Genomic DNA, 55,806 nt, shown 5'->3' with positions numbered 1-55,806 from the left:
CTCGGGGCGGGCGGGGCGAGCACCAGGCCCGCGGCGGCGCCGAGGGTGGTGAGGGCGCCGCGGCGTGTGAGGGGCGACATGGTCGGCCTCCCTGGGGGCGGGGACGGGACAGAGCCACCGGGAGTATGGGCCCTGGCGGGCCCGAAAGGCCCCGTACGTGCCGGGAGTTGGCCGGAGTGCCGCTGCCTGTTCACTCCGTTCGCCGAGCGGCACGGAGAAGCCCGCCCGGCGTCGGGCGGGCTTCACCACGGGCGGCTCGGCTCAGGGGGCCTGGAGGTCGACCAGTGCGGCCAGTTCGGCGCGGTGGGCGCCCGCCGTGCCGTAGGCGAGCGAGTCGGCCTTGGCCCGCTTGAGGAAGAGGTGGGCCGGGTGCTCCCACGTCATGCCGATACCGGCGTGCAGCTGGAGCGCCTCCTCGGCGGCGTGCACGGCGACCGGCGCCGCGTAGGCCTGCGCGACCGTGACGGCCAGGTCGGCCTCCGCGTCACCGGCCAGCGCGTCGGCGGCGGCGCGGGCGGCGGCGCGGAGGTTGACGACCTCCAGCCACAGCTGGGCGAGCCGGTGCTTGAGCGCCTGGAACCCGCCGACCGGCCGGTTGAACTGCTTGCGCTCCTTCAGGTACCGCACGGTCTCGGTCAACGACCGGTCGGCGAGCCCGAGTTGCTCGGAGGCGAGCAGCCCGGCCCCGGCCCGCAGCGCCCGGCGCACGGCGGGTCCCGCGTCGCCCACCCGGCGTCCGGCGGCCCCGTCTAGGGTGACGGTGGCGAGGGGGCGGGTGAGGTCCAGGGAGACCTGCGGGGCGACGGTGACGTCGGTGGCGTCGACCGCGTACAGGCCACCGTCGTCGGCGGGCACCAGCAGCAGATCGGCGACGGCCGCGTCCGCGATGCCGGTCAACTCGCCGTGCAGGACGCCGCCTTCGAGCCGCGCGGTGCGGAAGGGGGCGCCCGGCGCGAGGTGCAGGCCGACGGCCAGGGCGGCGATGGTGGGGGTGGACGCCAGCCGGGTGAGCAGGTCGTCGGCGCCGCACGCGAGGAGCGCCTCGGTGGCGACGACGGCGCTGGTCAGATACGGCACCGGCGCGACGGCCCGGCCCAACTCCTCCAGGACGACGGCGACTTCACGGTGGGAGGCGCCCTGCCCCGACAGCGACTCGGGGATCAGCAGGCCGGCCAGGCCCATGCCGTCGGCGAGGGACTTCCACAGCGGGAGGTCGTGCGGGGCGTCCGACTCGGACCGGGTGATCACGTCGGCCGCGTCGCAGTGGTCCGTGAGCAGGTCACGGACGGCCGCGCGCAGCGCCTCTTCCTCCTCGGAGTAGAGCAGGTCGGGCTGTGTGCTCATCGGGCCAGGTCCTTCCAGGCGACGTCCTTGTCGGTGCGCGGCTCGGCCGGCAGGCCCAGGACGCGTTCGGCGACGATGTTGAGCAGGATCTCGCTGGTCCCGCCCTCGATGCTGTTGCCCTTGGCGCGCAGATAGCGGTACCCGGCGCCCCGGCCGGTGAAGTCGACCAGTTCGGGGCGGCGCAGGGTCCAGTCGTCGTACAACAGCCCTTCCTCGCCGAGGAGTTCGATCTCCAGGCCGCTGATCTCCTGGTTGAGGCGGGCGAAGGCGAGCTTCATCCCGGCGCCCTCGGGTCCCGGCTGGCCGACGGTGAGTTGCTGGCGCAGGCGTTCGGCGGTGAGGCGGGCGACCTCGGCCTCGACCCAGAGCTTCAGGAGCCGCTGGTGCAGGTCGTGGGTGCGCAGGTCGGGGCGGGCGCGCCAGGTCTCGACGACCGGGCCGATCATGCCGCCCTCGCGGGGCAGCCGCATGCCGCCGATGGCGACGCGTTCGTTGTTGAGGGTGGTCTGCGCGACCCGCCAGCCGTCGCCGACCGCGCCGAGGCGGTGGGCGTCGGGGATGCGGACGTCGGTGAGGAAGACCTCGTTGAACTCGGCCTCGCCGGTGATCTGGCGCAGCGGCCGCACCTCGACGCCCGGGTCGGTCATGTCGCACAGGAAGTAGGTGATGCCCGCGTGTTTGGGCACGTCCGGGTCGGTGCGGGCGATGAGGATCGCCCACCGGGCCACATGGGCGCTGGACGTCCACACCTTCTGCCCGTTGACGACCCAGTCGCCGCCGCTCTCCTGGACGGCCCGGGTGCCGAGCGCGGCGAGGTCGGACCCGGCGCCCGGCTCGCTGAACAGCTGGCACCAGACCTCCGCGCCGATCCACAGCGGCCGCAGGAACCGCTGCTTCTGCTCCTCGGTGCCGTACTTGAGGATGGTCGGGGCGGCCATGCCGAGGCCGATACCGATGCGGCGCGGGTCGTTGTCGGGGGCGTTCGCGGCGGCCAACTCGGCGTCCACGACGGCTTGCAGGGCGCGCGGGGCGTCGAGTCCGCCGAGGCCGGCCGGGTAGTGCACCCAGGCGAGCCCGGCGTCGAAGCGGGCCGTGAGGAAGTCGGCGGCGCCGGTGCTCTCCGGCGGGTGGGCGGCCAGCAACTCCCTGGTGCGGCGCGTCAGTTCAGCGGCGTCGATGGTCATGCGGCGGCTCCGTCCGGCAGGCCCGGCAGGGCCGGCAAGCCTGGCAAGCCCGGCAAGACACTGACCCGGCCGGTGGTGACACCGTCGCCGACGCGCTGTACGGCGTCGGCGGCGCCGGTGAGCGGGACGCGCGCGCTGACCAGGGGCCGGATGGCGCCCTCGGCGGCGAGTTCGGTGAGCCGCTCGTGGCAGTGCTGGATCAGCTTCGGGTTCTTGGTGCCGTACAGGCCCCAGTGCAGGCCGAGGATCGAGTAGTTCTTCACCAGCGCGTGGTTGAGCCCCGGGCTCGGGATGGTGCCGCCGGCGAAGCCGACGACCACGATCCGGCCCTCGAAGGCGACGACCTTGGTGGACTGGGTGTAGGCGTCGCCGCCGACGGGATCGTAGATCACGTCGGCGCCCCGGCCGCCGGTGGCCTCCTTGACCGCCCCGACCACGTCCTGGGCACGCCGGTCGATGACGATGTCGCAGCCCAACTCCCGTGCCACGGCGGCCTTTTCGGCGCCGCCGACGACCCCGATGACGGTCGCTCCCGCCGCCTTGCCGAGCTGGACGGCGGCGCTGCCGACGCCCCCGGCGGCGGCGTGCACGAGCAGGGTCTCGCCGGCCTCCAGACGGGCCCGGCGGTGCAGGCCGAACCAGCCGGTCTGGTAGCCGATGTGCAGCGCGGCGGCCTCGGCGTCGTCCAGTGTGTCCGGCGCGGGCAGCAGGGCGGCGGCGTCCGCGACGGCGTACTCGGCGAGGCCGCCGTGGGGCAGCGAGGGGGTGGCGAGGACGCGGCGGCCGTCCTCGGTCTCGCCGCAGATCTCCACGCCCGGGGTGAACGGCAGCGGCGGGCGCACCTGGTACTGGCCCCGGCACATCAGGACGTCCGGGAAGTTGATGGTGGCGGCCCGTACCTTCAGCAGGACCTGGCCGGCGGCGGGCGTGGGCGTCGCCACGTCCGCGAGCCGCATCACCTCGCTCGGCTCGCCGATCTCGTGCACTTGCCATGCCTGCATGCGGTGCCTCCACGGGACTGCGTCGTCTGACCGGGGTCCACCGCATACTAAGCGGTCGCTTGTCGGCGGGGAACCGTCAGGTGCGTCACGTCCGGCGCGGCCGTGCCCGCACATGCATCCGCTCGCCCTGCGGCCCGAACAGGCTCAGGAACTCCACCGGGCCCTGGCCCGTCGACCCGAACCAGTGCGGCACCCGGGTGTCGAACTCGGCGGCCTCCCCCGCGCCGAGCACCATGTCGTGCTCGCCCAGCATCAGCCGCAGCCGCCCGGCCAGCACGTACACCCACTCGTAGCCCTCGTGGGTGCGCAGGTCGGGTTCGATCGTCCGCTGCGGTTCGAGCACCTTGAAGGCCTGGAGGCCGCCGGGCTGGCGGGTGAGCGGCCAGTGGGTCCTGCCGTCCCGCACGATCGGCTCGGCCCGCACCCGGGGGTCCCCGACCGGCGGCGCGCCCACCAGTTCGTCCAACGGCACCTGGTGGGCCCGCGCGATCGGCAGCAGCAGCTCCAGGCTGGGCCTGCGCAGCCCGGACTCCAGGCGCGAGAGGGTGCTCACCGAGATGCCGGTCACCTCGGACAGACCGGCCAGGGTGGCCCCGCGTTCCTTCCTGAGCCGCCGCAGCCGGGGCCCGACCTCCGCGAGCACCGCGTCGGTCCCGGTGCCCGTGTCCTGCGTGTCGTCGCTCATCGCACCATTGCAGTTTCGGCAAACGGGTGTGTCAATCCGGTACCGGCTCCCAGGGCCGTCCGGGTGTGGAGCCGCCCGCTTCGTAGCACGATGGCGGCATGCTGCTGACCCGGCTGGCCGAGGTGTCCCGGGAGGTCGCCGACGCGTCCGCCCGGTCCCGCAAGATCGAGCTGCTCGCCGAGCTGTTCCGGGACGCCGACGCCGAGGACGTGCCGATCGTCATCCCCTATCTCGCGGGACGGCTGCCGCAGGGCCGCCTCGGCATCGGCTGGAAGGTGCTGGGCCGGGCCGTGCAGCCCGCCGCCGAGCCCACCCTCACCGTGCGCGGCACCGACGCCCGCCTGACCGCGCTCGGCACCGTCACAGGCACCGGTTCGCAGGCCGAACGGGCCCGTCTGGTGGGCGAGTTGATGAGCGCGGCGACGGCTGGGGAGCAGCGGTTCCTGCGCGGGCTGCTCACCGGCGAGGTCCGCCAGGGCGCCCTGGACGCGATCGCCGTGGAGGGCCTGGCGCGGGCCACCGGAGCGCCCCCGGCAGAGGTGCGGCGGGCGGTGATGCTGGCCGGGTCGCTGGGGGCGGTGGCGCGGGCGCTGCTCGCGGACGGGCCGCCCGCGCTTGAGCGGTTCCGGCTCACCGTCGGGCGGCCGGTGCAGCCGATGCTCGCGCACAGCGCCTCCTCGGTCGCCGAGGCGGTCGGCAGGCTCGGGGCGTGCGCGGTGGAGGAGAAACTCGACGGCATCCGCGTCCAGGTCCACCGGGACGGCGACACCGTCCGCGTCCACACCCGCACCCTCGACGACATCACCGACCGGCTGCCCGAAGTCACGGAGGCGGCACGGGAGTTGGCGGGCGAGCGGTTCATCCTGGACGGCGAGGTCATCTCGTTCGACGCGGCGGGGCGGCCGCGTTCCTTCCAGGAGACGGCCGGGCGGGTCGGCTCGCGCGTCGACGTGGCGACGGCCGCCGGTGCCGTCCCGGTGACGCCGGTCTTCTTCGACGCCCTCGCGGTCGACGGGCGCGACCTGCTGGACCTCCCCTTCACCGAGCGGCACGCCGAGCTGGCCCGGCTGGTGCCCGAGCCGCTGCGGGTGCGGCGGCTGCTGGTCGCCGGGCCCGAGGAGGTACCGGCCGCCGAACGGTTCCTCGCCGAGGCGCTGGAGCGCGGGCACGAGGGCGTCGTCGTGAAGGGGCTCGACGCGCCGTACAGCGCGGGCCGCCGGGGCGCGTCCTGGCTGAAGGTCAAGCCCGTGCACACCCTCGACCTGGTCGTCCTCGCCGTCGAACGGGGCCACGGGCGCCGCACCGGCACGCTCTCCAACCTCCACCTCGGCGCCCGCGCCGCCGACGGCTCCTGGGCGATGCTCGGCAAGACGTTCAAGGGCATGACGGACGCGATGCTCGCCTGGCAGACCGAGCGCCTGGGGTCCCTCGCCGTCGCCGACGACGGTCATGTCGTCACCGTCCGCCCCGAACTCGTCGTCGAGATCGCCTACGACGGCCTCCAGCGCTCCACCCGCTACCCGGCCGGCGTCACCCTGCGCTTCGCCCGTGTGGTCCGCTACCGCGAGGACAAGCGCCCCGAGGACGCCGACACCGTGGAGCGGCTGCTCGCCGCCCACCCCGAGGTGCGGCCGTGACGGCGCGGTACAGCGCCGGTCTGCTGCTGTTCCGCCGCACCGGGCCCGGCCTCGACGTGCTGCTCGGGCACATGGGCGGGCCGTTCTTCGCGCGCCGGGACGCGGGGGCGTGGACCGTGCCCAAGGGCGAGTACGGGCCCGCCGAGGAGACCGCCTGGGACGCGGCCCGCCGGGAGTTCCGGGAGGAGTTGGGGCTCGCGCCGCCCGACGGCACGGCGCTGGAGCTGGGCGAGGTCCGGCAGGCGGGCGGCAAGACCGTCACGGCCTGGGCGATCGAGGCCGACCTCGACCCGGCGACGGTGGTGCCGGGCACGTTCCGCATGGAGTGGCCGCCGAGGTCGGGGCGGCTGCGGGACTTTCCCGAGCTGGACCGGGTGGCGTGGTTCGCGCCGGAGCGGGCCCGCGAGGTGATCGTCGCCGCGCAGGCCACGTTCCTTGACCGGCTGGCGCGGCTCGCGCCCTGAGCGGACGCACACGCGTTGCGGCCCCCCGCACCGCGCGGGAGGGTCGGGAGGAACAGCCCCGCTCCTGGAGGACGGCCATGCCCATCGCGACGGTGAACCCGGCGACCGGCGAGACGCTGCTGACGTTCGAGGCGCTCGACGACGACGAGCTGGAACGGCGGCTCCAGCTCGCGGAGGCCACCTTCCGCACCTACCGCACCACGACGTTCTCCCACCGCGCCCGCCTGATGAACCGGGCCGCCGACCTCCTCGACCAGGAGGCGGACGCCGTCGCCCAGTTGATGACCACCGAGATGGGCAAACCGCTCACGCAGGCCCGCGCGGAGGCCCTCAAGTGTGCCAGGGCCATGCGCTGGTACGCCGAGCGCGCCCCCGGGCTGCTGGCCGACGAGGAGCCCGCCGCGGCCGACGTGCGCGACTCCGGCGGCGCGCGGGCCCTGGTCCGCTACCGGCCGCTCGGCCCGGTGCTCGCGGTGATGCCGTGGAACTTCCCGCTCTGGCAGGTGATCAGGTTCGCGGCGCCCGCGCTGCTGGCGGGCAACGTGGGCCTGCTCAAACACGCCTCGAACGTCCCGCAGACCGCGCTGTGGCTGGAGGACCTCTTCCGCCGCGCGGGCTTCGACGACGGCTGCTTCCAGACCCTGCTGGTCGGCTCGGAGGCCGTCGACGAGATCCTGCGCGACGACCGCGTCAAGGCGGCCACCCTCACCGGGAGCGAGCCCGCCGGACGGGCCGTCGCCGCCACCGCCGGGGAGATGATCAAGAAGACGGTGCTTGAGCTGGGCGGCAGCGACCCGTACATCGTGATGCCCTCCGCCGATCTCGGCCGGGCAGCCGAACTCGCCGTCACCGCCCGGGTGCAGAACAACGGCCAGTCGTGCATCGCCGCCAAGCGGTTCATCGTGCACCGGGACGTCTACGACGCGTTCGCCGAGCGGTTCGTCGCGGGGATGGCGGCCCTCACGGTCGGCGATCCGCTGGACCCGGCCACCGATGTCGGACCGCTGGCGAGCGAGCGGGGCCGGGCCGATCTGGAGGAGCTGGTCGGCGACGCCAGGCGCGGCGGCGCCGACGTGCTGTGCGGCGGTGAGCGGCCCGAGCGGGACGGCTGGTGGTACCCGCCGACCGTGCTGGCCGGCATCAGCCGTGCGATGCGCATCCACCGCGAGGAGGCCTTCGGGCCGGTCGCCACCCTGTACCGGGCCGGCGACCTGGACGAGGCCGTCCTGATCGCCAACGACACCCCGTTCGGCCTGAGTTCGAACGTCTGGACCCGCGAGGCGGCCGAAGTCGACCGGTTCGTAAGGGACCTGGAGGCGGGCGCGGTGTACGTCAACGGCATGACCGCATCCCATCCGGCGTTCCCGTTCGGCGGGGTGAAACGGTCCGGGTACGGACGTGAGCTGTCCGGGCACGGAATCCGCGAGTTCTGCAACATCACCACCGTTTGGCACGGTGCGTGAGCGCGGCGCGACTACCATCCCGTCTGTGAACCGCGAAGTGACTCTCCCCCTGATCGTCGACGACCGCGGGACCTTGCAGGTGACGGCCGCCGACGTGAGCAAGCTGCTACGGACGGTGGGTGCCCGGTGGCTGCATCTGGTGGAGGCCGGTCAGGAGGGGCTCGACGAGGACACGGTGGCCGCCCTGACCATCGAACTCGCCAAGCTCGCCGACCGGATCGACGTCGCGTGCATCGCCCACAGCAGCGGCGGCACGGCCTAGACCAGGGCCGCACGGAGGCTGGGCAAGGCCAGGGCGGGGCCCGGGAAACGGGCTCGCCGACCGGTTCCGGCGCCCGCCGACCGCACGTCTCCCCGCCGGCGCCTTCCCGCTCACGCCGAGCGCAGCAGGGTGTCCCAGAACAGCGCCTCGTAGCTCTGCAACAGCCTGCCGTAGGTGTGCGCCCGGTGCGGATCGAGGCGGCCGCTCTCCAGGCCCGCCGCCACCGCCGCCGTCGCCGCCCGCTCCAGCGCGGGGGCCGGTCCGGCGAAGAAGGTGAAGAAGGCGCAGGCCTCGGCGTCGAACCCGTAGTGGCCGCGCAGGGCCTCGGCGATGGTGGCGCAATAGCCGCCCCACGCCGAGAAGTTGGCGGTGATGGCCAGCACCGCGTCGGCCGGGGAGGCGTTCAGGGCCAGCCAGGCGAGGTACCCGGGGTAGGACTGCGCGCCGGGGTCGGGCTCGTAGGCGCGGGAGCGGTCCTCGTCCACCCCGCAGGCCCGGGCGAACGCCGCCAGGTGGCCCGCCGCGAGGCTCTCGCCCTCGGCCAGCGACGTGAAATAGGCGGCCGCGGGATCGCCCTCGGCGCGCTGGGCCAGATGGAGGAACGCGCGCCGGTCCGCCGGGATCACCCACTGTTGTTCCAGGGCCAACGCCTGCAACGCGACCGGGCTCGCCTCGCCCCGGGCGATCAGCGGGACCAGCCGGTTCGCCCGTGGGTCGGGGGCCAGTGCGGCGATGGTCGTGTCCAGCAGTTCCGTGGCCGTGCGGGTCATCGCGTCCTCCGTCGCTCCGGATACCGGCTGCCCCCTTCCGACCATGGCACGGGGTCCCCGAGACGGAGTAGTCCGGCGCGAGATCGTCGCCCCGCAGGGTGAAGGTGGGGTGACCACCTTCTGAGGTGAGCCACCTTCTGACCGGCGGACGCAGGTCTGCCGGAAGGCGAAAGCAGGCACGGTTCATGGCGACTTTGTGCAGACCCTCGGTGTCCGTACCGGAGCACGTGATCACGATGGAACAGACGCTGGAGCTGGCACGCTCCCGTCACGCCGACCATCCGCAACTGCCGCTGGCCCTCCGCCTGATCGAGAACACCGGAGTACGCACGCGGCACATCGTGCAGCCGATCGAGGACACCCTCAGACACCCGGGCTTCGAGGACCGCAACAAGCTCTACCAGGCAGAGGCGAAGGCCCGGGTGCCGGCCGTCATCCAGCGGGCGCTGGACGACGCGGAACTGCTGACCAGCGACATCGACCTGATCATCTACGTCTCGTGCACGGGCTTCATGATGCCCTCGCTCACCGCGTGGCTGATCAACGAGATGGACTTCTGTAGCACCACCCGGCAGCTGCCCATCGCCCAGCTGGGCTGCGCGGCCGGCGGCGCCGCCATCAACCGGGCGCACGACTTCTGCGCCGCCTACCCGGACGCGAACGCGCTCATCGTGGCCTGCGAGTTCTGCTCGCTGTGCTACCAGCCCACCGACCTCAACATCGGCTCGCTGCTCTCCAACGGCCTCTTCGGCGACGGCGTCGCGGCGGCCGTGGTGCGCGGGCGCGGCGGCGAGGGCATCTCGCTGGAGCGCAACGGCTCCTACCTGATCCCCAAGACCGAGGAGTGGATCGCCTACGACGTGCGGGCCACCGGGTTCCACTTCCTGCTGGACAAGCGGGTGCCCGCCACCATGGAGCCGCTCGCACCGGCGCTCCAGGACCTCGCGAAACTGCACGGCTGGGACGCCGCCGACCTGGACTTCTACATAGTCCACGCGGGCGGGCCCCGCATCCTCGACGACCTCAGCAAGTTCCTCCAGGTCGACCCGCACGCCTTCCGGTTCAGCCGGGCCACGCTCACCGAGTACGGCAACATCGCCAGCGCGGTGGTGCTTGACGCGCTGCGGCGGCTGTTCGACGAGGGCAGCGCCCAGCACCGGGCGCGCGGGCTGCTCGCCGGGTTCGGACCCGGGATCACCGCCGAGATGTCTCTCGGCCGCTGGCGCAAGGACGACGGAACGACGTGAGCATGAGCGAAGAGACCATCACCGACACGACCCTGCCCCCGGTCCGGCCCTGGCCGGCCCACGATCTGACCGGCGTGGACTTCGACCCGGTCCTGACCGAGCTGATGCGCGAGGGCCCCGTCACCCGGGTCCAGCTGCCCAACGGCGAGGGCTGGGCCTGGCTGGTCACCCGGTACGACGACGTCCGCATGGTGACCAACGACCCGCGTTTCAGCCGCGCGGCCGTCATGGACCAGCCCGTCACCCGGCTCGCCCCGCACTTCATCCCGCAGCGCGGCGCCGTCGGGTTCCTCGACCCGCCCGACCACACCCGGCTGCGCCGCACGGTCGCCGCCGCGTTCACGGCGCGGGGTGTGGAGCGGGTCCGGGAGAGATCCCGCACGCTCCTGGACGAGCTGGTCGACGAGCTGCTCCAGGACGGCCCGCCCGCCGACCTGACGGCGAGCGTCCTCAGCCCGTTCCCCATCGCGGTGATCTGCGAGCTGATGGGCGTCCCGGCCGCCGACCGGCACTCCATGCATGTGTGGACCCAGCTGATCCTGTCCTCCTCGCACGGCGCCGACATCAGCGAGAAGGCCAAGGGCGAAATGGGCGCCTACTTCGCCGAGCTGATCGGGCAGCGGGAGGGCGCCACCGAGCAGGACGCGGCCTCGCTGCTCGGCGCGGCCGTCGGGCGCGAGGAGATCACCCTGGAGGAGGCGGTGGGCCTCGCGGTGCTGCTCCAGATCGGCGGCGAGGCGGTCACCAACAACAGCGGCCAGCTGTTCTACCTGCTGCTCACCCGCCCCGATCTGCTCGAACGGCTGCGCGCCGAACCGGAGATCAGACCGCGGGCCATCGATGAGCTGCTGCGTTTCATCCCGCACCGCAACGCGGTCGGGCTCTCCCGCATCGCCCTGGAGGACGTCGACATCCGGGGCGTGACGATCCGCGAGGGCGACCCGATCTATGTGTCCTACCTGGCGGCCAACCGCGACCCGGACGTCTTCCCCGATCCGGAGACGGTCGACCTCGACCGCAGCCCCAACCCGCATGTGTCGTTCGGGTTCGGCCCGCACTTCTGTCCGGGCAACATGCTGGCCCGGCTGGAGTCGCAGCTCCTGGTCGACGCCCTCCTCGACCGGGTTCCGGGCCTGCGGCTGGCCGTCCCGTCGGCCGACGTGCCGTTCCGCAAGGGCGCGCTGATCCGGGGGCCCGAGGCCCTGCCGGTGACGTGGTGAGCGAGGCGCCGCCGACGGCGGCCGAAGGGCTGCTGGTGCCGCCGGGCCACGGCAGGATCGTCGAGACCCCGGCGCAGCGGGTGACGTTCAAGGTGACCGGCGCGGACTCGCGGATGGCCTCCACCTTCGAGGTGGAGGTCCCGCCGGGCTTCGACGTCGGCGCCCATGTGCACACCCGCAGCGAGGAGTTGTTCTACGTCCTCGAAGGCGAACTGGACGTCCTCGCCTTCGAGCCGCGGGTGCGGACGCCGGACAACTGGCAGCGCTGGCAGTCGAGTTCGGGCACCCGGGTGGTGCGCGCGACGCCCGGTACGGTCGTCGTCGTCCCCCCGGGCTGCCCGCACGCCTTCGCCAACCCGACGGACGCCCCGGCGAAGATGTTCTTCCAGTCCTCGCCCCCGCCGGACCACGAACGCTACTTCGAGGAACTCCTCGACCTGCTGCGGGACGGAGGCCCCCCGGACCACAAGGCGATCGAGGCCCTGCGCACCACGTACGACATCGAGCAGCTGACCCCGTTGAAACACCGGTGAGGCGACCACCGGGGCGCTAGCGGATGGTCATCCCGGACAGGGTGCGGGCGATCACGAGGCGCTGGATCTCGCTGGTGCCCTCGAAGATCGTGTAGATCGCCGCGTCCCGGTGCATCCGCTCCACCGGGTACTCCCGGGTGTAGCCGTTGCCGCCGAGGATCTGGATCGCCTGCCCGGTCACCTTCTTCGCCGTCTCGCTGGCGAAGAGCTTCGACATCGACCCCTCCGCCGCGGTGAACGGCCGCCCGTTGACGGCCATCCAGGACGCCCGCCACACCAGCAGCCGCGCCGCGTCGATCGACGTGCGCATGTCCGCGAGCTGGAAGGCGACGCCCTGGTTGTCGATGATCGGCCGCCCGAACTGCTCACGCGTCTTCGCGTAGTCGAGGGCCACCTCGTAGGCGGCGCGCGCGGTGCCCACCGCCATCGCGCCGACGGCCGGACGGGACGCCTCGAACGTCGCCATCGCCGCGTTCTTCACCCGCTCGCCGCCGGTCCTGGCCCGCTCCCGGGCGCGGGCGAGGCGCTCGTCCAGCTTGTCCTTGCCACCGAGCAGGCAGGAGCCGGGTATCCGCACGTCTTCGAGGACGACCTCGGCGGTGTGCGAGGCGCGGATGCCGTGCTTCTTGAACTTCTGCCCCTGGGAGAGACCGGGCGTGCCCGCGGGGACGATGAAGGAGGCGTGGCCCTTGGAGCCGAGGTCCGGGTCGACGACGGCGACCACGACATGGACGTTGGCGATGCCGCCGTTGGTCGCCCAGGTCTTGGTGCCGTTGAGGACCCACTCGTCCTTGGCCTGGTCGTACACGGCCCGGGTGCGCATGGAGGCGACGTCGGAACCGGCGTCCGGCTCGGAGGAGCAGAACGCGGCGACCTTGACGTCGGCGGCGTCGCCGTACATCTGCGGTATCCAGGTGCCGATCTGCTCCTCCGTGCCGTTGGCGAGGACGCCGACGGCGGCGAGGCCGGTGCCGACGATCGACAGGGCGATGCCGGCGTCGCCCCAGAAGAGTTCCTCCATGGCCATCGGGATGCCGAGGCCGGTGGGGTCGAAGTACTGCTGGGCGTAGAAGTCGAGGGAGTAGATGCCGACCTTGGCGGCCTCCTGGATCACCGGCCAGGGGGTCTCCTCACGCTCGTCCCATTCGGCTGCCGCGGGACGGATGACGTCGGCGGCGAAGCCGTGCAGCCAGTCCCGGACCTCCTTCTGTTCGTCGTTGAGCTCCATGGTGAACTCGGCCATGACCCCTCCAGCGGTGACACACGTACCTGTTACTAGCGGTAACCCCAGTCTGTTACCCGTGGGTAGGCGAAGTCAACTCATGATGACAGCTCGGCAGCCCGTTCGATGGGGGCAGGGCGTTGAGTGTTACTTTGCGCAGGCGTCACCGAATAAGCAGGGGTGGGGAGAGACCATGGACACCACACAGCGGACCGAGCAGCAGAGGTCCGCCGACCGCCGCCGGCGTGAGTTGCTGGAGGCCGCCGACAGAGTGGTGCTCCGGGACGGACCGCAGGCCTCGATGAACGCCATCGCGGCGGAGGCCGGCATCACCAAGCCGATCCTGTACCGCCACTTCGGCGACAAGAGCGGACTCTACGCGGCGCTCGCCAAGCGGCACACCGACGCCCTCCTCAACACGTTGCGGGCGGCGCTGGACGCGCCGGCCGACCGGCGGGAGCGCGTCGAGGCGACCCTCGACACCTACCTCGCGGCCATCGAGGCCCGGCCGCAGGTCTACCGGTTCCTGATGCATCCGTCCGAGGGCACGCAGACGTCCGACCAGGGGTTCGACGTCGGCAAGCACAGCGTGCCGTTGCTTCGCCGGATGGGCGAGGAGTTGGCTCAGGTCATCGAGGAGCGGCTCGATCTCGGGCCGGAGAGTCAGCGGGTGGCGCGGGTGTGGGGGCACGGCATCGTCGGCATGATGCATGCGGCGGGTGACTGGTGGTTGGGCGAACGCCCGTGCTCGCGCGGCGAGTTGGTACGCAACCTCGCCGATCTCCTCTGGGGCCGCCTGGCCGCCGCCGGCAACAAGGCAGGAGGCCCAGGCTTCTGAAGCCCGCCCTCCGGCTGCGGGTCCACTGTGGCCGGTCGCGCAGTTCCCCGCGCCCCTTTGGGGCGCGGCTGAACCCGGCGTCGAAACGTTCCCGAGGCATCTGACGCCGGTGGCCGCACACCCCCTAGGGGCGCGGGGAACTGCGCGACAAGCCACGACGCACCCGCAGTCGACGACGGGTCCGGGCCACCCCTAGGGGCGCGGGGAACTGCGCGACCAGCCACGGCGGGCCCGCAGTCGACGACGGGTCAGGGGGTCCAGGGGGCTCGGGAGATTTGGTGGAGGTGGCGGCGTTTGCGCCAGCCTTTCAGGTGGTCGGCGTAGGTGTGGCCGGCCAGGTGGTCGTGCTCGTGCTGGAGGCAGCGGGCGAAGAACCCCGTGCCGTGGACGGTGACCGGATCGCCCGCAGCATTGAACCCCTCGACCACCGCGTGGTCGTAGCGCTCGACGCCCGCCTCAAGCCCCGGCAGGGACAGGCAGCCTTCGGGCCCCCGCACCACCACCCCGTCCGCCGCGACGAGCCGCGGGTTCACCACATGCCCGAGATGACGGACGTCCTCGTCGTCGGGACAGTCGTAGACGAACACCCGCACCCCCTCACCGACCTGGTTCGCGGCGAGCCCCACCCCCTCGGCCGCGTACATCGTGGCGAACAAGTCCTCCACGAGCGCGGAGAGTTCCGGGCCGAAGTCGGTGACGTCCGCGCAGGGCCCGTGCAGGACGGGGTCACCGAGCAGCGTGAGGGGCCGGACGCGCCCGTGGGTGCCCGGGATGGAACCGTGTCGCATGCCGGCAAGGGTACGGTCCTCTCGACCCACACCGGCCGCGCAGCCGGGGCCGGGATTCTGGAGTGCGAACAGATCTCGATAGGCTGATGTCCACACCACGTTGCCGTCAGGCAGATGCGCGGCGCGTACGCAAGGAGGATCGAGGACTGATGTCAGGCAACTCGGACCCGCTCACGCCGCGGGCCAAGCTGGCCGTGACCGCGGGCAAGGCAGTCGCGGCGGCGTCGCGCGCCGCGGGGCGCGGCAGCGGTTCGGTGATCGGCGGCAAGGTGGCCCTCCGGCTCGACCCCGACCTCCTGGCACGGCTCGCGCAGAGCCTGGACGTCGTGCTCGTCTCGGCGACCAACGGCAAGACCACCACCACCCGCCTGATCGCCGAGGCCCTCGGCGCGGCAGGCCCGGTCGTGTCGAACGCGCTCGGCGCGAACATGCCGGCCGGCATCACCTCGGCCCTGGCCGGCAACTCGGACGCCCGGTACGGCGTGATCGAGGTCGACGAGAAGTACCTCGCCGGCGTCGCCCGGGACACCGACCCCAAGTGCATCGCGCTGCTCAACCTCTCCCGCGACCAGCTGGACCGCGCCGCCGAGACCCGCATGCTCGCGGAGAACTGGCGTGAGGGCCTGGCCGGTTCCAAGGCCGTCGTCGTGGCCAACGCGGACGACCCGCTGGTGGTGTGGGCGGCGTCCTCCTCCCCCAACGTGATCTGGGTCGCCGCCGGTCAGATGTGGAAGGACGACGCCTGGTCCTGCCCGTCCTGCGGCGGCGTGATGCAGCGCCCCGGTGACGACTGGTTCTGCGGCGAGTGCGGCTTCCGGCGGCCGACGCCGAGCTGGGCGCTGACCGGCGACCACGTCCTGGACCCGCACGGTTCGGCCTGGCCGATCCACCTCCAGCTGCCCGGCCGCGCCAACAAGGCGAACGCCGCGTCCTCGGCCGCCGTCGCCGCCGTGTTCGGGGTGCCGCCGCAGGTCGCCCTGGAGCGGATGTACCAGGTCCAGGCGGTCGCGGGACGGTACGACGTCGTGCAGTTCCAGCAGCGTGATCTGCGGCTGCTGCTCGCGAAGAACCCGGCCGGCTGGCTGGAGACGTTCAGCCTGATCGACCCGCCGCCCACCCCGGTGATCCTCTCGGTGAACGCGCGGGGCGCCGACGGCACCGACACCTCCTGGCTCTGGGACGTCGACTACACGCGGCTGACCGGGCACCCGATCTGTGTGGTCGGCGACCGCAAGCTGGACCTCGCGGTCCGCCTCGAAGTGGCCAACCAGCACTTCCAGGTCTGCGACGACGTCGACCAGGCGGTCCAGCTGTGCCCGCCGGGCCGGATCGAGGTCATCGCCAACTACACCGCGTTCCAGGACCTGCGCCGCCGCGTCGGCAACTGACGGACCCAGAAGGACAGTGACTCCATGAGCGACAACCAACTGCGGATCGTCTGGATCTACCCGGACCTGCTCTCCACCTACGGCGACCAGGGCAACGTGCTCGTCGTGGAGCGCCGGGCCCGGCAGCGCGGTCTCGACGTGGCCCGCCTCGACGTCCGCAGCGACCAGCCGATCCCGACCTCCGGCGACATCTACCTGATCGGCGGCGGTGAGGACCGTCCGCAGCGGCTGGCGGCGGAGCGGCTGCGCCGGGACGGCGGTCTGCACCGGGCGGTGGGCAACGGCGCGATCGTCTTCTCGGTCTGCGCCGGCTACCAGATCCTCGGCCACGAGTTCATCAACGACCTCGGCCAGCGCGAGCCCGGCCTCGGCCTGCTCGACGTGGTCTCGGTGCGCGGCGAGGGTGCCCGGTGCGTCGGTGACGTCCTCGGCGACATCGACCCGCGCCTCGGGCTGCCCCCGCTGACCGGCTTCGAGAACCACCAGGGCGTCACCCACCTCGGCCCCACCGCCCGCCCGCTCGCCCAGGTCCGCCTGGGCAACGGCAACGGCACCGGGGACGGCACCGAGGGCGCCTACAACGACACCGTCTTCGGCACGTACATGCACGGCCCGGTGCTGGCCCGCAACCCGCTCATCGCGGACCTGCTGCTCAAGCTGGCGCTCGACGTCAACGCGCTGCCGCCGACCGACGACCGCTGGTACGAGGCACTGCGCAACGAACGCATCGCCTCGGCGCAGCAGCCCGCGTAGCCGCTGCGCCGCCGGGGGCCCGCCTGACGGCCCGCCCGCTCACATGGGCGGGCTCGTCCAGCAGGCGGACGCCCGGTGCGGCGGGGCACCGTCCCGCCGATAGGGTGGCCGCGATCCAGCCGGGCACACCGTCCGGCGCCGGTCCCACGACGAGAAGGTTTCGGGCACATGCGCATTGGGGTCCTCACGTCCGGCGGCGACTGCCCCGGCCTGAACGCCGTCATCCGGTCCGTCGTGCACCGAGCCGTCGTCGACCACGGTGACGAGGTCATCGGGTTCCGGGACGGCTGGCGGGGCCTGTTGGAGGGTGACTACCTCAAGCTCGACCTCGACGCCGTGGCCGGCATCCTCGCCCGCGGCGGCACCATCCTCGGCTCCTCCCGCGTCCAGCCCTCGCAGCTGCGCGGCGGCGTGGAACTGGCCCGGGGTCATGTCGCCGAGCTGGGTCTCGACGCGATCATCCCGATCGGCGGCGAGGGCACCCTCAAGGCGGCGCGGCTGATGTCCGACGCCGGGCTGCCGATCGTGGGCGTGCCGAAGACCATCGACAACGACATCGCCGTCACCGATGTGACGTTCGGCTTCGACACCGCCGTCGGGGTCGCGACCGAGGCGCTCGACCGGCTCAAGACCACCGCCGAGTCCCACCAACGGGTCCTCGTCGTCGAGGTCATGGGGCGGCACACCGGCTGGATAGCGCTGCACTCCGGCATGGCGGCCGGCGCGCACGCCATCGTCGTTCCCGAGCGGCCCTTCGACATCGAGGAGCTGGCGCGGAGGGTCGGCGAGCGGTTCGAGGCGGGGAAGCGGTTCGCGATCGTCGTCGCGGCGGAGGGGGCGAAGCCGCGGAGCGGGACGATGGAGTTCGACGAGGGGGCGACCGACGTGTACGGGCATGAGCGGTTCGCCGGGATCGCCCGGCAGCTGTCGTTGGAGCTGGAGGACCGGCTCGGCAAGGAGGCTCGGCCGGTGATTCTCGGGCATGTGCAGCGGGGTGGGACGCCCACGGCGTATGACCGGGTGCTCGCCACCCGGTTCGGGTGGCATGCGGTGGAGGCGGTTCACCGGGGGGAGTTCGGGAAGATGACCGCTCTGCGGGGGACGGACATTGTGATGACGTCTCTGGCCGAGGCCGTCGAGACGCTGAAGACTGTTCCGGCGCAGCGGTACGAGGAAGCGGAGTGCGTGCTTTAGCCGGTTCGGCACCGGGGGGTGCGGCCTGGTGATGCGTTGCCGGGTGCGGGTGCGTCGTGGCTGGTCGCGCCCGCGCGGCGGAGCCGCATACCCCGGTCGCTGGTGTGGGTGGGGGGCGCCATACCCTGGGGTGGACGGAAGTTCAAGGGTCTGGGTACAGGAGCCGGTGGATGGATCACAGCGGGCACGGCATGATGGTGGAGCTGCCGCCGTTCACGCTGGGGCGGGGGTTGGTGTGGTCCGCGGACCCGTTCTTCCTCGTCGCCTGCCTGCTGGGGCTCGGCCTGTACGGGTGGGGGGTCGTGCGGCTGCGGCGGCGCGGAGACGCGTGGTCGCTCGGGCGGACCGTGTCCTACGTCATCGGCGTGCTGACCGTGATGCTGATGATGTGCACCAGGCTGAACGACTACGGCATGGTCATGTTCAGCGTGCACATGGTGCAGCACATGGTGATCAGCATGTTGTCGCCGATCCTCATTCTGCTGGGCGCTCCGGCGACCCTGGCGCTGCGGGCGCTGCCCACGGCGGGGCGGGGCCGCAAGGGGCCGCGTGAGCTGCTGCTGATGCTGCTGCACAGCCGGTACATGCGGATCATCACGCATCCGGCGTTCACGATCCCGCTGTTCATCGCGAGCCTCTACGGGCTGTACTTCACGCCGGTCTTCGACTTCCTGATGGGGTCGAAGACCGGGCACGTCGTGATGATGACGCACTTCCTCGCGGTCGGCGTGGTGTTCTTCTGGCCGATCATCGGCGTGGACCCGGGGCCGAACCGGCCGGGGTATCTGATGCGGATGCTGGAGCTGTTCGCGGGGATGCCGTTCCACGCGTTCTTCGGGATCGCGCTGATGATGGCGTCGCAGCCGATGGTCACGACGTTCCTGCATCCGCCCGCGTCGCTCGGCATCGACGCGCTGTCGGACCAGACGGCGGCCGGTGGCATCGCGTGGGCGTTCAGTGAGATCCCGTCCGTGCTGGTGCTGATCGCCCTGGTGTTCCAGTGGTACGGCTCCGAGCAGCGGCAGGCCCGCCGCACGGACCGGGCCGCCGACCGGGACGGCGATCAGGAGCTGCACGCCTACAACGCGTATCTGGCCTCATTGAACGCTCGCGGGCGCTGAGCCGGGCGGATCGGGGCACCATGGAGTCACGGACTCTGAGGAGGGTGTCGCGATGCCCGGTTCCACGGAAAGTTCCACGAAGACGATGGGGATACTCACCGTCGGCGGTCTGGTCGCGGTGACGGCGTACACGGTGGCGCTCGGCAGCAACGGCTGGCTGTGGTTCGGCTGGGTCGTGCTGGGGCTGATCACCCTCGGCATGGTCGCCCTGCGCGGCAACTGATCCTCACTCCCTGCTCACCCGTCCGGCCGTGTGGACCCCCGGCTGGTACTTGGGCAGCCGGGCGGTGATCTTCATGCCGGCTCCGACGGCGGTCTCTATGACGAGCCCGTAGTCGTCGCCGTAGACCTGGCGGAGCCGGTCGTCGACGTTGGAGAGGCCGATGCCGCCGGAGGGGCTGATCTCCCCGGCGAGGATGCGGCGCAGCAGGGCGGGGTCCATGCCGACGCCGTCGTCCTCGATGACGACCAGGGCCTCGGCGCCCGCGTCCTGCGCGGTGATGCTGATGCGGCTGTGGCCCGTGGCGGACGCGCCCTTGCCCTCCAGGCCGTGTTTGACGGCGTTCTCCACGAGCGGCTGGAGGCACAGGAACGGCAGGGCGACCGGGAGCACCTCGGGGGCGATCTGGAGGGTGACGGAGAGCCGGTCGCCGAAGCGGGCCCGCACCAGCGCCAAGTAGTGGTCGATGGCGTGGAGTTCGTCGGCGAGGGTGGTGAAGTCGCCGTGTCTGCGGAACGAGTAGCGGGTGAAGTCGGCGAATTCCAGGAGGAGTTCGCGGGCCCGCTCGGGGTCGGTGCGGACGAACGAGGCGATCACCGCGAGCGAGTTGAAGATGAAGTGCGGGGAGATCTGGGCCCGCAGCGCCTTGATCTCGGCCTCGATGAGGCGGGTGCGGGACTGGTCGAGGTCGGCGAGTTCGAGCTGTACGGAGACCCAGCGGGCGACCTCGCCGGCCGCGCGGACCAGGACCGCGGACTCGCGCGGGGCGCAGGCGACGAGGGTGCCGTGGACGCGGTCGTCGACGGTCAGCGGGGCCAGCACCGCCCAGCGGGTGGGGCAGTCGGGGGCGTCGCAGGCCAGCGGGAAGGCGTCGCCGCGGCCGGTCTCCAGGACGCCGGTGAGGCGGTCGAGGATCTCGGCGCGGTGATGGGCGCCGGCACCGTCCCAGGCCAGCAGCCGGGTGCGGTCGGTGAGGCAGAGGGCGTCGGTGCCCAGGAGGGAGCGCAGGCGCCGGGCGGAGCGGCTCGCGGTCTCCTCGGTGAGGCCTTCGCGCAGCGGGGGCGCGGCCAGGGACGCGGTGTGCAGGGTCTGGAAGGTGGCGTGCTCGACGGGGGTACCGAGGTCGCCGAGGCTCTGCGGCCGGGCGGTGCGCCGCCCGAGCCAGAACCCGGCGGCGAGCAGCGGCAGCACGGCGACACAGAGCCCGGCGAGGAATCCGCTCATGGCGCCGCCTGTGTCTGTGCCGGGTGGCCGTTCGTGTCCCGGCCCGGGTTCCTGGCGTGATCCCGGCCGGTCGGTCGCGGTTGCCGTCGGCTTCGCCCCGACCGGGTGTCCGGCCCGGTCGCCGCCCCCGGGCCTGCCGGGTGGCCGCTCATGTTCCGGCCTCCGTGCGGAGTTCCTCCGGGAGGTGGAAGCGGGCCAGGACGGCCGCGGTGCCCGGGGGGACGCGGCTCGGGGTGGCCAGGGAGACCAGGGCCATGGTGAGGAAGCCGAGCGGTATCGACCAGAGGGCGGGCCAGGCGAGCAGCGTGTGCAGGGGGCCCTGTCCCGGCAGGCCCGCGATGGTCGCGGACACCGCGAGGAACGCGCTGCCGCCGCCGACCAGCATCCCGGCCGCCGCGCCGGGCGGGGTCAGCCCGCGCCACCAGATGCCGAGCACCAGCAGCGGGCAGAACGACGACGCGGAGACGGCGAACGCGAGGCCGACCGCGTCCGCCACCGACAGGCCGCCCACCAGCGCGCTCGCCGCCAGCGGCACGGCCATGGCGAGGACGGTGCCGAGCCGGAAGTGCCGCACCCCGCGCGCGGGCAGCACGTCCTGGGTGAGGACGCCGGCGACGGCCATGGTGAGCCCGGACGCCGTCGACAGGAACGCGGCGAACGCGCCGCCCGCCACCAGCGCCCCGAGCAGATCGCCGCCGAGGCCACCGATCATGCGGTCCGGCAGCAGCAGGACGGCGGCGTCGGCGTCGCCGGTGACGGCCAGTTCGGGGGTGTAGAGGCGGCCGAGGGCGCCGTAGAGGGGCGGCAGCAGGTAGAAGGCGCCGATCAGGGCGAGGACGGTGACGGTGGCGCGGCGGGCGGCGCCCCCGTGCGGGCTGGTGTAGTAGCGGACCACGACGTGCGGCAGGCCCATGGTGCCGAGGAACGTGGCGAGGATCAGCCCGTAGGTGGCGTACAGCGGCCGTTCCTGACGGCTGGTGGTGAGCGACGTCGTCAGGTCGCCGTTGCTCGCCCGGTCGGCCTCCGGGACGGGGCTGCCCGCAGCGAACGTCAGCCGGGTGCCCGCGCCGATGTGGTGGGTGCCGGACGGGAGGTGGACGTCGTCGCCCCGGTGGCGGTGGCCGTCGACGGTGCCGGTGACGGTGACCGTGAGGGGGGTGTCGATGCGCAGGGCGAGGGCGCTGTCGACGGTGATCGCGCGCTGGTCGCGGAAGGTCGCCGGCTCGGTGAAGACCTGGCGGGGGGCGCCGTCGCTCTGCCAGGCGAGGACCAGGAAGAGCGCGGGGACCAGCAGGGCGGTGAGTTTCAGCCAATACTGGAAGGCCTGCACGAAGGTGATGCTGCGCATGCCGCCGGCGGCCACGATGGCCACCACGACGACCGCGACGATCACCCCGCCGAGCCAGTCGGGCGCCCGCGTGAGCACCGTCAACGTCAGCCCGGCGCCCCGGAGTTGGGGCCACAGGTAGAGCCAGCCGACGCCCACCACGAAGGTGCCGGCCAGACGGCGCACGCCCGGTGAGGCGAGCCGTGCCTCGGCGAAGTCGGGGAGCGTGTAGGCGCCGGAGCGGCGCAGCGGGGCGGCGACGAACAGCAGCAGGACGAGATACCCGGCGGTGTAGCCGACGGGGTACCAGAGCATGTCCGGGCCCTGCACGAGGACGAGTCCCGCGATGCCGAGGAAGGACGCGGCGGAGAGGTACTCCCCGCTGATCGCGGCGGCGTTGAGGCGGGGGCCCACCGTGCGGGAGGCGACGTAGAAGTCGGAGGTGGTGCGGGAGACGCGCAGCCCGAACGCGCCGACCAGGACGGTGGCGACGACGACCAGGGCGACGGCCGGGACGGCGAAGCCGGAGTTCATCGGTCCTCGACGAGGCGCACGAAGTCCCGTTCGTTGCGTTCGGCGCGCCGCACGTACCACAGGGCGAGCAGGACCAGCGGGGCGTAGAGGCAGAACCCGAGGACCACCCAGGTGAGGCGGCGGGCGTCGGGCAGCGCGGCGAACAGCAGCGGCAGCGGGCCGACCAGCAGCACGAGCACGGCGAACACCGCGAGGGCGGCGCGGAGTTGGGTGCGCATGAGGGAGCGGACGTAGGTGTGGCCCAGGGCGGTCTGTTCGTCGATCTCGGTGCGGGGGCGGTCGTGGGCGGCGGTTCGGCGGGTCTGGCGGGGCGGGCCTGTGACGACGACGCGGGGTGCGGGGTCCTGGGGCACGGTCAGGCTCTCCTCATCAGGAGGTCCCTCAGTTCGCGGGTGTGGCGGCGGCTGACCTGGAGTTCCTCGCCGCCGACCAGGACGCTCACGGTGCCCGCGTCCAGGCGGAGTTCGCCGATGTGGCGCAGGGCGACCAGGTGGCGGCGGTGGATGCGGACGAAGCCCCGGGAGCGCCAGCGTTCCTCCAGGGTGGAGAGCGGGATGCGCACGAGGTGGCTGCCCTTGTCGGTGTGCAGCCGGGCGTAGTCGCCGCGCGCCTCGACGTGGGTGATGTCGTCGACGGCCACGAACCGTGTGACGCCGCCGAGTTCGACCGGGAGGTGGTCGGGGTCGGGTTCGTGGACGGGGATGCGCGGGGCGGCGCAGGCGAGTTCGTCGGCGCGCCGGATCGCCTCCGCGAGCCGTTCCTTGCGGACGGGTTTGAGGACGTAGTCGACGGCCTTGAGGTCGAAGGCCTGGACGGCGAAGTCCTCGTGGGCGGTGACGAACACGACGAGCGGCGGCGTCGCGAACCCGGTCAGCAGGCGGGCCAGGTCGAGGCCGTCGAGGCCGGGCAGCTGGATGTCGAGGAAGACGACGTCGATGGCCTCCGCGCCGCCGGGCCCCGACTCCAGCGCGCGGTTGATGCGGCGCAGCGCCTCGGTGGCATCGCCCGCGCCCTCCGCGCTGCCGACGCGCGGATCGGCGTTCAGCAGATACAACAGCTCCTCCAGGGAGGGGCGTTCGTCGTCGACGGCGAGGGCGCGCAGCATGAGACCGGAGTCTAGGACCTGCCCGGCCGATCCAGCCGCAGACGCGGGGCGGGGCACGCACATCTGCGCTGAAGAACCACCGTCGGTCTCCTGCGACTTGACCAGCCGGACAGGCCCTGGTGGACATCGGACGGCGGGACATGTGCTCGGCGCAGCGGCCCTCGGGAGGGGAGGGGCGCGCATACAGTGCCCCCATGAACAGCAGGCCCGTGGCTTTCGACGACCTCGACCGGAAGATCGTCACCGCGCTGATGGCGAACGCGCGGACCAGTTTCGCCGAGATCGGCTCCGCGGTCGGGCTGTCGGCGACGGCGGTGAAGCGGCGGGTGGACCGGCTGCGGGAGACCGGCGTGATCACGGGGTTCACGGCCACGGTGAAGCCGTCGGCGCTCGGCTGGCTGACGGAGGCGTACGTCGAGGTGTACTGCGAGGGCGCGGCCCCGCCCCGGCGCCTCGCGGAGGTGGCGCGCAACCATCCGGAGATCATCGCGGCGATGACGGTGACCGGCGGCGCGGACGCGTTGCTGCATGTGCGGGCGCGGGACGTGGACCACTTCGAGGAGGTCCTGGAGCGCATCAGGACGGAGCCGTTCATCCGCAAGACGATCAGTGTGATGGTGCTGTCGCATCTGCTGCCGGACAGCCCGGAGGCGGGAACCAGCCAGCCCGCACCGGATGTGCGTTGAGCGGCCTGAAAACGCAGCGATCATGCGTGGACACGCAGCTTTTTGTTCTTGTCGCTCGTCGGGGTCGGTTCTTACCGTGGTGTCAACCCCACGTCGACACCTTGGCAGGAAGACGGAGGAACCCCTCTGTGTCCGACACCCGTGTGCCGCGCCGGCGGCGATTTCTCGTCTGCGAACCCAGACACTTCGCCGTGCAGTACGCGATCAACCCCTGGATGCGTCCCGACACCCCCGTCGACGTCGATCTCGCGCAGGATCAGTGGCAGGCCCTGATCAGCGCGTACCGCACCCACGGCCACACCGTGGACACCCTGGAGCCGGCCCCCGGTCTGCCGGACATGGTGTTCGCGGCGAACTCGGCGGTCGTCGTCGACGGCCGTGTCTTCGGCTCCCTCTTCCACGCGCCCGAGCGGCGCCCGGAGTCCTCCCACTACGACACCTGGTTCACGACGGCGGGCTTCGACGTCCACCGCCCCGAGTACGTGTGCGAGGGCGAGGGCGACCTCGTGTGGACGGGCCGGTACGTGCTGGCCGGCACCGGTTTCCGCACCACCCGCGAGGCGCACCGGGAGGTGCAGGAGTTCTTCGGTCACCCGGTGATCAGCCTGACGTTGGTGGACCCGCACTTCTACCACCTGGACACGGCACTGTTCGTGCTGGACGACGACAATATTGCGTACTTCCCGGAGGCCTTCTCGGCGGGCAGTCGCGCGGTGCTGGCGCGGCTGTACCCGGACGCGGTGCTCGCCACCCGTGAGGACGCGGCGGCGTTCGGTCTGAACTCCGTCTCCGACGGCCGCAACGTCTTCATCGCGCCGCAGGCCGAGGCGCTCGCCGCGTCGCTGACCGAGCGCGGCTATGTCCCCGTCCCCGTCGACCTGTCGGAGTTCCGCAAGGCCGGCGGGGGCATCAAGTGCTGCACCCAGGAGATCCGTTCATGACAGCTGCCGTCCGTACGCGTTCGTCCGCCGAGCTGATCAGCGCCGAGAAGCCGGTGCTCGCGCACAACTACCACCCGCTGCCCGTCGTGGTCGCCCGGGCCGAGGGCGCCTTCGTCGAGGACGTCGAGGGCCGCCGTTACCTCGACATGCTGGCGGGCTACTCGGCGCTGAACTTCGGCCACCGCCACCCGGCGCTGATCGCGGCCGCCCACCAGCAGCTGGAGCGGCTCACCCTCACCTCCCGGGCCTTCCACAACGACCGGCTCGCCGGGTTCGCGGAGCGGCTCGCGGGGCTGACGGGCCTGGACATGGTGCTGCCGATGAACACCGGCGCGGAGGCCGTGGAGAGCGGCATCAAGGTGGCCCGCAAGTGGGCCTACGACGTGAAGGGCGTCCCTGCCGACCAGGCGACGATCGTGGTCGCGGCGGGCAACTTCCACGGCCGGACCACGACGATCGTGAGCTTCTCGACGGACGAGGAGGCGCGGGCGGGCTTCGGGCCGTTCACGCCGGGGTTCCGGATCGTGCCGTACAACGACCTCGCGGCCCTGGAGGCGGCCGTCGACGAGACGACGGCGGCGGTGCTGATCGAGCCGATCCAGGGCGAGGCCGGTGTGATCATCCCCGACGACGGCTATCTCGTCGGGGTGCGGGAGCTGACCCGGCGCGCGAACTGCCTGTTCATCGCGGACGAGATCCAGTCGGGGCTTGGCCGCACCGGGCACACCCTCGCCGTCGAGCACGAGATGGTGGTGCCGGACGTGGTGCTGCTCGGCAAGGCGCTGGGCGGCGGGATCGTGCCGGTGTCGGCGGTGCTGGCCAACCGGGATGTGCTCGGGGTGCTGCACCCGGGCGAGCACGGGTCGACGTTCGGCGGGAATCCGCTGGCGGCGGCGGTCGGCACGGCGGTGGTGGAGCTGCTGGAGACGGGTGAGTTCCAGCGCCGGGCGACCGAGCTGGGGGCGGTGCTGCGGGACGGTCTGGCGGGGCTCGTCGGCCACGGGGTGGTCGGCTTCCGTGCCCGGGGGCTGTGGGCCGGCGTCGACGTGGACCCGGCGCTGGGTACTGGGCGGGAGGTCAGCGCGCGGCTGATGCGCGAGGGCATCCTCGTCAAGGACACCCACGGCTCGACGATCCGGCTGGCCCCGCCGCTGACGATCACCGAGGAGGAGCTGGTGGCGGCCCTGGGCTCGCTGGAGAAGGTGCTCGGGAGCGGCGCCTGACGCGCCCGGCGGGCGGGCCGGCACCCCGGGTCCCTCCTCGGGTGCCGGCCCGCCGCCACTCCCCTGGCCCCGGCCTCGCGCACACCTGAGCAGTGCGGGTGAAGATGGGGCAAAAGGGGGTAGACCACTCTCAGCGACAGAGAGGTCGGCCGTGGGTGCTCAGGAGGAGCGGAACGGGGCGAGGCGGCGCTTCGACGTGGCCGATGCCGCGCCGCTGCTGCTGGACGCGCACGGCACGGTCACCAGCTGGACCCGGGGCGCCGAACGGCTGCTGGCGTACGCCGCCTCCGATGTGGTCGGCACCGATGTCGCCGGTCTCCTCACCGCCGACGACGCGGCCCGGGTCCCGGAGCTGGCCGACCGGCTGCGCGCCGACGGCGGCTGGGCGGGGCTGCTGACCGCGCGCCGCCGGGACGGGCGCCCGGTGCCGGTGATGGTGCGGGTCACCCCGGCCGAGGACCCGGGCGGCGCCGCGCACTGGCTGGTGATGCTCTCCGACCTGAACGGCGGACCCGGCTGGGACATGAGCCGTACGGTCCTGGAGCAGATGGTCACCGGCTCCCCCGTCGGCCTCGCGATCGTCGACACCCGGCTGCGGTTCGTGTGGTCGAACGCCGCCCTGGAGCAGTTCGGCGGCGGCCCCGCAGGACAGCGTCTGGGCCGTCGGCTCGGGGAGATCCAGCCGGGTCTTGACGTCGAGGACATCGAGGCGCGGATGCGGGAGGTGCTGGCGACCGGTGAGCCGCTGGTCGGCTACGAGCACATCGGGCGGCTGCGGTCGGCGCCGCACCGGGAGACGGCGCACATGCTGTCGTTCACCCGCCTGGAGGACGAGCGCGGTCATCCGATGGGCGTCTACTACACGGTCGTCGACATCACCGAGCGGCACCGGGCCCGGCAGCGCCTCGCCCTGCTCGACCGGGCCGGGCAGCGCATCGGGCGGACCCTGGACATCGTGCGGACCACGCAGGAACTGGCCGACGTGGCCGTCCCTGACTTCGCCGACCTGGTCACCGTCGATCTGCTGGAGTGGGTGCTGCGCGGGGGCGAGCCGGGGGCGCCGGGCGGTTCCGCGCGGCTGCGGCGGGCCGGGCACCGGTCCCGGGTGCCGGGCACGGCGGAGGCGTTCGTCGAGGTCGGGTCCGAGGCCGCCTATGCCGAGGGGTCGCCGCCGCCCCGCACGCTGGTCTCGGGCCGGTCCTGGCGGGCGGAACGGCTTGACGCCGCCGAAGTGGAGTGGGCGAGCCGGGAACCCGGCGGCGTCGAGGTGACGTTCGGCTCGCTCGGGCTGCACAGCGCGATGGTCGTGCCGGTCCGGGCGCGGGGCGTGACGCTGGGGGTGACGACGTTCTTCCGGCGTGGCCGGCAGGACCCGTTCGACGCGGACGATCTGAGTCTCGCCGAGGACCTGGTGTCGCGGGCCGCCGTCTGTGTGGACAACGCCCGGCGCTACACCCGCGAGCGGGACGCGGCCCTGGTGCTCCAGCGCAGTCTGCTGCCGCGCAGGCTGCCCGCGCAGGACGCGGTGGAGGTGACCGCCTGCTACCGCCCGGCCGACGAGCTGACCGGCCTCGGCGGTGACTGGTACGACCTGATCCCGCTGTCCGGGGCGCGGGTCGCGCTGGTGGTCGGCGAGGTGCCGGGGCACGGCATCGACGCGTCCGCCGCGATGGGCCGGCTGCGCACCGCCGTGCGCACGCTCGCCGCCCTCGATCTGCCGCCGGACGAGGTGCTGGCCCACCTCGACGACCTGGTGGCGCGGACCGCCGAGGAGGAGGGGCTGCGGCCGAGCCCGGTGGCGGACTCGGCCGGGGACAGCATGCGGGCGGTCGGCTCGGGGTGCGTGTATGTCGTCTACGACCCCGTCGAGGGCCGGTGTTCGATGGCCGCCGCCCGGCATCCGGCGCCGGCCGTGGTGCGGCCCGACGGCACGGTGGGCTTCGTCGAACTGCCCCAGGGCCCGGCGCTGGGGGCGGGCGGCCCGCCGTTCGAGTCGGTCGAGCTGTCGCTCGCCACCGGCAGCACGCTGGTGCTGTACACGGACGGCCTGCTGGCCGACGGGGACGGCAACGACGGCGCCGCCGATCGGGAGCGGCTGCGGCGGGCGTTGGAGCGCACCACGGCCTCGCTGGACGTGCGGTGCCGTGCGGTCGTCGACGCGCTGGTCCCGGACCGCCCGCACGACGATGTCGCCCTGCTGCTGGCCCGCACCCGGCGGCTCGGCGCCGACCAGGTGGCCGACTGGGAGTTGCCGGCCGATCCCGCGGTGGTCGCCGACGCCCGCAAGGCGGCCACCCGGCAGCTCACCGAATGGGGCCTTCAGGAGCTGACGTTCACCACCGAACTGGTGGTCAGCGAGCTGGTCACCAACGCCATCCGGCACGCGGGCGACCCGATCCGGCTGCGGCTGATCCGGGACCGGACGCTGATCTGCGAGGTCACCGACGGCGGCGCCACCGTGCCCCATCTGCGCCATCCCCGCACCACCGACGAGGGCGGGCGCGGGCTGCTGCTGGTCTCCCAGGTCACCCAGCGCTGGGGGACGCGGGTCGCGCCGGAGGGGAAGGTCATCTGGGCGGAGCAGTCCCTCACGGATCTGCCGTGACCCCGGCCCCGGGCGCCGTCGGCCGGGACAACTGCCGTGTTCCGGCCAGGTGTCGCTGCACCTACACTGACAACCCCCACGCCACGCCGGTGACCTGCTCGAACGGCTGCGGCCCGCCGTTCAACCGGATTGAGGAGAGCCTCCCTTGTTCTACTACGTCCTCAAGCATGTGCTGCTGGGGCCCCTGTTGAGGGTGGTGTTCCGGCCAACGATCGAGGGTCTGGACCATGTGCCGGCGCACGGCGCGGCGATCGTCGCGGGCAACCATCTCTCCTTCGCGGACCACTTCCTGATGCCGGCGATCCTCAAGCGCCGTATCACCTTCCTCGCGAAGAAGGAGTACTTCACCGGGCCGGGGCTCAAGGGCCGCCTCACCGCCGCGTTCTTCCGCAGCGCGGGGCAGATCCCGGTGGACCGCACCGGCAAGGAGGCCGGCCAGGCGGCGATCCGCGAGGGCCTCGGGGTGCTGGCCAAGGACGAGTTGCTCGGCATCTACCCGGAGGGCACCCGCTCGCACGACGGGCGGCTCTACAAGGGCAAGGTGGGGGTCGCGGTGATGGCGCTGAAGTCGGGTGTCCCGGTGATCCCGTGCGCGATGATCGGCACCTTCGAGGCGCAGCCGCCCGGGAAGATCGTCCCGAACGTCCATCCCGTGACGATCCGCTTCGGCACGCCCCTCGAATTCTCCCGCTACGAGGGCCTGGAGGACGAGAAGGCGATCCTGCGCGCGGTCACCGACGAGATCATGTACGCGATCCTGTCGCTGTCCGAGCAGGAGTACGTCGACGAGTACGCGGGCGTGGCGAAGGCGCGGCAGATCGCCGAGGCGAAGGCCAAGGCCGAGAAGGAGCGCAGGTTCCCGCGGCTGCCGTCGCGCTGATCCGTGAACGACCAAGGGGGCGGCCGGAGTTCCGGCCGCCCCCTTCGTGCGGGTCGCGTTGCCGGGTTACGGCGTGGGCGTGGCGTGCGGGCCGCAGGTGACGTCGGCCGCGTCCACCTTGCCGGTGAGCAGATAGGTGTCGACCCGCTGGTTGATGCAGGGGTTGACGAGTCCGGTCACGCCGTGGGAGCCCGCGTTCTTCTCGGTGATCAGGCGGGAGCCCTTGAAGCGCTGGTGCAGGTCGACGGCGCCGGGGTACGGGGTGGCGGCGTCGTCGGTGGACTGCACGATCAGGACCGGCGGCAGGTTCTTGTGGCTGGTGACCTCGACCGGCGTCTGCTGCTTGACCGGCCAGGTCGCGCAGGGCAGGTTCATCCAGGCGTTGGCCCAGGTCATGAACGGATAGTCCTTGTTCAGCCGGGTGTTGTCGCGGTCCCACTTCTGCCAGCTGGTGGGCCACTTGGCGTCGGTGCACTCGACGGCCGTGTAGACGGCGTTGCCGTTCTCCGCGGAGATGTTGCCCGCGGTGTCGGACAGGTCGGGGGCGGCGGCGTCGATCAGGGCCTGGGTGTCACCGGCCTCGTACTTGCTGAAGACGCTGGCGATCGAGGCCCACACCGAGTCGTAGTACGGGGCGCTCTGGAAGAAGCTGATCAGTTCGGCCGGTCCGACGACCCCGCCGATGGGGTGCTTCTTGGCGGTGGCGCGCAGTTCCAGCCACTTGTCCTGGACGGCGGCGCGGGTGGTGCCGAGGTGGTAGGTGGCGTCGTTGGCGGCGACCCAGTCCTGCCACTGCTTCCAGCGGCCCTCGAAGGCGACGTCCTGGTCCAGGTTGGCCTGGTACCAGATCTTCTCGCGCGACGGGTCGACGACGCTGTCCACGATCATGCGGCGCAGGTGGCCAGGGAACATCGTGCCGTAGACGGCGCCGATGTAGGTGCCGTAGGAGACGCCGAGGTAGTTGAGCTTCTTCTCGCCGAGGGCGGCACGGATCACGTCGAGGTCGCGCACGGTGTTCGGCGTGGTCATCTGCGCCAGCATCGCCTTGCCGGTGCGCTGGGCGCAGCCCTCGGCGTAGGCGCGGGCCAGCTTGCGCTGGGCGAGCTTGTCGGCCTCGGAGTCGGGGACCGGGTCGGCCTTGGGCGCCTTGACGAACTCCTGCGGGTCCTGGCAGGAGATGGGCGCGGAGTGGCCGACGCCGCGCGGGTCGAAGCCGACGAAGTCGTAGGCCTTGGCCGTGTTGACCCAGAGCGCGTTCTTGGTGGTGACCCGGGTCGGGAAGCGCAGGCCCGAGCCGCCGGGGCCGCCCGGGTTGTAGACGAGGGCGCCCTGTCGCTCGGCCTTGGTGCCGGTGCTGACGGCGCGGTCGACGGCCAGCTTGATCTGCTTGCCGTGCGGCTTGGTGTAGTCGAGCGGGACGCTGACCCAGCCGCACTGGATCGGCGCGGCCAGCGACCAGTCGGTGGGGCAGTCCTTCCAGTCGATGCCGGTCCTGGCCGCCTTGGCCGCCGCGATCGCCGCGCCGCGCGCCTCCCGGTCCTGGCCCGGCCGGCTGTCGGCACTGGCGGTGGGCGCGGCGACGGCGCCGGCTATGAGCGCGGCCGTGACGAACACTCCGGCCGAACCGAGCGCCGCCGTCCGCCTCTTCGGACTGTTACCCCTCAAGTGGGACCTCCCCGTACATCGTTTCGATTCTGTACGGGGGATACTTCCGGCTGTGCGCCATCTGGGAACAGGGGTAGTTGACCTTCTTTGCCAATCCGATAACCGGAGCGGCGGGCCCCGCTGAGCGGAACGTCAGCCGAAGTGGCCGGCCGCCTCGTCCAGTACCCGGCGCAGCCGCAGCGCGTCGGTGGCAACGGCCGTCACCAGCACGGCGGGACCGGCGAGCGGCACCAGCGCGGCACCGTCCCCGAGGAGCCGCGCCTCGGGCGCCCGCACGGCGAACTCGGGCCGTACGACGACCAGTTGCCCCACGGCCCGGCGCCCCCCGAGCACGGCGGGCCCGTCCCACCCACCGGGCGCACCCGGCCCGCAGACCACCTCCTGGTCGAGCAGGACCCGTCCGCCGACCGTCAGCACGAACCGGCTGGCGAGCCGCCCGGGTTCCTCCCCGACCCGCCCGAGCACCTGCTCCTCGCGCAGCAGGACCCGCGCCCCCGCGGCCGCCTCCACCCGGGTGGTGACCCGCAGATCACTGCCCTTCGCCGAGATCAACTGCTCGGGCAGCCAGGCCAGTTCACCCCCGTCGGCGACCTCGATCCGGACGTCGTAACGGGAGTCGCCCTTGGCCTGTCCTGGCAGCGCGATGGTGGCCGCCGCCGACCCGACCCGCAGCCGGGCCCCCGCCTCGACGCGGGCCCGCACCTCGAAGTGGTCGCCGCCGAGCGGCCCGCTCATGGCGCCGACGAGCATGACCCGCGCCTCGTCACCACTGCCCCGGGTCCGCCGCAGCGCCAGCGGCCCGTCGCCCTCCAGCACCGGCAGCGAGGTGCCGCCCCGGCCGTCGTCCCGGGCGACGATGCGGGCGGTGGCCCGCACCCCGGTGACGTTCACGCCGTCCACGCGGCGAGCTGCCCGCGCACCCATGCGGCGACCTCACCGACACCGGCCTCAGAACGCAACGACTGGAGGACAACGGGGAGTTCGGCCCGCTGCGCCTTGGCGTCGGCCGCCATCCGGGCGAGGTCGGAACCGACGTAGGGGGCGAGGTCGGTCTTGTTGACGACGAGCAGATCGGCGGTGGTCACCCCGGGCCCGCCCTTGCGCGGGATGTCGTCCCCTCCGGCCACGTCGATCACGAAGATCTGCGCGTCGACGAGCCCCCGGGAGAAGGTGGCGGTGAGGTTGTCGCCCCCGGACTCGACAAGGATCAGGTCCAGCGGTCCGACCTCGTCCTCCAGATCCTCGACGGCTTCGAGGTTGGCGGAGATGTCGTCCCGGATCGCGGTGTGCGGGCAGGCCCCGGTCTCCACGGCGGCGATCCGCTCGGGCGGCAACACGGCCTCCCTGAGCAGGAATTCGGCGTCCTCACGGGTGTAGATGTCATTGGTGACGACCGCCAACGACAACTCGTCCCGCAAGGCCCGGCACAGCGCGGCGACGGTAGCGGTCTTCCCCGACCCCACAGGCCCCCCGAGCCCCACCCGCAACGCCCGCCGAGACCCGTCCCCCCGCCGAGCATCAGCACTGACAGCAGGCGGACCATCATGAGAATGACCAAGATGCACGGGGAACTCCTAGGGGTAGGGGTGGGAGTGGGGCTGGGGGTTCAGCACGATCGGGGACAGGGTTTCGAGGGCGGCGCCTTCTGAGGCAGGCGGGCACCACTCAGCCGGTCTGGGGGTACCCCCTCGGGGGGAGCGTGAGGACGAGGCCGTTCAGGCCGATGAACGGGGCTGCACGGGGCGGCGCCCCTTCGACTCCGGTTCACGAGGCGAACAACCTCGTCGCCCACCCCGCATGGACCTCCGCGCCGATCTCCGACAACGGCGCGGACACCGCAGGCAGAGCCGCCACGCCCTCCCCGGCGACAGCCGACCGCGCCGCAGACACGGCAGCGTCCACGACAAGATCCATCTCGGCCGAGAGTCCGGCCAGGACCCTCGTTCCGTCGAACGGATCGAGACTCAACAACCGCACCGTCGCCGACACAGGCCCACTCACGCTCTCGTACACCGCGCAGTACGCCGCGTCGCCCGCGTCGAGCCCCGCGCCGCGAGCCACCAGCCCCAACACCACAGGCTGGTGCGCCCCCTTGGGGAACTCAAGCGCCAGCGCGTCCAGTTCGGCCGAAGGCCACGTCGCCCGACCGGCCCGGGCGAGCTGCCGCCCCAGCCTGCGCGCAACCCCCCGCAGGGCCGGCGACGGCGTCCGCGCGTCCAACCCGGCGTCCAACTCCCGTACGTCCACGCCGAGACAGGCCGCCGCGGCGAACGCCGCACCGACCAGCCCGGCGGTGTGCAGCCGCCCCCGGCAGAACTCCTCCAGGCTCGCGCCCCCGGTGATCCGGCCGTCCTTGACGGCGGCCTCGGCCCCGCCGGAGTGCGCGTGCCCTCCGGCGGGGAACCGGCCGTCGGCCAGGACGAGCAGTGCTGACCTGGCCATCAGAAGAGGAAGTACCGCTGGGTCAGGGGCAGTTCGGCCGCCGGGGTGGCCTCGACGAGTTCGCCGTCGATGTGCACGGCGAAGCTGTCGGGGTCGACCTGGACGCGCGGCCGGGCGTCGTTCTCCCGCATGTCCGCCTTGGTCACCGCGCGGGTCGACTCGATGGCGACGAACCGCTTGCCGAGCTGGAGCCGTTCGGGCAGTCCGTCCTCGATGGCGAGCGAGGAGACGAAGGTGAAGGAGTTGGCGGCGGGCGCCCGGCCGATCGCCCCGTACATCGGCCGGGGCAGGATCGGCTGCGGCGTCGGGATGGACGCGTTGGCGTCGCCCATCTGCGCGTAGGCGATCTGCCCGCCCTTGATGACGAGGTGCGGCTTGACGCCGAAGAACGCCGGCTGCCACAGGACGAGGTCGGCGAGCTTCCCGCTCTCGACGGACCCGACCTCGTGGGCGATGCCCTGGGCGAGGGCCGGGTTGATCGTGTACTTGGCGACGTAACGGCGCACCCGGTGGTTGTCGGCGCCTCCGTCACCGGCGAGGGCGCCCCGGCGGCGCTTCATGACGTGCGCGGTCTGCCAGGTCCGCAGGATCACCTCACCGACCCGGCCCATGGCCTGCGCGTCGGAGGAGATGATCGAGATGGCGCCGAGGTCGTGGAGGATGTCCTCCGCGCCGATCGTCGACGGCCGGATGCGGGACTCGGCGAAGGCGAGGTCCTCGGGGACGGCCGGGTTGAGGTGGTGGCAGACCATCAGCATGTCGAGGTGTTCCTCGGCGGTGTTGACGGTGTACGGCCGGGTCGGGTTGGTCGAGCTGGGCAGGACGTGCGGCTCGGAGACAACGGTCATGATGTCCGGCGCGTGCCCGCCGCCCGCGCCCTCGGTGTGGTAGGCGTGGATGCCTCGGCCGGCGATCGCGGCGAGGGTGTCGCCCACGAATCCGGCTTCGTTGAGGGTGTCGGTGTGGATGGCGACCTGGACACCGGTGCGGTCGGCGACGGTGAGGGCGGCGTCGATGACGGCGGGCGTGGAGCCCCAGTCCTCGTGCAGCTTGAGCCCGAGGGCGCCGGCCCTGATCTGGGAGAGCATCGCCTCGTGCGAGACGGTGTTGCCCTTGCCGAGGAACCCGATGTTGAGCGGGTACTCCTCCATCGCCGCCATCATCCGGGCGAGGTGCCAGGGGCCGGGCGTCACGGTGGTCGCCTTGGAGCCCTCGGCGGGCCCGGTGCCGCCGCCGACGATGGTGGTGACGCCGGACGCGAGGGCCTCGTCGGCGATCTGCGGGCAGATGAAGTGGACGTGGGCGTCGACGGCACCGGCGGTGAGGATACGGCCGTTGCCGGCGATGATCTCGGTCTCGGGGCCGATCACCAGCTCGGGGTGGACGCCGTCCATGGTGTCGGGGTTGCCGGCCTTGCCGATGCCGGTGATCCGGCCGTCGCGGATGCCGACGTCGGCCTTGACGACACCCCAGTGGTCGACGATCACGGCGCCGGTGATGACGGTGTCGGGGGCGCCCTCGGCGCGGGTGGCGCGGGACTGGCCCATGGACTCGCGGATGACCTTGCCGCCGCCGAACACCGCTTCGTCACCGGCGAGTCCGGGGCCGCCGGAGCGGTCCTCCTCGATCTCGACGATCAGGTCGGTGTCGGCGAGCCGGATGCGGTCGCCGGTGGTGGGGCCGAAGAGGTCCGCGTAGGCGGCGCGGGAGATCTCAGGCATCGAGGGCACCTCCGGTCTCGCCGCGCAGGCCGGGCACGATCCGGGCGCCGGCCAGCGGGACGAGTTCGATGTCGACGGGGATGCCGGGCTCGAAGCGGACGGCGGTGCCGGCGGCGACGTTCAGCCGCTTGCCGCGGGCGGCGGCGCGGTCGAAGTCGAGCCCGGGGTTGGCCTCGGCGAAGTGGTAGTGGGAGCCGACCTGGACGGGCCGGTCGGCGGCGTTGAGGACGGTGAGGCGGGTGACCTCGCGGCCCGCGTTGTAGACGACGGGGTCGTCCGCGAACAGGATCTCTCCGGGAATCACGGCGGCGCTCCTCAGACGATCGGGTCGTGGACGGTGACGAGCTTGGTGCCGTCCGGGAAGGTGGCCTCGACCTGGACGTCGTGGATCATCTCGGGGATGCCCTCCATGACGTCGTCGCGGGTGAGGAGGGTGCGTCCGGACGCCATCAGCTCGGCGACGGTGCGGCCGTCGCGGGCGCCTTCGAGGATGTGGGAGGTGATGAGCGCGACCGTCTCCGGGTGGTTGAGCCGGAGCCCGCGGGCCCTGCGCTTCTCCGCGACATCGGCCGCCACATGGATCAGCAGCCTCTCCTGCTCGTGCGGGGTCAGTTGCACAGCACACCTCACAGTCCTCGCTCCGGACCTCACGGGGCCGGATCGCCGCGGCCACGGGGCGACATCCCTGGTGGCGTGAGTGTGCAGGTTAATTGGGCAGGGTTTCGAAAACGTAAAACCCGCCACGGCGACGCGACCACACCCGGGGGAACCTCCCGCCGGGAGGTCCGGACCGTATACCGATGTCCCGCTTCCGACAGCTCGCGACATTCCGCGTCCGGCAGCGCACGGAGTCACCCGCGCGACGGAACCACCGTGCCCGAGGTCGACGGCTCAGGAGGCGCCGGGGCCCCGGTGTTCGGCGGCGATGCCGAACCGCTGGTGCTCGCGCGGGCCGCCGCCGACCTCGCGGACGGCGGCGACGGAGCTGACGACCTGTTCCTCGGCGGCGTCCAGCGCGGCGAGGCGTTCCAGGTCGGCGGCGGAGACCAGGGCGACCAGGGGCTTGCCGTGCCGGGTGACGACCACGCGCTCACCGCCGTACACCACCCGGTTGATCAGGTCGGCCAGCTCGGCCCTGGCTTGGGTCACCGGAATCTCGTAGGCCATGCCCTCAGCTTACGGCCCACCCTCATCCGTACGTCCTGTACATTTTTTACAGAGAGCGATTCCGTCCGGGACAGCTCTGCCGCGAGGAGGGGTATGTCATGACCCGAGCGTCCGCCCGCCATGTCCTGCCGGAGTTCACGGAACGCACCAGTTCCGGGACCAGGACGATGGACCCCTACTCCAAGCTCCTCCAGGAGCGGATCGTCTTCCTCGGCACGCCGGTCGACGACACCTCGGCCAACGACGTGATGGCGCAGTTCATGCACCTGGAGCACAGCGACCCGGACCGGGACATCGTGCTGTACATCAACTCCCCCGGCGGCTCGTTCACGGCGATGACGGCGATCCACGACACGATGCGGTTCGTCAGCTGCGACGTGGAGACGGTCTGCCTGGGTCAGGCCGCGTCGTCGGCCGCCGTGCTGCTCGCCGCGGGCACCCCGGGCAAGCGGTCGACGTTGCCGGGCGCCCGCATGACGATCCGCCAGCCGTCGCTGCCCGGGCCGGTGTGGGGACAGACGAGCGATCTCTCCCTCCAGGCGACGGAGTTGGCCAGGACCCGGGACCGCCTTGAGGAGTTGCTCGTCCGGCACACCGGGCGCGACCCGGAGCAGGTGCACGCGGACATCGAGCGGGACACGATCCTGGACGCCCGTCAGGCCGTGGCCTACGGCCTGGTGGACCGGATCGTGCCGAGCCGCAAGGCCACCGCAGCGCCGCCCGCCGGCCGGTGAGCGGCCCGGTGCTGCCGCCCGAGCTGCCGCCGCTGCCCGCGCTCACCCGCGCCGAGGGCGAGTTGATCGACCGTTACCTCGACGTCGTCGACCTGCTGGGCCGGATCAACCCGGGCCGCCAGGACGACACGTACGCCGCGCTGCGGGCCGCCCAGGCGCTGGCGTCCCGGGCCGCCGGACTGCGGGACGCGCTGGCCGCGATGCACCAGCGGGGCGAGCGGGAGCTGCACGCCTCGACACTGGCGCGCGCCCTGCGGGTGCTGGACGGCGAACGCCGGTCGGCCCGGGTCACCGTGCCGCCACCCTCCGGCAGTTGACGCGGTCGTAGGAAGCGTCCAGCGGCCGGTTGAAACGGGCCGAACGACTTACCCCCATTCGAAGGACTGAGAGGTCCTTTTCCGGGGTGCCTGAGTTGCGCGACCGGCGGGACACACACCCGGAACAGGACATTCCACCGCTGGTCCGGGCCTCCCCCACCCCCTCGCGCGCGGCGCGGATCGAGGGATGTCCACCCGAATGGACCAGCGGTGAGGAACAACACAAATCCCCGGTTCCATTGGGTTTTTCGTACTTCCGTACGCCAAGATCCCTGACTGACGACAAGCCCCCGCCACAGCGGCGGGGCGGTCCGGGCGGACGCCGAGTCCTGCCGCCGCCCGGATGCCCGGTCGACAGGAGTGGATCGGCAGGAGTGGAGGACCCGAGCATGACGGGTCGCCGGGACGGTCACACCATGACCGGGTCCGAGCAGCCCTTGGGGTGAAGCCGTGGCAACGCGGCCGGGCAACTTCGCCAGCCCGAATCCGACAGGTCATCCTTCACAGGCGGCTGACGAAGGGTTGCGCATGACTGCGCTCAATCGTGTCCCGTCGCTCATGGTCCGGGCCGGTACGGCCTCGGCCCTCACCCTCGCCGCCGTCAGCGGCTCGGTGGTGCTTCCCGGTGTCGCCACTGACGCCTCGGCAGCCACACCCGCGACGAAGGCACTTCAGGTGGCGGCCTCGAAGAAGGGCTCCCCCTACCGGTACGGCTCCACGGGTCCTGGCCGGTTCGACTGCTCCGGGCTCACGTTGTACTCGTTCAAGAAGGCGGGCAAGAGCCTGCCAAGGACGGCCGCCCAGCAGTACAACAAGACCCACCACGTCTCCTCCGCGAGCCGCAAGGCGGGGGATCTCGTGTTCTTCCACTCGGGGTCCAGCGTCTACCACGTCGGCATCTACGCCGGTCAGGGGAAGATCTGGCACGCCCCGAAGACCGGGGACGTGGTCCGGCTCCAGAAGATCTGGACGAAGAGCGTCTGGTACGGCCGGGTCAGCTGACCCGTCCCGCCCGCCTGACCTGTCCGGTCCGTCCGAGCGTCCGTGAGGACACCGGCAGGTGACGCCGTCGCCGCAGCGGCCTCTCCCGGCCCCGCGGTGGCGGCTCAGGCGTGTCCGGGGCCCTTTCCGCGGCCCCCGCCGCCGTCCTACGGCTCCTGGAGGACCGGGCTGGCCACCGGCCGGTCCGGGGCCGTCCACGGGAGTTCGATCGAGACGGTCTTGCCGCCCTCCCGGGTGGCCCGCACCCGCACCCGGCCCCCGCACTCGGCGGTGAGCCAGCGGATGATCACCATGCCGCGCCCGTTGTCCTGCTGCACGGCGGCGGGCAGCCGCCTCGGGAACCGCGGATGGCTGTCGGTGACCCCGATGCACAGGTGCTCCTCCCGCTCCAGGACGACGTCCACCCTGAAGGTCGGTGACTGGCCGAAGGTGTGCTGCACGGCGTTGGTCGCCAGCTCCGAGACGATCAGACGGACCGTTTCCGCAGCGTCGGTACCGGCCCCGAGCCCCCACTCCGCGAGCGTCGAGGCCACATAGCCGCGGGCTGCGGAGACCGAGGCCGGATCGCTCGGCAGAGTGATGGATGCTTTCCGATGGTCTGCCATGACGACATCGCCCCTTTCCCTCGGGACCGGAGTCCGGCACGGACTGGCGGGTTCGAGTACGGTCCCGGACTGGTGGTTCGGGCCAGAGTGCCATTCCCGCGCCGTCCCGGGTGACGATCCGCCAAGATATGCATATATCTGTCGCTCAAAGCGGTGAACTCTACGACGAGAGACCGTATTTGGGCGGCCCGGAAGGAGTAAGGAGTACCCATGCAACATGGTCCAGCCGTACGCCGGCGGAAACTCGGCGCGGAACTGCGCGCACTGCGCACGGAAACAGGATTCACGAGCGGCGAGGTGGCCCGCATCGTGGGATGGAACCAGTCGAAAGTCAGCCGGATCGAGACCGGTGTGAGTGGGGTGAAACAAGCCGACGTCCGCTTACTTCTGGACGCCTATCAGGTCACCGACCCCCAACAGCGGGAACTGCTGCTGGTGTTGGCGGGCGCCGACGAGAGTCCCGGCGGACACCACTGGTGGCACGCCTATCGCGGGGTGCTGCCGCCGACGTACCGGGACTTCATCAGCCTGGAGTCGCAGGCGACCGCGATGCGCACCCTGGAGACCTCCGTGGTGCCCGGGCTGCTCCAGACCCCGGCCTACGCACGGGCCGTGACCAGGGCCGCCGTGGACGGGCTCGACGACGAGCGGCTCGACGCGCTGGTCGCGGTCCGGCTGGCCCGGCAGGACGTGCTGCGCTCCCGGCAGCCGCTGACGCTGAGCGCGGTGCTCGACGAGGCGGTGCTGCACCGGCAGGTCGGCGGCCCCGAGGTCCGGGAGGAGCAGCTGCGGCACCTGATCGAGGCGGCCCAGCTTCCCCAAGTGCGGCTCCAGGTGCTGCCGTTCAGCGCCGGTGCGCATGTGGGGGTAACCGGCCCTTTCGTTGTTTTCTCATTTTCGAGCACTTCTGATCTGGACGTCGTTGTTCTGGATCACTTGACGAGTAGCCTCTACCTCGAACGGAAAGAAGACCTCCAGGCCTACACGGAGGCCTTCACCACCCTTCAGATCCACGCCCTCTCCCCCGAGGAATCGTTGGATTACATCGCCGGGATAGCTGACGGCGCGTAAGGAGGCACCATGTCAGCAATGCCTCGGAACGTCCCTTCCACCGTCGCACTGCACGGCGTGCGCTGGCTGCGCAGCAGCTACAGCACGGGAGCGAACAACTGCGTCGAGACGGCCCTGCCGCACACCGGCGAAGGCACGCGACTCCTCGCCGTACGCGACTCCAAGGACCCGGCAGGACCCGCGCTGCTCTTCTCCCCCGAGAGCTGGGCGGGCTTCACGGCCGCGTTCCGTGTCTGATCGGTTCTGATCGATTTCAGCCGGCTCCGGCGCGCCCGTGTCGGGCGGTGTACGGGCGCGTCACGGCATCCCGCCGGTTCAGGGGCGCGTCTCGCCGATCACCCGTACCGCCTGTGCGATCTGCGCCTCGGTGAGGTCCGCGCGGGCGGTCAGCCGGAGCCGGGAGATGCCGTCGGGCACGGAAGGAGGTCGGAAACAGCCCACGGCCACCTGGGCGGCCCGGCAGTCGGCCGCCCAGCGCACCGCGTCCTGCGGGGACGGGGCGCGCACGGAGACCACCGCGGCGTCCGGGCGCACCGCTTCGTGGCCCGCGGCGGTCAGCCGTGCGTGCAGGTCCCCGGCCACCTCCCGCGCGCGGGCGGCCCGCTCGGGCTCCCGGCGCAGCAGCCGCAGCGCCGCGAGGGCCGCGCCGACGGCGGCGGGGGCGAGGCCGGTGTCGAAGATGAACGTCCTGGCCGCGTTGACGAGATGGTCGATCACCCGGGCCGGTCCGAGGACGGCGCCGCCCTGGCTGCCGAGCGACTTGGACAGCGTCGCCGTCGCCACCACGTCGGCCGCCCCGGCGAGCCCGGCGGCATACGGGGCGCCCCGTCCGCCGTCCCCGAGAACGCCGAGCCCGTGGGCGTCGTCGACCAGCAGCCCGGCGCCGAACTCCCGGCAGGCTGCGGCGAGTTCGGGCAACGGGGCCGCGTCGCCGTCGACCGAGAAGACCGAGTCGGACACCACCAGGGCCGGGCCCTCGTGGGTGCGCAGCGCCTTGCGGACGCCGTCGGGGTCGGCGTGCCCGACGACCTGTCGTCCGGCGCGGGCCAGGCGGCAGCCGTCGATCAGGGAGGCGTGGTTGCCGGCGTCGCTGACGAGCAGGGAGCCGTGCGGGGCGAGCGCGGTGACGGCGGCGAGGTTGGCCGCGTAGCCGGAGGAGAAGACGAGGGCCGCCTCGACACCGTAGAACGCGGCGAGTTCACGTTCCAGTTCGGCGTGGAGTTCGGTGGAGCCGGTGACGAGCCGGGAGCCGGTGGCGCCGCCGCCCCAGGTCCGGGCCGCGCGGGCGGCGCCCTCGGTCACCTCGGGGTGCCGGGCGAGGCCGAGGTAGTCGTTGCTCGCGAGGTCCAGGAGCGGGGAGTCGGCCGGGCGTGGCCGCAGGGTCCTGACCAGTCCGGCGCGGCGCCGCGCCGCGGCCTGCTCGTCGATCCAGCCGAACGCCATGGCTCGCTCCTCCGGTGCACTGGTCGGGTCTGGTGACCCCGACAGTACGGGGCGCTCCTGGCGGCTCAGCCGTCGGTCAGCATGCCCCAGCCGGGGGCGTAGTTGCCGTGCAGGACCAGGGAGGCGGCGCCGACCGCGCCCACGGTGTCGCCTATGACGCTGCGTTCGACGGCTATGGGCCGGATCGTGCGGGCGACGGAGGTGGCGTTGACGGCCTCGGTGATCTCCTCGCACAGCAGGGGTTCGATGCCGCGCAGCGCCTCGCCGCCGAGGACGACCCGGCTGACGTCGAGCAGGCCGACGGTGCCGCGGACGGCCTGGGCGAGGCGGCGGGCGACCTGGCGGACGACGTCCCGGGCGGCGGGGTCGCCGGTGCGGGCGGCCCGGCGCAGGCACTTCCAGTCCCGGTGCAGGGTGTCGGGGGTGCCGGTGACGCCGATCCGGTCGGCGGCGGCCCTGCCGTGCCGGCGCAGCAGGTCGTCGACGATCGCGGACGGGGTGCAGTAGGGCCCGAGACAGCCCCGGCTGCCGCAGTGGCAGACCCGGTCGCCGGGTTCGACGGCGAGGTGGCCGAACTCTCCGGCGTTGCCCGAATCGCCGTGCAGGATCGTGTTGTTGAGGACGATGCCCGCGCCGATCCCGGTGCCGAGGTAGACGAAGAGGAAGCTGCCCGCGCGGGCCCTGCCGCCGATCCAGCGCTCGCCTATCGCGGCGGCGGTGGCGTCGTTGTCGAGCGCGACGGACATCCCGGTGGCGTCGGCGAACAGGTCGACGAGCGGGACGCGCCCCCAGCCCGGCAGGTTGGGTGGGTCGACGACGCTGCCGTCGGAGCTGTCGATCGGGCCCGGGGCGGCGATGCCCAGGCCGAGCAGGCGGGAGGTGTCCACCTCGGAGCGGGCCACCAGCCGCAGCGCCGCCCGCGCGACCCGGTCCACGACGTCGGCGGGGTCGCTCGGCGCGGTCAGCCGCAGTCGGCGGCTGGTGAGGACCTCGCCGGCCAGGTCGACCAGGACGATGACGGCGCGGTCGGGGTCGAGGTGGACGCCGAGCGCGTAGGCGCCGTCGGGGCGGGGGGAGAGCAGGGTGCGGCGCTTGCCGCCGCTGGAGGGGGCCTGGCCGGACTCGGTGACCAGGCCGATGTCGAGCAGTCTGCGGACGACGTTGGACACGGTCTGGTTGGTCAGGCCGGTCAGCCCCGCCAGTTCGACGCGGCTCACGGGGCCGCCGGTGCGGATCGCGTCCAGCACCACGGCCTGGTTGAACCCGCCGACCCGCGGCAGGTTCGTCCCACCGAGCATCGTCACCTGTCGGTCACCTACCGCACCTCGCGTCGTGTCGTGTGACCCCGTGGGGTCCGGTCGCGGCGGACCGGCTCACAGGGTAGGCGCAGGGCGCCGTCGGTCACAGAATTTAACACCGAAGAAGCGTTGACTTAATCAATCAATTGGATTTAGCTGTCGCCCACCAAACAGCCGGAAGAGGCCGGGGCACGGGACGTGGTCGAGTCCGGCGCAGGCCCCGCACGGCTCGCCTGTAGTCCGCACGTCATCGCGGCTTGCCGCCAGGTCGCGTTCCGGAGGAACCACTGTGCGTTCGAAATTCATCGCCGTCGCGGCCCTCACCGCCGCCACCGCTCTGGTCGCCACCGGATGCGGTTCGGGTTCGTCAGGAAGCTCCGCCAAGTCGATCAAGGTCGTCTACTGGCAGAACCTGAACAGCACGAACAAGATCCAGGCGAACTACCTCGCCTCGATGGTGAAGCAGTTCACCCAGGCCCATCCGGGCACCAAGGTGACCCTCGTCCCGGTCACCGCCTCCGAGAACGACTACTACACGAAGATCCAGCTCATGATGCGGTCCCCCGCGACCGCCCCCGACCTGGTCTACGAGGACACCGCACTCATCAACTCCGACATCGCGGGCGGCTATCTCAAGCCGCTGGACGCGTACACCGGGACGTGGGCGGACTGGTCGCAGTACGCGAGCGCCTCCAAGGGCGCGGTGACCGGTACCTCGGACGGCAAGATCTACGGGGTGCCGGACAACACCGACACGCGCGGGATCTGGTACGACAAGCAGCTCTTCAAGAAGGCCGGCATCGCGGTGCCCTGGCAGCCGAAGACCTGGGCCGACGTGCTCTCGGCCGCCCGCACGGTGAAGGCGAAGCTGCCCGGGGTGACCCCGCTGAACCTCTACACCGGCAGCGCGGGCGGCGAGGCGTCCTCCATGCAGGGCTTCGAGATGCTCCTGTATGGCACCCCGGCCGGCGACGCGTCCCTCTACGACGCCTCCCAGAAGAAGTGGGTGGTGGGCAGCAAGGCCTTCAAGGACGCGCTGACCTTCGTGCACACCGTGTACGGGGAGAAGCTCGGCCCGTCGGCGTCCCAGGCGCTGGGCGCCAACTTCGGCACCACCGTCGGCACCGAGCTGCTGCCCGAGGGCAAGCTCGCGATGGACATCGACGGCTCGTGGATGCCCAACAACTGGGGCGCGAGCGACAGCAAGCCGTGGAGCGAGTGGAACTCGGTGATGGGCACCGCCGCGATGCCCACGCAGAACGGTCAGGCGCCCGGCAAGACATCGATGTCAGGCGGCTGGGCCTGGTCGGTCCCGGCCAAGGCGGGCAACCCCGACCTGGCGTGGACGTTCCTCAAGTCGATCCAGACGAAGGCGAGTTCCGCGAAGTGGAACGCCGTCAACTCCACCATCGCGGTCCGCTCGGACGTGGCCGCCGACCCGACGTACCTGAACGCGGTCCCGACCAACACGTTCTTCACCCAGCTGGTGTCCTCGACCCACTACCGGCCCGGGCTGCCCGCCTACAACCAGGTGTCGACGGCGATCCAGAAGGCCATGGAGTCGGTGACCACCGGTCAGGCGTCGGTGGCCAAGGCCGCCGCCACCTTCGACAGTGACGTGATCGCCGCCGTCGGCAAGGACAAGACCGTCCAGGGCGCCTCGTGAGCACGGCGACCCCCCTCCGGAGGGCCGTGCGCCGGCCCTCCGGGGCTCCCTCCCCGGTCCGGGCGCTGCTGCGCGGGCTGCCCACGCTGCCGGCCGTGATCCTGCTGGCCGTCTTCCTGGCCGGGCCGATCGGCTACTGCGTGTACTACGCCTTCACCAACATGCAGTTGACCGGCGCGGGCACCACCCGCTTCGTCGGCCTGGACAACTTCACCCGGGCCTTCGGGGACCCCGACTTCCTCAACGCGGTCTGGCTGACCCTGGTCTTCGTGATCGGCTCCGCCGTCGTCGGCCAGAACACCCTGGGCCTCGCGCTGGCCGTGCTGATGGAGAAGGCCACCAAGCCGATCCGGGCGCTGACCAACGGCGTCGTGATCGCCGCGTGGGTGCTGCCCGAGGTGGTCGCCGGTTATCTGATGTACGCGTTCTTCTTCGACCAGGGCTCGCTCAACTCGGTCCTGGGCGCTTTCGGGCTGCCGCAGCAGAACTGGCTGTACACGATGCCGATCCTGGCGGTGTGCCTGGCCAACGTCTGGCGCGGCACCGCGTTCTCGATGATGGTCTTCTCCGCCGCCCTCAACGACGTGCCCCAGGAGCTTCTGGAGGCCGCCGAGATGGACGGCGCGGGCCCGTGGCAGCGGCTGTGGCGGATCGTGCTGCCGACCATCCGGCGCTCGATCATGACCAACCTGATGCTGATCACGCTCCAGACCCTGTCGGTCTTCGGCCTGATCTACACCATGACCCGCGGCGGTCCCGGCAACAAGAGCGAGACGCTGCCCATCTTCATGTACCAACAGGCGTTCCAGAACAGCCTGATCGGCTACGGCACGGCGATCGCCCTGGTGCTCCTGGTGGTCGGTGCCCTCTTCTCCGTCGTCTACATCCGGCTGCTCACACTGGAGGACGACTGATGGCCGTCGCCTCGCCCTCGCGCGTCACCTCCGTCCCGACCGACGCCCTCGCCGCGGGTCACGCGCCCCTCGGGCGCCGCCTCCGGCTCGGCCGGATCACGGTCAACGTCGTCCTGCTGGCGGTGTCGCTGCTCTATGTGCTGCCGCTGCTGTGGATGGTGCTGGCCTCGGTCAGCGACACCAGCAGCTTCAAGCTGACGCTGCCGTCCGCGCTCACGCTCGACAACTTCGACGCGATCCTCAACGTCGGCACGACCTTCCGGCCGATGCTCAACAGCCTGCTGCTGTGCGGTTTCGCGACGCTGGTGACGGTGGCGGTGTCGATCCTCGCCGCCTATCCGCTGTCCCGGTACCGCTCCCGGCTGCGGCGGCCGTTCCTCTACACGATCCTGTTCTCCACCGGGCTGCCGATCACCGCCGTGATGATCCCCGTGTACAGCATGTTCGTGCAGATCAACCTGATCGACTCGATGCCCGGCACCACGCTGTTCCTGGCCGCCTCCTCGTTGCCGTTCGGGATCTGGCTGATGAAGAGCTTCATGGACGGCGTGCCGATGGTGCTGGAGGAGGCCGCGCGGATCGACGGCGCCCACACCATGCAGGTGCTGTGGCGGGTGGTGCTGCCGTTGATGAAGCCGGGGGTCGTGGTCGTCACGATCTTCACGTTCATCGGCATGTGGGGGAACTTCTTCGTCCCCTTCATCCTGCTGCTGTCGCCGGACAAACTCCCGGCCTCCGTCAGCGTGTTCACGTTCCTCAGCGCCCACGACCAGACCCAGTACGGGCAGCTCTCGGCGTTCTCGATCATCTACTCGCTGCCCGTCGTCCTGCTCTACCTCCTGCTCTCGCGCAAGCTCGGCGGCGGTTTCGCCCTCGGCGGCGCCTTCAAGGGCTGACCCACCCCGTCGTCACGGGCCGAACCCCCCACTCCTCCCCCGCCACCACGGAGACACCCCATGCACAACGACCGTGAAGTCGCCGAGCAGCGACTGCACCGGGTGCTGAACGAACGCGTACGCCCCGCCGTCCACGCCCGCGCCGTCCCGCTGCGCGTCGAGATCTGGGACCCGCCGGGCGAGCCGGTGCCGGTCGCCGAGGGGCTCGCGGCGCCCTACCGTCCGGCCCGGGTGGGCGACGACTGGGGGCCGGCCTGGTCGACCAGCTGGTTCAAGGTGAGCGGGACCGTGCCGGCCGAGTGGGCCGGGCTGCCGGTGGAGGCGGTGCTCGACCTCGGGTTCGCCACCCACTCCGCCGGGTTCTCCGCCGAGGGCCTGGTCTACCGCGCCGACGGCACGGCGGTGAAGGCGCTCAACCCGCGCAACCTCTGGCTGCCGGTGAGTGAAGCGGCCGCCGGGGGCGAGGAGTTCACCGCGTTCATCGAGGCCGCCGCCAACCCCGTCGTCATGCACACCGGACCCGACTCGCTCTCCTTCGGGCCCACCGCCGTCGGCGGGCGGGCCCCCTGGATCGGCGACCCGGCCGCCGACCCGGGCGCGCCCCTGTACCGGCTGCGCCGCCTGGACCTGGCCGTCTTCGACCGGAACGTCCATGAGCTGGTCCAGGATCTGGACGTGCTCGGGCAGCTCATGCACGAGCTGTCCCCGGACGCGCCGCGCCGCTGGCAGATCCTGCGGGCCGTCGAACGCGCCCTGGACCTGGTCGACCTCCAGGACATCGGCGGCAGCGCGGCGGCCGCCCGCGCGGCGCTGGTACCGGCGCTGACGGCGCCCGCGAGCGCCAGCGCCCACCGGGTCTCCGCTGTCGGGCACGCCCATATCGACACGGCGTGGCTGTGGCCGCTGCGCGAGACGGTCCGCAAGGTCGCGCGGACCGTCTCCAACGTCACCCAACTCATGGACGACCACCCGGAGTTCAAGTTCGTGATGTCCCAGGCGCAGCAGCTCGCCTGGCTCAAGGAGCACCGGCCCGAGGTGTACGCGCGGGCCCAGGAGAAGGCGCGGACCGGTCAGTTCCTGCCCACCGGGAGCCTGTGGGTGGAGCCCGACACGAACATCAGCGGCGGTGAGGCGCTGGCCCGCCAGTTCGTCCATGGCAAGCGGTTCTACCTGGAGGAGTTCGGGGTCGAGACCGAGGAGATGTGGCTGCCGGACACCTTCGGTTACAACGCGGCCCTGCCGCAGCTGATGAAGCTGGCGGGGGTGCGCTGGTTCCTCACGCAGAAGATCTCCTGGAACACCACCAACAAGTTCCCGCATCACACCTTCTGGTGGGAGGGCATCGACGGCACCCGTATCTTCAGCCACTTCCCGCCCGTCGACAGCTACAACGGCGAGCTGTCCGGCGCGGAGATCGCGCACAGCGTCCGCAACTTCCAGGACAAGGCGGCCGCCAACTCCTCGCTGATTCCCTTCGGTTACGGCGACGGCGGCGGCGGTCCCACCCGGGAGATGCTGGCCCGGGCCTCGCGCCTGAAGGACCTGGAGGGGTCGGCGCGGATCGACATCGAGGGTCCCGCCGACTTCTTCCCGCGCGCGCACGCGGAGTTCGAGGCGAACGGCGGCGCCCCCGTCTGGTCGGGAGAGCTGTACCTGGAGTTCCACCGGGGCACCCTGACCAGCCAGTTGGCCACCAAGCAGGGCAACCGGCGCAGCGAACACCTGTTGCGGGAGGCCGAGTTGTGGGCGGCGACGGCGGCCGTCCGGCACGGGCAGCCGTATCCGTACGACGCCCTGGACCGGTTGTGGAAGACGGTGCTGCTGCACCAGTTCCACGACATCCTGCCCGGCACGTCGATCGCCTGGGTGCACCGGGAGGCGGAGGAGACCTACGCCGCCGTCGCCGAAGAACTGGGCGCGCTGATCGACGCCGCCCAGCGGGAGTTGGCCGGTCTGGAGGGTGACGGCACGATCGTGTTCAACGCCGCTCCGCACGCCCGCGCGGGCGTCCCGGCCTTCGGCGCCGTCCCCCGCGCCGAGGTCCCCGGGTCCGTGGCGCCGGTGCCGGACGGGGACGGGTTCGTCCTGGACAACGGCCTGGTGCGGATCGTCGTCGACGCGCAGGGTCTGATCGTCTCCGCGCGGGATCTCGTGGCCGACCGGGAGGCGCTGCCGCCGGGGGCGCGGGCCAACCTGCTCCAGCTGCACCAGGACTTCCCCAACCAGTGGGACGCCTGGGACATCGACGTCTTCTACCGCAACACCGTGCGCGATCTGGTCGACGCCGAGTCCGTCACCGCCACCGGCGACGGCATCCGGGTGGTGCGGGCCTTCGGCGCCTCCCGCGTCGAGCAGACCCTGACCCTGCCGACCGGCTCCCGGCAGCTGGTCGTCGACACCGTCGTCGACTGGCACGAGCGGGAACGGCTGCTGAAGGCGGCGTTCCCGCTGGACGTGCGGGCGGCGCACTCCACCGCCGAGATCCCCTTCGGGCACGTGGAGCGCCCGACGCACACCAACACCAGTTGGGACGCGGCCAAGTTCGAGGTGTGCGCGCACCGCTTCCTGCACGTCGGTGAGCGGGACTGGGGGGCCGCGCTGGTCAACGACTCCACCTACGGCCACGAGGTCACCCGCGATGTCCGGGCCGACGGCGGCACCACCACCACGGTCCGCCTCTCCCTGCTGCGGTCGTCGCGCTTCCCCGACCCGGACGCCGACCAGGGCACCCACCGGCTGCGCTACGCGCTGGTGATCGGCGCCGATGTCGCCGACGCCGTCCGCGAGGGCTACCACCTGAACCTGCCCGAACGGGTCCTGCCGGGCAGCGCGAGCGTCGCCCCGTTGGTCGCGGTGGACCACGCCGGGGTGGTCGTCGAGGCCGTCAAGCTCGCCGACGACCGCAGCGGCGATGTCGTCGTCCGCCTCTACGAGGCCCACGGCGTCCGCGCCCGCGCCACCCTGAGCGCCGGTTTCCCGTTCACGTCCGCGAGGGTGACCGACCTGTTGGAACGTCCTCTGGAGGACCCGGCGAGCCACCATGTGACCGACGGTGAGGTCCAGTTGACGTTGCGCCCGTTCCAGATCCTCACCCTGCGTCTGCGCCCGGCGGCGCCCGGCGCCTGACCCGCTCGGCCCCCGGGAACGGTCTCACGCACAGGGAGTCCGTCCCCGGGGACCGCCGTCAGCCGGGCCGTGTCCCTTCCGCACCCGGAGAACGTCTGTCGGGTTGACACAAGCCACCCGGTGGTGGCGGCGGGACCACCCCGCGTCGATGTGGCCTTACCCACATGCCACATCGGGTGTGTTGTGGGAAGTCTCCATGGCCAAGGCGGCTCCGGGTAGGACAGGATCGGCTCCCATGGACCTGCTGAACACGCTGGTGGACAAGGGGCTGCGGCGCGAGGCGCCGACCCGCGAGGAAGCGCTGGCCGTGCTGGCCGCCTCCGACGACGACACGCTCGACGTGGTGGCCGCGGCCGGCAAGGTGCGCCGGCGCTGGTTCGGGCGGCGGGTGAAGCTCAACTACCTCGTCAACCTGAAGTCCGGGCTGTGCCCCGAGGACTGCTCCTACTGCTCCCAGCGGCTCGGCTCCCGGGCCGACATCCTCAAGTACACCTGGCTCAAGCCCGAACAGGCGTCCGAGGTGGCCGCCGCCGGGCTCGCCGGGGGTGCCAAGCGGGTCTGCCTGGTGGCGAGCGGGCGCGGGCCGACCGACCGGGACGTGGACCGGGTCTCGAAGACCATCAAGGCGATCAAGGACCAGAACGAGGGCGTCGAGGTGTGCGCCTGCCTCGGCCTGCTCTCCGACGGCCAGGCCGAACGGCTGCGCGAGGCGGGCGCCGACGCCTACAACCACAACCTCAACACGTCCGAGGCGACCTACGGGGACATCACCACCACCCACACCTACGCCGACCGCGTCGACACCGTCACCAAGGCGCACGCGGCCGGTCTGTCGCCCTGCTCCGGCCTGATCGCCGGTATGGGCGAGAGCGACGCGGACCTGGTGGACGTCGTCTTCGCGCTGCGCGCGCTCGACCCGGACTCGGTGCCGGTCAACTTCCTGATCCCGATGGAGGGCACGCCCCTGTCGGCGGAGTGGAACCTGACCCCGCAGCGCTGTCTGCGGATTCTCGCGATGGTCCGGTTCGTCTGCCCGGACGTGGAGGTGCGGGTCGCTGGCGGCCGCGAGGTCCATCTGCGCACGCTCCAGCCGCTCGCCCTGCACCTGGCCAACTCGATCTTCCTCGGCGACTACCTGACCAGCGAGGGCCAGGCGGGCCAGGCCGACCTGGACATGATCACGGACGCCGGTTTCGAGGTGGAGGGAGCCGGAGAGGTCACCCTGCCCCGACACCGGGCGACGGCCGGAGGCGGCTGCGGCTCGCACGGCGGCGACAACGGGGGCGGCTGCGGGTCCCACGGCGACGACAACGGGGGCGGGTGCGGCTCGCACGGTGGTTGTGGCAACGGCGGTGAGGGCGCCGGTGTCTGCGGGTCCGCGCCCGCCACCGCAGCGGCCTCCGCCCCGGCCGGGGTGAACGACGCGCGCACCGACCTGGTCGCCGTGCGCCGCCGGGGTGCCGGGACGGACGTCGCGCCCAATGCCTGACCCGGTGCCCGGTCTGTCCGTGCCCGAGCTGCTGGCCCTCGACCGACGGCACGTGTGGCATCCGTACGGGCCGATGCCGGGCCGCGCCGAACCCCTTGTGGTGGAGTCGGCGAGCGGGGTGCGGCTGCGGCTCGCCGACGGCTCGGGCGAGCTGGTCGACGGCATGGCGTCCTGGTGGTCGGCGATCCACGGCTACAACCACCCGGTGCTCAACGACGCCGCCCGCGCGCAGCTCGACCGGATGAGCCATGTGATGTTCGGCGGGCTCACCCACGAGCCCGCCGTCCGGCTCGCGAAACTCCTGGTCGACATGGCGCCCGAGGGGCTTGAGCATGTCTTCCTCGCCGACTCCGGTTCGGTGTCGGTCGAGGTCGCCGTCAAGATGTGCCTCCAGTACTGGCGTTCGCTCGGCCGCCCGGCCAAGCACCGGCTGCTGACCTGGCGCGGCGGCTACCACGGCGACACCTGGCAGCCGATGTCGGTGTGCGACCCCGAGGGCGGGATGCACGAGCTGTGGACCGGGGTGCTGCCCCGGCAGGTCTTCGTGGACGCCCCTCCGGCCGCGTACGACGAGGCGTACGCCGAGCGGCTGCGGGCGGCGATCGCCCGGCACGCCGACGAGTTGGCCGCGGTGATCGTGGAACCGGTGGTGCAGGGCGCGGGCGGGATGCGGTTCCACTCCCCCGCCTATCTGCGGGTGCTGCGGGAGGCGTGCGACGCGCACGACGTGCTGCTGGTGTTCGACGAGATCGCCACCGGGTTCGGGCGCACCGGCGCGTTGTTCGCGGCGGAGCACGCGGCCGTGACACCGGATGTGATGTGTGTCGGCAAGGCCCTGACCGGCGGTTATCTGACGATGGCGGCGACGCTGTGCACCCCGGGGGTGGCCGACGGGATCGCGCGCGGCGAGGTGCCGGTGCTCGCCCACGGGCCGACGTTCATGGCCAACCCGCTGGCCGCGGCCGTCGCCTGCGCCTCCATCGAGCTGCTGCTCGGGCAGGACTGGCGGGCCGAGGTGAAACGGATCGAGGCGGGCCTGACCGAGGGGCTCGCCCCGGCCCGGGAACTGCCCGGTGTGCGGGATGTGCGGGTGCTCGGCGCCATCGGGGTGGTGCAGCTGGACCACGACGTGGACATGGCCGCCGCGACCCGGGCCGCCGTCCGCGAGGGCGTGTGGCTGCGGCCGTTCCGTGACCTGGTCTACACGATGCCGCCGTACGTCACCGGGGACGTGGACGTGGCACGGATCGCCCGCGCGGTGTGCGCGGCGGCGCGGGAGGGATGACATGGCGATTCTGGTGATCACGGGCACGGGCACGGAGGTCGGCAAGACGGTCACGACGGCCGCCGTGGCCGCCGCCGCGCTGGCCGCCGGACGCACGGTGGCCGTGCTGAAGCCGGCGCAGACCGGGGTGGGGCCGCACGAGCCCGGCGACGCGGCCGAGGTCGCGCGGCTCGCGGGCCCGGTGACCACGGCCGAACTCGCCCGTTTCCCCGAGCCGTTGGCGCCGGGGACGGCGGCGCGGCGGGCCGGTCTGGCGCCGGTGCGCCCGCACGAGGTCGCCGAGGCCGCCGCCAAGCTGGCCACCGAGCACGATCTGGTGCTGGTGGAGGGGGCGGGCGGGCTGCTGGTGCGGTTCGACGCGGCGGGCGGCACGCTGGCCGACGCGGCGGTGCTGCTCGGTGCGCCGGTGCTGCTTGTCGCGTCGGCGGGCCTCGGCACCCTCAACACCACGGAACTGACGGCCCGTGAACTCCGCTCTCGCGAGCTGGAGTTGGCGGGCGTGGTGATCGGCAGCTGGCCCACCGACCCGGACCTGGCGACCCGCTGCAATGTGACCGACCTGCCCGAGGTGTCCGACGCCCCCCTCCTGGGCGCGGTACCTGCGGGAGCGGGTGCCTTCACCCCGGCCGCCTTCCGCGCCGGTGCGCCGAGTTGGCTGGCGCCGCGCCTGGACGGGACGTGGGACGCGGAGTCGTTCCGCGACGGGCAGACGGACTGAGGTCCGGCGACGCGCTTGCGGCACGGGGCAGTTGGAGGTGCGTGGCGTGCGGCGCCGTTCCGCGTGCGGCAGCGGCGCTGGACCCGCGCCGACGCGCACAGCCGACGTGAGCGCTGACGGCACGTCGACGCACCCACCCGGCATGGGCGCTGCCGCGCGCCAACGCCCCTTCCGCACCGGGCGCTTGCCCGTACACGGGGCACGGCGGGCGTCTCGCGCCGGGCCCGCGCACAGGCGTGCGCCCACGCACTCGCCTCACCGGGCAATTGCCGGGGGCGTGCCGGTCCGGTCCCGGGCGGGGCTGTCCCCCGGCCGGAACTTCCTTTCGCTGTACGCCCCTTGAGGGCTCCAGCCCGCCCTGAACTGCGTGGCGAGCCGGTCGAAGGCGTCGTAGGCCCGGGCGGAGTGACCAGGTGCGTCGGGTTCGTGCTCATCGGCATGGTGCAGGCCTGTGCGGTCGGGCTACGGCGTCAACAGGCGCACCAGGTCGATGCGGGAGCGGATGTCCAGGCGGCTGAAGACGCCCCGGAGGTGATGGTCGACGGTGCGGGGGCTCAGGGCGAGGCGGGCTGCGATCTCACGGTTGGTGGCGCCCTCGGCCGCCATCCGGGCGATCAGCAGTTGCTGGGCGGTGAGGCGGGCGGAGGGGTCGTCGGCGCCGGGGCCCGTCGCGGGGGCCGGGGCGCCCAGGGCGCGGAGTTCGGCGCGGGCCTGGGCCGCGCAGTGCGGGGCGCCGAAGCACTCGAACGCCTCCAGGGCGCTGTGCAGTCGGTCGACCGCCTCGGTCCTGCGGCGCAGTCGGCGCAGCGCGCCCCCCAACAGCAGCTCGGTACGGGCCCGTTCGAAGTCCCGGGTGCCGCGTGCGTGCAGGTCGAGCGCCGTCCGGTAGTGCTCGACCGCCTCGGCGCCGGGCGCGAGCAGGGCCCGGCAACGGGCGCTGAGGGCCAGGTCGTCGGGGCTGCGCACGGCGTCCGCCCAGCGTTGGTAGTCGGCGTGCGCGACCCGCGCGATCCGGGTGTCGCCGGTGCGGACGGCGGCCTCGACGTAGTGCGGGGTGGCCAGGTGCCGGATCGCACGGTGCCCGTGTCCGGGCCCGAACCCGGCGAGGGCGCGCAGCCGGGCGGCGGCGCCCGCGAACCGGCCGTCGGCCAGATCGAGGTAGGCCAGCGCCCACTGGGCGAGCGCGGCGGGCAGCCCGAGGCCGCGCGGAAGGGCGTAGGCGCGGGCGGCGGCGGCACGCTCCCGGCAGATGTCGGCCTCCCCGGTGAGGGCGGCGAACATGGCGAGGGCCGCCTGGAGATGGCAGGCGCCGTTGTCCTGGCCGGTGGCGTGGGCCTGGCTCAGGGCGTCGGCCGCGGTGGCCGCTCCGGCTCCGGGCCGGCCGGTCCAGAAGTCGGCGTAGGCCCGGAACTCCATGGCCTGCGAGACCGTCACGGTGATGCCGAGCGCGCGTGCGGAGGTGGCCGCGCGGAGGGTGGCGGTGGCGGCGCGGGTGTGGTCGCCGAGGAGCAGGGCGGCGATGCCGGAGTGCAGGAGCAGGGTGGGGTCACCGCCCGGAGCGTCCTGGTCGGCGGCCGCGCGCAGCTGGTCCCGGGCGTCCTCGTACCGCCCCTCGAAAGCCGCGGCGAGCCCGCCGAGCGTGCCGGGCACCGCGATCCCCAGCCGCGCGGCGACCCGGGCGGCCTCCCGGCAACGCCGCAGATCACCGGTGTAGACGGCGGCCTCGGTGGCCCGCGCGAGCAACTGCCGAGCGGCATCGGGGCCGGGACTCCAACCCCGCGCCCCTCGTGAGGAACAGCCCCGCGCCGCACGGTCGGCGCCTGGGGAACGCCGGTCGCCGCTCACCGGCCGGGCCTCCCCGCGGGGCCGGCTCACCGGTTGGGCCTCCTCGCCAGGCAGGGCATCGCCGGTGCCGGCCGGGTCGGCGCCGGGAGCACCGTTCCCTGCGGGGGCGCCCACGCGCGGGCCCACGGAAGCGGAAGGCCCGTCCCCACCTGGCAGGTCGACGCCGTCCCCTACGGGGTCGCCCGCACTCCAGCCCCCGGGACCAGAACGCCCACCCCCACCCGGCAGCGCATCCCCGGCCCCTGGTAGGTCGGCGCCGGGAGCGTCGTTCCGTAGGGGCACCGCCCGTTCGACGCCGTCACCCGGGTCCCCGCCCGCAGAACCGGAACGCCCGCCCCCACCCGGCAACGCATCCCGCACTGCCAACGGGCCCGCCGCCGGAGTGCCGTTCCCTCCGGAGCCCCCCGCAACCCGGGCCACGGAAGCGGAACGCCCCTCTCCCTCCGCTCCTCGGGCCTCCCCGTCCGGCAGCGCGTCGGACGTCTCCGCAGCGCGGGACGCACCCGGCAGGTCGGCGGCAGGGGCGCCGTTCCGTAGAGGCAC

53 protein-coding genes, 1 pseudogene and 1 riboswitch (1 of these 55 only partly in view) are annotated in these 55,806 nt (G+C 72.4%); of the genes and pseudogenes, 30 read left to right on the top strand and 24 right to left on the bottom strand.

Annotated features, from left to right (window positions below; all coding sequences use genetic code 11):
- The 5 genes from ACIQOU_RS00270 to ACIQOU_RS00250 all read right to left on the bottom strand — a co-directional run.
- Positions 1 to 80 carry the beginning of a phosphatidylinositol-specific phospholipase C/glycerophosphodiester phosphodiesterase family protein gene (locus ACIQOU_RS00270; protein ID WP_401532563.1) on the bottom strand. It extends 784 nt beyond the left edge of the window, so the window shows 80 of its 864 coding nt (coding positions 1-80); it begins with the start codon at positions 78 to 80; its stop codon lies beyond the left edge, outside the window.
- Positions 81 to 261: 181 nt separating this feature from the next.
- Positions 262 to 1,344, bottom strand: a complete 1,083-nt coding sequence (locus ACIQOU_RS00265; RefSeq protein WP_401532562.1) for an acyl-CoA dehydrogenase family protein — start codon at positions 1,342 to 1,344, stop codon at positions 262 to 264.
- Positions 1,341 to 2,528: an acyl-CoA dehydrogenase family protein gene (locus ACIQOU_RS00260; protein ID WP_401532561.1), complete on the bottom strand. Its 1,188-nt coding sequence runs from the start codon at positions 2,526 to 2,528 to the stop codon at positions 1,341 to 1,343. Before ACIQOU_RS00260 ends, ACIQOU_RS00265 begins: the two co-directional genes overlap by 4 nt.
- Positions 2,525 to 3,529, bottom strand: coding sequence for an NADPH:quinone oxidoreductase family protein (locus ACIQOU_RS00255; RefSeq protein ID WP_401532560.1), 1,005 nt, complete (start codon positions 3,527 to 3,529; stop codon positions 2,525 to 2,527). Before ACIQOU_RS00255 ends, ACIQOU_RS00260 begins: the two co-directional genes overlap by 4 nt.
- Before the next feature lie 85 nt (positions 3,530 to 3,614).
- Positions 3,615 to 4,214 (bottom strand): helix-turn-helix domain-containing protein, encoded by a 600-nt coding sequence (locus ACIQOU_RS00250; protein ID WP_401532559.1) that lies wholly within the window; start codon positions 4,212 to 4,214, stop codon positions 3,615 to 3,617.
- 98 nt (positions 4,215 to 4,312) lie between these two features.
- Here ACIQOU_RS00250 and ACIQOU_RS00245 point away from each other — a divergent pair, with 98 nt between their 5' ends.
- From ACIQOU_RS00245 to ACIQOU_RS00230, 4 genes are all read left to right on the top strand, one after another.
- A complete protein-coding gene (locus ACIQOU_RS00245) occupies positions 4,313 to 5,851 on the top strand; it encodes an ATP-dependent DNA ligase (protein ID WP_401532557.1) in 1,539 nt (512 codons plus the stop codon).
- A complete protein-coding gene (locus tag ACIQOU_RS00240) occupies positions 5,848 to 6,315 on the top strand; it encodes an NUDIX domain-containing protein (protein ID WP_401532556.1) in 468 nt (155 codons plus the stop codon). Before ACIQOU_RS00245 ends, ACIQOU_RS00240 begins: the two co-directional genes overlap by 4 nt.
- Before the next feature lie 77 nt (positions 6,316 to 6,392).
- Complete coding sequence (locus ACIQOU_RS00235) at positions 6,393 to 7,778, top strand: NADP-dependent succinic semialdehyde dehydrogenase (RefSeq protein ID WP_401532555.1); 1,386 nt, start codon at positions 6,393 to 6,395, stop codon at positions 7,776 to 7,778.
- A 25-nt stretch (positions 7,779 to 7,803) separates the two neighbouring features.
- A complete protein-coding gene (locus ACIQOU_RS00230; RefSeq protein ID WP_401532554.1) occupies positions 7,804 to 8,040 on the top strand; it encodes a DUF6213 family protein in 237 nt (78 codons plus the stop codon).
- A 110-nt stretch (positions 8,041 to 8,150) separates the two neighbouring features.
- On the opposite strand, the gene ACIQOU_RS00225 is transcribed toward ACIQOU_RS00230, so the two are convergent.
- The gene (locus ACIQOU_RS00225; RefSeq protein ID WP_401532553.1) at positions 8,151 to 8,810 is read right to left on the bottom strand and encodes a transcriptional regulator; all 660 of its coding nucleotides are present in this window, start codon (positions 8,808 to 8,810) and stop codon (positions 8,151 to 8,153) included.
- Between the two features lie 137 nt (positions 8,811 to 8,947).
- Between ACIQOU_RS00225 and ACIQOU_RS00220 the strand changes: the two genes are divergently transcribed.
- The 3 genes from ACIQOU_RS00220 to ACIQOU_RS00210 are packed head-to-tail and all read left to right on the top strand — an operon-like array spanning position 8,948 to position 11,810.
- A complete protein-coding gene (locus ACIQOU_RS00220) occupies positions 8,948 to 10,057 on the top strand; it encodes a type III polyketide synthase (protein WP_401533597.1) in 1,110 nt (369 codons plus the stop codon).
- 2 nt (positions 10,058 to 10,059) lie between these two features.
- A complete protein-coding gene (locus ACIQOU_RS00215) occupies positions 10,060 to 11,277 on the top strand; it encodes a cytochrome P450 (protein WP_401532551.1) in 1,218 nt (405 codons plus the stop codon).
- Positions 11,274 to 11,810, top strand: a complete 537-nt coding sequence (locus ACIQOU_RS00210; RefSeq protein WP_401532549.1) for a cupin domain-containing protein — start codon at positions 11,274 to 11,276, stop codon at positions 11,808 to 11,810. The genes ACIQOU_RS00215 and ACIQOU_RS00210 overlap by 4 nt, the downstream gene beginning before the upstream one ends.
- Positions 11,811 to 11,826: 16 nt before the next feature.
- On the opposite strand, the gene ACIQOU_RS00205 is transcribed toward ACIQOU_RS00210, so the two are convergent.
- Entirely contained in the window at positions 11,827 to 13,053 is a 1,227-nt protein-coding gene (locus ACIQOU_RS00205) for an acyl-CoA dehydrogenase family protein (protein WP_401532548.1), read from the bottom strand.
- Between the two features lie 172 nt (positions 13,054 to 13,225).
- Between ACIQOU_RS00205 and ACIQOU_RS00200 the strand changes: the two genes are divergently transcribed.
- A complete protein-coding gene (locus ACIQOU_RS00200; RefSeq protein WP_401532547.1) occupies positions 13,226 to 13,870 on the top strand; it encodes a TetR family transcriptional regulator in 645 nt (214 codons plus the stop codon).
- Positions 13,871 to 14,118: 248 nt separating this feature from the next.
- On the opposite strand, the gene def is transcribed toward ACIQOU_RS00200, so the two are convergent.
- Complete coding sequence (def, locus tag ACIQOU_RS00195) at positions 14,119 to 14,658, bottom strand: peptide deformylase (protein ID WP_401532546.1); 540 nt, start codon at positions 14,656 to 14,658, stop codon at positions 14,119 to 14,121.
- A gap of 149 nt (positions 14,659 to 14,807) precedes the next feature.
- Between def and ACIQOU_RS00190 the strand changes: the two genes are divergently transcribed.
- The 5 genes from ACIQOU_RS00190 to ACIQOU_RS00170 all read left to right on the top strand — a co-directional run bounded on the left by ACIQOU_RS00190 (position 14,808) and on the right by ACIQOU_RS00170 (position 19,337).
- The gene (locus tag ACIQOU_RS00190; RefSeq protein ID WP_401532545.1) at positions 14,808 to 16,046 is read left to right on the top strand and encodes a MurT ligase domain-containing protein; all 1,239 of its coding nucleotides are present in this window, start codon (positions 14,808 to 14,810) and stop codon (positions 16,044 to 16,046) included.
- 24 nt (positions 16,047 to 16,070) lie between these two features.
- Entirely contained in the window at positions 16,071 to 16,799 is a 729-nt protein-coding gene (locus tag ACIQOU_RS00185) for a type 1 glutamine amidotransferase (RefSeq protein WP_401532544.1), read from the top strand.
- A gap of 168 nt (positions 16,800 to 16,967) precedes the next feature.
- On the top strand, positions 16,968 to 17,993 hold the full coding sequence (locus ACIQOU_RS00180; protein WP_401532543.1) for a 6-phosphofructokinase: 1,026 nt from the start codon (positions 16,968 to 16,970) through the stop codon (positions 17,991 to 17,993).
- A gap of 170 nt (positions 17,994 to 18,163) precedes the next feature.
- Positions 18,164 to 19,114: a cytochrome c oxidase assembly protein gene (locus tag ACIQOU_RS00175; RefSeq protein ID WP_401532542.1), complete on the top strand. Its 951-nt coding sequence runs from the start codon at positions 18,164 to 18,166 to the stop codon at positions 19,112 to 19,114.
- A 52-nt stretch (positions 19,115 to 19,166) separates the two neighbouring features.
- Positions 19,167 to 19,337, top strand: coding sequence for a hypothetical protein (locus ACIQOU_RS00170; RefSeq protein WP_401532541.1), 171 nt, complete (start codon positions 19,167 to 19,169; stop codon positions 19,335 to 19,337).
- Positions 19,338 to 19,340: 3 nt separating this feature from the next.
- Here ACIQOU_RS00170 and ACIQOU_RS00165 read toward each other — a convergent pair whose 3' ends face one another.
- The 4 genes from ACIQOU_RS00165 to ACIQOU_RS00150 form a co-directional block, all read right to left on the bottom strand.
- Positions 19,341 to 20,558: a sensor histidine kinase gene (locus ACIQOU_RS00165; protein ID WP_401532540.1), complete on the bottom strand. Its 1,218-nt coding sequence runs from the start codon at positions 20,556 to 20,558 to the stop codon at positions 19,341 to 19,343.
- Between the two features lie 148 nt (positions 20,559 to 20,706).
- The gene (locus tag ACIQOU_RS00160) at positions 20,707 to 22,419 is read right to left on the bottom strand and encodes a cation acetate symporter (protein ID WP_401532539.1); all 1,713 of its coding nucleotides are present in this window, start codon (positions 22,417 to 22,419) and stop codon (positions 20,707 to 20,709) included.
- Positions 22,416 to 22,772 (bottom strand): hypothetical protein, encoded by a 357-nt coding sequence (locus tag ACIQOU_RS00155; RefSeq protein ID WP_401532538.1) that lies wholly within the window; start codon positions 22,770 to 22,772, stop codon positions 22,416 to 22,418. The genes ACIQOU_RS00160 and ACIQOU_RS00155 overlap by 4 nt, the downstream gene beginning before the upstream one ends.
- Positions 22,773 to 22,774: 2 nt before the next feature.
- Complete coding sequence (locus ACIQOU_RS00150) at positions 22,775 to 23,524, bottom strand: LytR/AlgR family response regulator transcription factor (RefSeq protein WP_401532537.1); 750 nt, start codon at positions 23,522 to 23,524, stop codon at positions 22,775 to 22,777.
- A gap of 194 nt (positions 23,525 to 23,718) precedes the next feature.
- On the opposite strand from ACIQOU_RS00150, the gene ACIQOU_RS00145 reads away from it, so the two are divergent.
- The 5 genes from ACIQOU_RS00145 (at position 23,719) to ACIQOU_RS00125 (ending at position 29,859) form a co-directional block, all read left to right on the top strand.
- The gene (locus ACIQOU_RS00145) at positions 23,719 to 24,210 is read left to right on the top strand and encodes an Lrp/AsnC family transcriptional regulator (RefSeq protein ID WP_401532536.1); all 492 of its coding nucleotides are present in this window, start codon (positions 23,719 to 23,721) and stop codon (positions 24,208 to 24,210) included.
- A 128-nt stretch (positions 24,211 to 24,338) separates the two neighbouring features.
- A complete protein-coding gene (gene ddaH, locus ACIQOU_RS00140; RefSeq protein WP_401532535.1) occupies positions 24,339 to 25,151 on the top strand; it encodes a dimethylargininase in 813 nt (270 codons plus the stop codon).
- The gene (gene rocD, locus ACIQOU_RS00135; RefSeq protein WP_401532533.1) at positions 25,148 to 26,374 is read left to right on the top strand and encodes an ornithine--oxo-acid transaminase; all 1,227 of its coding nucleotides are present in this window, start codon (positions 25,148 to 25,150) and stop codon (positions 26,372 to 26,374) included. Before ddaH ends, rocD begins: the two co-directional genes overlap by 4 nt.
- Before the next feature lie 151 nt (positions 26,375 to 26,525).
- Complete coding sequence (locus ACIQOU_RS00130) at positions 26,526 to 28,979, top strand: SpoIIE family protein phosphatase (protein WP_401532532.1); 2,454 nt, start codon at positions 26,526 to 26,528, stop codon at positions 28,977 to 28,979.
- A 145-nt stretch (positions 28,980 to 29,124) separates the two neighbouring features.
- On the top strand, positions 29,125 to 29,859 hold the full coding sequence (locus ACIQOU_RS00125) for a lysophospholipid acyltransferase family protein (protein WP_401532531.1): 735 nt from the start codon (positions 29,125 to 29,127) through the stop codon (positions 29,857 to 29,859).
- Positions 29,860 to 29,925: 66 nt separating this feature from the next.
- On the opposite strand, the gene ACIQOU_RS00120 is transcribed toward ACIQOU_RS00125, so the two are convergent.
- The 8 genes from ACIQOU_RS00120 to ACIQOU_RS00085 form a co-directional block, all read right to left on the bottom strand.
- Entirely contained in the window at positions 29,926 to 31,524 is a 1,599-nt protein-coding gene (locus ACIQOU_RS00120; RefSeq protein WP_401532530.1) for an alpha/beta hydrolase, read from the bottom strand.
- Positions 31,525 to 31,656: 132 nt separating this feature from the next.
- The gene (locus ACIQOU_RS00115; protein ID WP_401532528.1) at positions 31,657 to 32,448 is read right to left on the bottom strand and encodes an urease accessory protein UreD; all 792 of its coding nucleotides are present in this window, start codon (positions 32,446 to 32,448) and stop codon (positions 31,657 to 31,659) included.
- A complete protein-coding gene (gene ureG, locus ACIQOU_RS00110; RefSeq protein WP_401532526.1) occupies positions 32,412 to 33,089 on the bottom strand; it encodes an urease accessory protein UreG in 678 nt (225 codons plus the stop codon). Before ureG ends, ACIQOU_RS00115 begins: the two co-directional genes overlap by 37 nt.
- A gap of 199 nt (positions 33,090 to 33,288) precedes the next feature.
- On the bottom strand, positions 33,289 to 33,966 hold the full coding sequence (locus ACIQOU_RS00105; RefSeq protein ID WP_401532525.1) for an urease accessory protein UreF: 678 nt from the start codon (positions 33,964 to 33,966) through the stop codon (positions 33,289 to 33,291).
- On the bottom strand, positions 33,966 to 35,687 hold the full coding sequence (locus tag ACIQOU_RS00100) for an urease subunit alpha (RefSeq protein ID WP_401532524.1): 1,722 nt from the start codon (positions 35,685 to 35,687) through the stop codon (positions 33,966 to 33,968). The genes ACIQOU_RS00105 and ACIQOU_RS00100 overlap by 1 nt, the downstream gene beginning before the upstream one ends.
- A complete protein-coding gene (locus ACIQOU_RS00095; protein WP_401532523.1) occupies positions 35,680 to 35,991 on the bottom strand; it encodes an urease subunit beta in 312 nt (103 codons plus the stop codon). Before ACIQOU_RS00095 ends, ACIQOU_RS00100 begins: the two co-directional genes overlap by 8 nt.
- A gap of 11 nt (positions 35,992 to 36,002) precedes the next feature.
- Positions 36,003 to 36,305 carry an urease subunit gamma gene (locus tag ACIQOU_RS00090; protein WP_401532522.1) on the bottom strand — a complete coding sequence of 101 codons (303 nt, stop codon included), beginning with the start codon at positions 36,303 to 36,305 and terminating at the stop codon, positions 36,003 to 36,005.
- A gap of 273 nt (positions 36,306 to 36,578) precedes the next feature.
- A complete protein-coding gene (locus ACIQOU_RS00085) occupies positions 36,579 to 36,854 on the bottom strand; it encodes a type II toxin-antitoxin system Phd/YefM family antitoxin (protein ID WP_401532521.1) in 276 nt (91 codons plus the stop codon).
- A 98-nt stretch (positions 36,855 to 36,952) separates the two neighbouring features.
- On the opposite strand from ACIQOU_RS00085, the gene ACIQOU_RS00080 reads away from it, so the two are divergent.
- From ACIQOU_RS00080 to ACIQOU_RS00070, 3 genes are all read left to right on the top strand, one after another.
- Entirely contained in the window at positions 36,953 to 37,588 is a 636-nt protein-coding gene (locus ACIQOU_RS00080) for an ATP-dependent Clp protease proteolytic subunit (RefSeq protein ID WP_401532520.1), read from the top strand.
- Positions 37,589 to 37,596: 8 nt separating this feature from the next.
- Positions 37,597 to 37,905 (top strand): hypothetical protein, encoded by a 309-nt coding sequence (locus ACIQOU_RS00075; RefSeq protein ID WP_401533595.1) that lies wholly within the window; start codon positions 37,597 to 37,599, stop codon positions 37,903 to 37,905.
- Between the two features lie 310 nt (positions 37,906 to 38,215).
- Positions 38,216 to 38,430, top strand: a riboswitch (cyclic di-AMP (ydaO/yuaA leader).
- Positions 38,431 to 38,433: 3 nt separating this feature from the next.
- Positions 38,434 to 38,907, top strand: coding sequence for a C40 family peptidase (locus tag ACIQOU_RS00070; protein WP_401532519.1), 474 nt, complete (start codon positions 38,434 to 38,436; stop codon positions 38,905 to 38,907).
- Between the two features lie 146 nt (positions 38,908 to 39,053).
- Here the strand turns inward: ACIQOU_RS00070 and ACIQOU_RS00065 are convergent, their stop codons facing one another.
- Positions 39,054 to 39,512 (bottom strand): ATP-binding protein, encoded by a 459-nt coding sequence (locus tag ACIQOU_RS00065; RefSeq protein ID WP_401532517.1) that lies wholly within the window; start codon positions 39,510 to 39,512, stop codon positions 39,054 to 39,056.
- A 210-nt stretch (positions 39,513 to 39,722) separates the two neighbouring features.
- Between ACIQOU_RS00065 and ACIQOU_RS00060 the strand changes: the two genes are divergently transcribed.
- Together ACIQOU_RS00060 and ACIQOU_RS00055 are read left to right on the top strand one after the other, a co-directional pair.
- Positions 39,723 to 40,583, top strand: a complete 861-nt coding sequence (locus ACIQOU_RS00060; protein ID WP_401532516.1) for a helix-turn-helix domain-containing protein — start codon at positions 39,723 to 39,725, stop codon at positions 40,581 to 40,583.
- 9 nt (positions 40,584 to 40,592) lie between these two features.
- A complete protein-coding gene (locus ACIQOU_RS00055; protein WP_401532515.1) occupies positions 40,593 to 40,820 on the top strand; it encodes a DUF397 domain-containing protein in 228 nt (75 codons plus the stop codon).
- Between the two features lie 78 nt (positions 40,821 to 40,898).
- Here ACIQOU_RS00055 and ACIQOU_RS00050 read toward each other — a convergent pair whose 3' ends face one another.
- Together ACIQOU_RS00050 and ACIQOU_RS00045 are read right to left on the bottom strand one after the other, a co-directional pair.
- Entirely contained in the window at positions 40,899 to 42,026 is a 1,128-nt protein-coding gene (locus ACIQOU_RS00050; protein WP_401532514.1) for an 8-amino-7-oxononanoate synthase, read from the bottom strand.
- Positions 42,027 to 42,091: 65 nt separating this feature from the next.
- Positions 42,092 to 43,324 (bottom strand): ROK family protein, encoded by a 1,233-nt coding sequence (locus ACIQOU_RS00045; RefSeq protein WP_401533593.1) that lies wholly within the window; start codon positions 43,322 to 43,324, stop codon positions 42,092 to 42,094.
- Positions 43,325 to 43,613: 289 nt separating this feature from the next.
- Between ACIQOU_RS00045 and ACIQOU_RS00040 the strand changes: the two genes are divergently transcribed.
- The 7 genes from ACIQOU_RS00040 (at position 43,614) to bioD (ending at position 53,418) form a co-directional block, all read left to right on the top strand.
- The gene (locus ACIQOU_RS00040) at positions 43,614 to 44,990 is read left to right on the top strand and encodes an extracellular solute-binding protein (RefSeq protein ID WP_401532513.1); all 1,377 of its coding nucleotides are present in this window, start codon (positions 43,614 to 43,616) and stop codon (positions 44,988 to 44,990) included.
- A gap of 26 nt (positions 44,991 to 45,016) precedes the next feature.
- A complete protein-coding gene (locus ACIQOU_RS00035; RefSeq protein WP_401532512.1) occupies positions 45,017 to 45,904 on the top strand; it encodes a carbohydrate ABC transporter permease in 888 nt (295 codons plus the stop codon).
- Positions 45,904 to 46,800: a carbohydrate ABC transporter permease gene (locus ACIQOU_RS00030; RefSeq protein ID WP_401532511.1), complete on the top strand. Its 897-nt coding sequence runs from the start codon at positions 45,904 to 45,906 to the stop codon at positions 46,798 to 46,800. Before ACIQOU_RS00035 ends, ACIQOU_RS00030 begins: the two co-directional genes overlap by 1 nt.
- Positions 46,801 to 46,860: 60 nt before the next feature.
- Entirely contained in the window at positions 46,861 to 49,926 is a 3,066-nt protein-coding gene (locus ACIQOU_RS00025) for an alpha-mannosidase (RefSeq protein WP_401532510.1), read from the top strand.
- 235 nt (positions 49,927 to 50,161) lie between these two features.
- Positions 50,162 to 51,415, top strand: a complete 1,254-nt coding sequence (gene bioB, locus ACIQOU_RS00020) for a biotin synthase BioB (protein ID WP_401532507.1) — start codon at positions 50,162 to 50,164, stop codon at positions 51,413 to 51,415.
- Positions 51,408 to 52,700, top strand: coding sequence for an adenosylmethionine--8-amino-7-oxononanoate transaminase (locus tag ACIQOU_RS00015; protein ID WP_401532506.1), 1,293 nt, complete (start codon positions 51,408 to 51,410; stop codon positions 52,698 to 52,700). The genes bioB and ACIQOU_RS00015 overlap by 8 nt, the downstream gene beginning before the upstream one ends.
- 1 nt (position 52,701) lies before the next feature.
- Entirely contained in the window at positions 52,702 to 53,418 is a 717-nt protein-coding gene (bioD, locus tag ACIQOU_RS00010) for a dethiobiotin synthase (protein ID WP_401532504.1), read from the top strand.
- Positions 53,419 to 53,880: 462 nt separating this feature from the next.
- Here bioD and ACIQOU_RS00005 read toward each other — a convergent pair.
- Positions 53,881 to 55,170: pseudogene (locus ACIQOU_RS00005) on the bottom strand (LuxR C-terminal-related transcriptional regulator); the annotation flags it as partial.
- Positions 55,171 to 55,806 lie beyond the last annotated feature (636 nt).

This window comes from Streptomyces sp. NPDC091279 (genome assembly GCF_044757465.1).
Taxonomy (GTDB): Bacteria; Actinomycetota; Actinomycetes; order Streptomycetales; family Streptomycetaceae; genus Streptomyces.
The sequence above is the reverse complement of the archived record's forward strand: the minus strand, read 5'-3'. Positions and strand labels throughout refer to the sequence as shown.

Coding starts and splice junctions, on each gene's coding strand:
- ACIQOU_RS00185 (WP_401532544.1), top strand. CDS start 16,071: ATGAGCGACAACCAACTGCGGATCGTCTGGATCTACCCGGACCTGCTC.
- ACIQOU_RS00050 (WP_401532514.1), bottom strand. CDS start 42,026: ATGGCGTTCGGCTGGATCGACGAGCAGGCCGCGGCGCGGCGCCGCGCC.
- ACIQOU_RS00215 (WP_401532551.1), top strand. CDS start 10,060: ATGAGCGAAGAGACCATCACCGACACGACCCTGCCCCCGGTCCGGCCC.
- ACIQOU_RS00145 (WP_401532536.1), top strand. CDS start 23,719: ATGAACAGCAGGCCCGTGGCTTTCGACGACCTCGACCGGAAGATCGTC.
- ACIQOU_RS00025 (WP_401532510.1), top strand. CDS start 46,861: ATGCACAACGACCGTGAAGTCGCCGAGCAGCGACTGCACCGGGTGCTG.
- ACIQOU_RS00150 (WP_401532537.1), bottom strand. CDS start 23,524: ATGCTGCGCGCCCTCGCCGTCGACGACGAACGCCCCTCCCTGGAGGAG.
- ACIQOU_RS00160 (WP_401532539.1), bottom strand. CDS start 22,419: ATGAACTCCGGCTTCGCCGTCCCGGCCGTCGCCCTGGTCGTCGTCGCC.
- ACIQOU_RS00080 (WP_401532520.1), top strand. CDS start 36,953: ATGACCCGAGCGTCCGCCCGCCATGTCCTGCCGGAGTTCACGGAACGC.
- ACIQOU_RS00100 (WP_401532524.1), bottom strand. CDS start 35,687: ATGCCTGAGATCTCCCGCGCCGCCTACGCGGACCTCTTCGGCCCCACC.
- ACIQOU_RS00255 (WP_401532560.1), bottom strand. CDS start 3,529: ATGCAGGCATGGCAAGTGCACGAGATCGGCGAGCCGAGCGAGGTGATG.
- ACIQOU_RS00055 (WP_401532515.1), top strand. CDS start 40,593: ATGTCAGCAATGCCTCGGAACGTCCCTTCCACCGTCGCACTGCACGGC.
- ACIQOU_RS00200 (WP_401532547.1), top strand. CDS start 13,226: ATGGACACCACACAGCGGACCGAGCAGCAGAGGTCCGCCGACCGCCGC.
- ACIQOU_RS00105 (WP_401532525.1), bottom strand. CDS start 33,966: ATGGCCAGGTCAGCACTGCTCGTCCTGGCCGACGGCCGGTTCCCCGCC.
- ACIQOU_RS00205 (WP_401532548.1), bottom strand. CDS start 13,053: ATGGCCGAGTTCACCATGGAGCTCAACGACGAACAGAAGGAGGTCCGG.
- ACIQOU_RS00065 (WP_401532517.1), bottom strand. CDS start 39,512: ATGGCAGACCATCGGAAAGCATCCATCACTCTGCCGAGCGATCCGGCC.
- ACIQOU_RS00015 (WP_401532506.1), top strand. CDS start 51,408: ATGCCTGACCCGGTGCCCGGTCTGTCCGTGCCCGAGCTGCTGGCCCTC.
- bioB (WP_401532507.1), top strand. CDS start 50,162: ATGGACCTGCTGAACACGCTGGTGGACAAGGGGCTGCGGCGCGAGGCG.
- bioD (WP_401532504.1), top strand. CDS start 52,702: ATGGCGATTCTGGTGATCACGGGCACGGGCACGGAGGTCGGCAAGACG.
- ACIQOU_RS00260 (WP_401532561.1), bottom strand. CDS start 2,528: ATGACCATCGACGCCGCTGAACTGACGCGCCGCACCAGGGAGTTGCTG.
- ACIQOU_RS00170 (WP_401532541.1), top strand. CDS start 19,167: ATGCCCGGTTCCACGGAAAGTTCCACGAAGACGATGGGGATACTCACC.
- ACIQOU_RS00225 (WP_401532553.1), bottom strand. CDS start 8,810: ATGACCCGCACGGCCACGGAACTGCTGGACACGACCATCGCCGCACTG.
- ACIQOU_RS00175 (WP_401532542.1), top strand. CDS start 18,164: ATGGATCACAGCGGGCACGGCATGATGGTGGAGCTGCCGCCGTTCACG.
- ACIQOU_RS00165 (WP_401532540.1), bottom strand. CDS start 20,558: ATGAGCGGATTCCTCGCCGGGCTCTGTGTCGCCGTGCTGCCGCTGCTC.
- ACIQOU_RS00030 (WP_401532511.1), top strand. CDS start 45,904: ATGGCCGTCGCCTCGCCCTCGCGCGTCACCTCCGTCCCGACCGACGCC.
- ACIQOU_RS00085 (WP_401532521.1), bottom strand. CDS start 36,854: ATGGCCTACGAGATTCCGGTGACCCAAGCCAGGGCCGAGCTGGCCGAC.
- ACIQOU_RS00115 (WP_401532528.1), bottom strand. CDS start 32,448: ATGGGTGCGCGGGCAGCTCGCCGCGTGGACGGCGTGAACGTCACCGGG.
- ACIQOU_RS00070 (WP_401532519.1), top strand. CDS start 38,434: ATGACTGCGCTCAATCGTGTCCCGTCGCTCATGGTCCGGGCCGGTACG.
- ACIQOU_RS00235 (WP_401532555.1), top strand. CDS start 6,393: ATGCCCATCGCGACGGTGAACCCGGCGACCGGCGAGACGCTGCTGACG.
- def (WP_401532546.1), bottom strand. CDS start 14,658: ATGCGACACGGTTCCATCCCGGGCACCCACGGGCGCGTCCGGCCCCTC.
- ACIQOU_RS00180 (WP_401532543.1), top strand. CDS start 16,968: ATGCGCATTGGGGTCCTCACGTCCGGCGGCGACTGCCCCGGCCTGAAC.
- ACIQOU_RS00190 (WP_401532545.1), top strand. CDS start 14,808: ATGTCAGGCAACTCGGACCCGCTCACGCCGCGGGCCAAGCTGGCCGTG.
- ACIQOU_RS00060 (WP_401532516.1), top strand. CDS start 39,723: ATGCAACATGGTCCAGCCGTACGCCGGCGGAAACTCGGCGCGGAACTG.
- rocD (WP_401532533.1), top strand. CDS start 25,148: ATGACAGCTGCCGTCCGTACGCGTTCGTCCGCCGAGCTGATCAGCGCC.
- ACIQOU_RS00265 (WP_401532562.1), bottom strand. CDS start 1,344: ATGAGCACACAGCCCGACCTGCTCTACTCCGAGGAGGAAGAGGCGCTG.
- ACIQOU_RS00245 (WP_401532557.1), top strand. CDS start 4,313: ATGCTGCTGACCCGGCTGGCCGAGGTGTCCCGGGAGGTCGCCGACGCG.
- ACIQOU_RS00250 (WP_401532559.1), bottom strand. CDS start 4,214: ATGAGCGACGACACGCAGGACACGGGCACCGGGACCGACGCGGTGCTC.
- ACIQOU_RS00045 (WP_401533593.1), bottom strand. CDS start 43,324: ATGCTCGGTGGGACGAACCTGCCGCGGGTCGGCGGGTTCAACCAGGCC.